Genomic DNA, 57,671 nt, shown 5'->3' with positions numbered 1-57,671 from the left:
GAATTGAAGTGCCGGAATGCCAAGCAGGAACGATTTATGATAAATATATAATGTATGCAACCGGTGATTTTGATAATTACGGTACACTATACACCAGTGAAGGTGAGGTAGTGGCAAGTGATGATGATAGTAATGGTAATAGAAATTTTAAGATAACTAAAGAAAATTTGAGACCAGGAATATACTATTTAGAAGTCAAAGGTTATGCGGACAGTAAAGTAGGTTCTTATTCTGTTCGAATAGACACAGAAGAAACATTAAAACAAAAACCAATCCGTATCAATTCAACAGGTTCATATTCTGGATCAATAGGGGCCACAGATAAAGAGCAAATCAAACGATATGAATTCTTTGTATGGGATAAACCACAAGGCACTGTCTTCCGTGAACATGAATTCTCATTCAAATCAGATTTATTCGGAACAATGACGCTATTAGATGAGAATCAAAAAACTATTACCACATTAAATCATAATGGACAAGCACTAGATTCAAAAATACTCAAAGAGCTTCAGGCAGGAAAGTATTATTTAGAAGTAAAAACACAAGGAAACTTTTCTTTTAAAATCAATGAACAAAATATTTCTAATGACAGTAACAGAAATTTTAAAGAATCTAAGTTGCTAATAAAAAATCAAAAAATCACTGATACAATTGATTTTGGTGAGGTTTCTAAGTATGCAGGAGACGAAGATTATTTTAAAATCTTTATTCCAAGTTATGAGCATGGAAAATATAACATTCAGTTATCTGGTGATACAGAGGTCATTGGACAGTTATATAATGATCAGGAAGAATCAATCAGTGGAGACTTTAAAAATACTCTAACGAAAAAATTAACTCCAGGTATCTATTATGTTAAAGTTCGTGGAAAAAATGCCAATGTTCGTGGCAGCTATCAAGTGAGTTTTACTGGCGAAGATGCATTTGAAGATGCCATAAACTTACCCTTAAATGAAACTATGCAGGATGATTTGTCAGATGTAAAAGGCGCCCAATACTATAAATTCCAAGTATCTGACGTACAAAAACTAGAATTTTATTTAGCCAATTCAGCGCCCACAACAATCGAAGTTTATGATCAAAATCACAAAAAGATGATTGGTAAAACTTGGGAAACAACAAATCATAAAGTAAGTGGAACATTCCTACCCGGTATGTACTATATAAAAATAGCCAGTAAGTCAGCAACAAAATATAAGCTCTTGATCGATACAGTACAGAGAAACGAAAACCAGATTGAATTAGTTCAAGTGGGAATGAGTATGCAAGTTCATCTAAACGGAGTAGCTAGTCCCGAATTAACACAATTCTTTTATAAACGATTTGGCGCTCGCTCCCTACTCTTACCGGGCTCTTTCTCAGTTCTAGATTTTATGAAAGGTTTAGTAACAGAATGGACAATCAATACAGGTGGGGTGCAAATCTTAGATGCACTCTTTGGAACAGATCGGACAGGCTATCTGAAAGATTGGCAAGGAAAAAGTAAAGAATATGTGCTAGGATTATATGTAGGAGATGCAATCAGCTTAGTGCAAGGAGTAGTCACGCTAGTTGGTGAGGGGCATCATTGGGATCCTGATTTAATTGAATGGACTAACCATGGATATAAACACTATCCTCCCAAGAATATGAAATGGAAAGATATAGTAAGTTCAACTAAAAATGGTCCTGCAAAATATAAAGAAGGAATTAACATTGAACATTTAGAACGAAAGGTTTGGAAAGAAGGAAAAAACGTTAGTAATGGAAAACCTTGGAAGGTTATGGAATTTGATGACATTATTGGTGCAAGTTCTGGTAAAGAAACAAGGTTTATGAGGGTTGAGAAAAGTTCAAATACTATACATGGTCATCCAATTACAGAACTGGAATTTAATAAACTAATAGGAAAGTAGTGATACAAGTGTTTAACGATGTTGATTTTACCCCAGGAAAAGTTTTATATGATGATAATGATATCTCTTTTGAAAAAAAAATAGAGGATCAAGTAGATTTTTTAAAGGAAGATTTATTTCAGGTAGAATATGATGGAATGTATATAATTGATGTGGGATGGTATCCAGAGTTTGATAAAAATGGAAATTTTAAGATTTTAGTTATTAAAAATAATGATTGGTCAAAATATATGTATGAAAAAAAATGTAAGGATACACACTTACTGAAAAAGTATATGAGAGAATGTATTACATTAATAAGAAATAGTTAATAATAATTAGGGGTGATTTTTTGTAGTAATTCTTAAGAATGAAACAATTAAGTATTTAAGTAAAAAAAGAAGAAAGTATAAGTAAATTTTCTCAGTTTTAGTTGTTGAAATTATTGAAAGTATGAAGAATGAGATAATGAAGCAATGAATTTATTATTTGTACCTATTCCTCAACTAGGGATAGCAAGTGAAGTTAGTTTGTTGCAAATAAGCTATATAAATAGGAACTGAATTGGAGGATATAGAAAGTCTGTTTCTAGAAAATTTAGAATTAAATTTAAATAAAGTTAAATTACTTTCTGAAAAAACAGTAATACAAGCAGATGATAACTCTGGGCGTGAATAAGTTCGATATGAATGATTTGAGATTTAAATGGGAATGGTTCATCTAAACGGAGCAGCTAGTCCCGAACTAACACAATTCTTCCATAAACGATTTGGCGCTCGTTCCTTGCTCTTATCAGTGGGATCCTAGTATATCAAAAGTAACTTCAAAAGAAGCAAGTGATGCAGCGAAGGCTTTAGGATATGATAAGATAAATGAAAAATCACATGGGCAACCAGTTTTTAAAAATAAAAAAAATAATCCCAAATATATCACTCCAGATGTTGATTCTCATAATGGAGGCGTTTGGAAAGGTGCAGATACTTTAGAAGGACTAGGCAGTAAAAAAACTAGAAGTGGAACTTATGATAAAGATTTGAAAAGAATAGGAGATTAAAATGTACAACAGTTGGAGAGTAACAAAGTATAATCCAAAATATAGAAATAGTAAAGGTGTTTATTTGAAAGATGAGTGGACATCAATTGCGGATATTGGAAAAGAATTTAATGGTGTTCAATTGACTATGGACATGTATTTAGCTATAGAAAATGCCTACACACAAATTGTATTATCTGCAATGAGCGAATTAAAAATTGAGACATTAAGAATTAAAGAATTAGAAAAGATTGGATTTAAAGAACATTATAAAAATACGGAGAATGAGTTAGAGTCATTATACAATTCTTTAAAAAATGATTTAATTGTCTCTAGTTCACAAATTAGCATGTTGTTAAAATTGATTCTTAGAGAAACAATTTGGTGTAAACTTGTTAGTGAAAATCTTTTTATCCATTTTGGTTATGATTATTATATGTATATTGGAGTGAAAAGTAGTTTACCAAAAACGAACAAGTTAATTAAAAAATCTGGATTGTACCTGGAAAATATTGAATCTCCATATATTGAAGACTAAGTATTTTTAAAATAATATTTAGTTGAGTGAAAAGAAATAAATTTTTATAGAGGTAATTCATAAAAATTGTTACATGATTAGTGAACAACCACTAAATCATGTAACATTTTTTATATCAAAGATTATACTAACCATTCATAGAAAAATAAAATAAAAATTCAACTAACATGAAAACGGTAAATAACTAAAAAAACTCACTGTAATAAGTAAGTAATTTCCTGTTAAATGTTATCTGCATTTTAAAAATAAAACGATTGTATTATGATTAAAATAAAATGTATTAAATATGTGTAACAACTAATTTTTGTGCAGGAATAAATTAGTTTTTCAAAATAAACCCCTTTATGTAGATGTTTTGAATCTGACATAAATGTTACTTTATGGTGTCAGTTAATGTAACTTGATTTACAAGTCGATATATTTACATTTCCTAATTATGTAGGTATAATTGCGGAAATACAGCATTGACGGTATCAAAAATGATTAAATCAGGGAGGGATGGTTTTGACCACCAAAACACAAACAGCAAAAACGTATTTTGAAATGAATCATCAAAAATATTACTATTATGCACTTTCATCATTGGAAAGCTCTGGACAGCAATACATAAATAAATTGCCATACAGTATTCGTGTGCTATTAGAATCGTTGTTGAGGCAGATAAATCATAACGGGATCACAAAAGAACATATTGATCAACTAGCGCAATGGTCTCCAAATCAGCCAAATAAAGGTGAAGTCCCATTCAAACCAGCTCGAGTGATTCTACAAGATTTTACAGGTGTCCCAGCAATCGTTGATCTAGCCTCATTACGAAAAACAATTGCTGATTTCGGCGGAGATCCCACTAAAATCAATCCAGAAGTCCCAGTCGATTTAGTGGTCGATCACTCAGTTCAAGTGGATGTTGCTGGAGTGAAACAAGCGCTACAATTAAACATGAAAATGGAATTTCAACGCAATCAAGAACGTTACCGTTTTTTAAGTTGGGCACAAAAAGTCTTTGATAACTACCGTGTCGTACCTCCTGCAACTGGGATCGTTCATCAAGTTAATATTGAATATTTAGCATCTGTTGTGACGCAAAACAAACAAGAAGATGGCACAATTTTACTTTATCCTGACACACTAGTTGGGACAGACTCTCATACAACAATGGTCAACGCACTAGGTGTTTTGGGTTGGGGTGTTGGTGGAATTGAAGCTGAAGCCAGTATGCTGGGTGAGCCGTCTTATTTTCCTATTCCAGAAGTTGTTGGCGTCCGTTTCAACAATGAACTATCCCAAGGAGCGACAGCAACAGACTTAGCTTTAAAAGTGACTCAAGTATTAAGAGAACAAAAAGTTGTTGGGAAATTTGTCGAATTCTTTGGCGCAGGGTTAGTTCATTTAAGTTTAGCTGATCGGGCGACAGTAGCAAATATGGCGCCAGAATATGGAGCAACATGTGGCTTTTTCCCTGTAGATGATGAGACGATTCGTTATCTGCGACTAACAGGAAGGGAAGATCAAGCTGTAGCAATAGCTGAGCGCTATCTAAAAGAAAATCAATTGTTCTATGATCCGATAAACGATCAAGAACCTAATTATACAAAAGTGATCGAAATTGATCTAAGTATGATCGAAGCAAACCTAGCAGGACCCAAAAGACCACAGGATTTGATTCCTTTGTCAAAAATGAAAACAGCGTTTGAACAAGCTGTGAAAGCGCCAGAAGGATTACAAGGATTTGGTCTTTCTGAAGAGCAGCAGAAACAAAGCGTCAGTTTAGAGTTGGACGACGTTCATCATCAATTAAAACCAGGTGCCCTGGCAATCGCAGCAATCACATCTTGTACGAATACCTCTAATCCATTCGTGATGTTAAGCGCAGGTTTAGTAGCTAAAAAAGCGGCAATGCTAGGCTTGAATGTGCCAAACTATGTAAAAACTTCCTTAGCTCCAGGGTCAAAAGTTGTGACAGCGTATTTAGAAAAAGCCGGTTTATTGCCTTATTTAGAACAATTAGGTTTCCATTTAGTTGGCTATGGTTGTACGACTTGTATTGGCAATTCAGGAGCATTAAAATCCGAAGTTGAAGCAGTCATCAAAGAAAACGATTTGCTAACATCAGGTGTCTTAAGCGGAAATCGTAATTTTGAAGGACGTATCCATCCACTAGTTAAAGCTAATTATTTAGCTTCTCCGCCCTTAGTTGTTTTATACGCATTAGCAGGAACTGTGAATATTGATGTGTTTAACGAACCGATTGGAATTGGCGAAAATGATATTCCGATTTATTTTAATGATTTATGGCCGACTAGAGACGAAATTCAAGCGTTGATCGATGAATGTGTCACACCTGAATTGTATAAACAAGAATATGCACGGGTTTTTAGTGATAATGAAGAATGGAATCAGATTGAAACAGATGCTGAAGCTTTGTATGGTTGGGAAGAAACGTCTACCTATATTGCAAATCCGCCTTATTTTGAAGGAATGACGAAAGAAAGAGAACCGAGAAAGCCTTTAAAACAATTAGCTGTGTTAGCAAAATTTGGTGATTCGGTTACAACAGATCATATTTCACCAGCTGGAAGTATTCAAAAAAATAGTCCAGCAGGTCAATATCTGATTGAACGAGGTGTTGAAGTTCGCGAATTTAACTCTTATGGAGCCAGACGTGGTCACCATGAAGTGATGATGAGAGGAACACTAGCCAATATTCGGATTCGTAATCAGTTAGTTCCAGGTACAGAAGGCGGATATACTGTATTTGCTCCAACAAAAGAAAAAATGGCGATTTATGATGCTGCGATGAATTACCAGAAACAAGGTACTAAATTAGTCATTCTTGCGGGAGATGATTACGGTATGGGGTCATCAAGAGACTGGGCAGCTAAAGGTGTGCAGTTACTTGGTGTGGAAGCTGTAATTGCCAAAAGTTATGAGCGGATTCATCGTTCTAATTTAGTGATGATGGGTGTCTTGCCGTTACAATTCAAATCAGGTGAAGATGCGGATAGCTTAGGACTAACAGGAACTGAGTCATTCGACATTGATATTGATGAAACAAAAGGCATTTTAGATAATGTAACAGTCACTGCGACTGAACAAAATGGAGAAAAAATTCAATTTGAAACGATTCTTCGTTTTGATTCAGCGGTTGATATCACGTATTACCAGCACGGTGGAATTTTGCCGATGGTGATTCGTAAGAAACTTCAAAGTTAATTTTAGCTAAGAAAAAATTATGAGATAAAGCGACATGAAGGTTGTTATTTTACTTATCTCTAGCTATATGGACTAGTCTCTCGAAAAAAAGATAACTGATGAATGAGATGCTCTTTACCTCATTCATCAGTTCCTATTTTTCAGTCGAGACAGAACGAGCCCTAAAATAAGGAGGTACTTGGATGGAGATTCACAAAGGCTTAGAAGGTGTTGTTGTTTCTGAAACAAAAATCAGCTCGATCGTAGAGAATCAGCTGTTGTTTGCAGGCTATAATATTGATGATTTAGTAGCTGAAAATGTTCAGTTTGAAGAAGTTATTTATCTCTTATGGTATTTGAAAATACCGACAAATCAAGGATTACAGAAATTTAAACGAGATTTATCTGCTCAAATGCCAATAGCGGAGACGATTATTACTTGTTTAAAAATTCAAACACGTCAGAATCTTCACCCAATGAGTGTTTTGCGATCAACGATTTCATTATTAGGTGTGTTTGATCCGAATGCAGAAGAGACAGATGAACGATCGGCGTATCAGCAAAGCATTTCTTTACAAGCGAAAATGCCGACAATCATTGCAGCGTATGCACGTTTGAGAAAAGGGCTTGATCCAATTCCTCCGAGAAGTGATTTGTCAATGGCGGCAAATTTTCTTTATATGTTAACAGGAGTTGAAGCGGATGAAGTACAAGTTGCGGCAATGAATCAAGCGTTAGTGCTACATGCAGATCATGATTTAAATGCCAGCACTTTTACGGCTCGAGTCTGTGCTTCTACGTTGTCAGATGTTTATTCATGCATTACTGCTGCGATTGGTTCTTTAAAAGGACCGCTACATGGTGGTGCCAACGAAAAAGTATTTGACATGTTAAAGGAAATTGATTCTGAAAATTTAAATGTAGAAGAGTATCTAAATCAAAAGTTAGATCGTAAAGAAAAAGTTATGGGCTTTGGTCATCGCGTATACAAAACTGAAGATCCAAGAAAAAAACATTTAAAAAAATTGGCAAAAGAATTAACTGCTTTGACTCAAAAAGAGCAGTGGTATTTTTTATCTTGCCAAGTTGAACGCTATTTAAAAGAGACCAAAGGCTTGATTCCAAATGTCGACTTTTATTCTGCTACGGTTTATCATTGCTTGGATATTGATAGTGATTTGTTTACGTTGATTTTTGCGATGAGTCGAGTTTCTGGCTGGTTAGGTCACATTGATGAACAGAAAAAAGAAGATTGCCTAATTCGACCACGCTCACATTATATTGGTCCAAAGCAGTTGAAATATAGTGATTTGAACACGACATTACATTCGGGAGGCATGGAAGCATGAAAAATGGAGAGAAAGTTGTGTTGGAAAACGGAAAACTAGAGGTTCCTAACTTTCCAATTATTCCGTTTATTGAAGGGGATGGGATTGGTCCAGAAATTTGGCGAGCTGCAAAAAAAGTGTTTGATACAGCTGTAGATAAAGCTTATAAAGGAACCCGAAAAGTGGTCTGGCACGAAGTTTTAGCAGGAGAGAAAGCATTTAACGAAACAGGAAGCTGGTTGCCAGATGAAACATTAGAAACGATCAAAACGCATCTTGTAGCAATCAAAGGTCCATTGACGACACCGATTGGTGGAGGTTTCCGATCATTAAATGTAGCGTTGAGACAAGAATTAGATTTATACATTTGCTACCGACCAGTCCGATATTTTGAGGGGGTACCTTCACCGTTAAAGCATCCAGAAACGACGGATATGATGATTTTTCGAGAAAATACGGAAGATATCTATGCAGGTATTGAATTTCCAGCTCAAAGCCCAGAAGCTGAAAAAATAATTGCTTATTTAAAAGCAGAATTTGGTGTGAATAAAATCCGTTTTCCAGACACATCAGCAATTGGTATTAAACCTGTTTCTAAAGAAGGAACGGAACGCTTAGTTCGAGGCGCCATTGAACATGCGCTAAAAAACAAACGTAAATCAGTAACGTTGGTCCATAAAGGTAATATCATGAAGTTTACCGAAGGCGGATTTAAAAGCTGGGGTTATGCTCTAGCTGAAAAAGAATTTGGAGATAAAGTTTTCACTTGGGAAAACTATTTGCAAATAAAAAATGAAGCAGGCAAAGCACAAGCAGATCAGCAGTTACAAGAAGCAGAGAGCGCAGGGAAGTTGATTATTAAAGATCGAATCGCAGATATCTTTTTACAAGATATTTTATTGCATCCTGAACAGTATGATGTGATTGCTACGCTTAATTTAAATGGAGATTATATTTCAGATGCCTTAGCTGCACAAGTTGGCGGTGTGGGGATTGCACCTGGGGCAAACTTGAATTTGGAAACGGGACATGGCATTTTTGAAGCGACTCATGGAACAGCGCCAGAGTTCGCTGGATTAGATCAATTGAATCCTTCATCGTTATTATTATCGGGTGCATTGATGTTTGATTACTTAGGCTGGTCAGAGGTTACTCAGTTGATTACTAAAAGCATTGAAGAAGCTATAGTGAATAAAACTGTGACTAAAGATTTTGCAGATCAAATGCAAGGAGCAACCTTATTGAGTTGTTCGGGATTTGGAGAAGAGTTAGTTAGACTGATTGAAAGTAATTAAAAATGTGGATGGGACAGAAGTAACCTCTTATTTCCGAAGAAGTTACTTCTGTTTCCACCGTTTATTCGTAGTTAGTGTGTGAAACAAAAGTGCTTTTTACTTTTGTCCCACACACATTTTTTTGTTATAAAAAAACCTGACGAATAATCGTCAGGTTTTGAATTTACTAAAGTTAAGTTAATTACGCTTTGTTAACGTTAGTAGCTTGAGGACCACGTTGGCCTTCTTCAACGTCGAAAGTCACTGCTTGACCTTCTTCTAAAGTTTTGAATCCGTCGCCTTGGATAGCTGAGAAATGTACGAATACATCGTTACCGTTTTCTGCAGTGATAAATCCAAAACCTTTGTCTGAGTTAAACCATTTTACTGTACCTGTTTCCATAATAAAAATCCTCCTTGTGATATACACATATTTTGCAATTACTTGAAAGGTGAAAATGTGGAAGATGTTTATTTGAAACAGCTACACATATATTACCGAACAAAAACTACTCTCTTAATATAGCATATTTTACACCAGTTGACCAGTAATATCTCTCTGAAAAATAAAAATTTGTTAAGAAATAAGGATTAATTGTCAAAATAAATTTATTTCTGTTATAGTATAGAAGTATTGAGCGTTAAATATGAAAGTAATGATAGAGTTATATCGTAGAAATCTATTCCGAAGGCGCAGCCTTGGAGCTGCATAGATTTGAAAGTAGGAAGGGTTCAGATTGTTTAGATGAGAATAAGGTTATCCTTACTAATAGATAGTTTTTACATGGTTTTATAGCTAAAAAAATATTTAATCAACTTAATTAAAGAGCCACTCAACGTATTTGTTGAGTGGCTCTTGTCCATTTCAGCGTTTAGTAGCGTAGAACAGCCATTAAGGTTTTTTCATCAGGTGCAGCTTTTTGATCTAAGACAAAGACTTTTCCACCAGTTCTAAGCACATTGTCTGTGACTTTATTCAAAACTTTACGGCGGTCAAATTCTTCTGTCGACATGTCCGTTGTTTCATTAACAAAATTGGCAGCAGAAATGAAGAAATGAGATACTTTTCCTTCATCAGATGCAGGGACGATATCAACAAGCTGATCGACAAATTTTTTGTCTAATAACTGATTATAAGCTGTTGTTTCGATTGTTTCTAGTGCTTGATTTATTTTATGGGCGCCTTTTTCAATATCCTGAAACGAAACTTGCGCAGGAGAGAGAGAAACAGAAGCATCCGTTACTAAATAAGGATTTTTCGCGATTTTTTTAAATAGTGTTTGGTTTTCTGGTAGAGCATACAAACGAATTGGTAAGTTATCAGAGTTTACAAATGTGTCTTTTAAGTAATTATCGATGGCTTGATAGTAGTTCGTCCAGTCGATTTTTACTTCTTCGTCTTTAGTATTCACACCGTGATAGGCAACGCCTTCTTTGGAAGAGCCATTATATCCGGTTCCGCCTTGAATGGAGTAGTTCATACTACCACCAGTCAGCTCATCACCTAAAGCGCCAACAAGATCAGTTGGTGCGTCAGCTGGTAAATCAACTGTTTTCACTTGATTGTTTTCTACTAAATAAAGTTGCATAGAATCACGATTTAAAGCCATTAAATAATAACGATAGTTAAATTGATTATTTTTGATGATTCCTAGGAGATAAGGTCGATCGTCAACGTAATATTGATCATCAACGGGAACATTTAATCGATGGATAAAGATGTCTTTTTCACTAATAATGATTGATACACTTTTGGTTGCATTACGCCAAAAGGATGCATCAGCCAGTAAAGCATCGATTTTTTCTTGGAATGGTGCCCAAGATAAATCAGTATATTTTTTTTCGAAGCGGATTTTTGCAGCTTTAGCAAAATTTTTGAAGGCTAAAGAATCTTTTTCGACATCTTGGTGAGCGACATGAGTATTCAGAATAAATGTTACAAAGGGACCTTGAACTTCGTCAGAGAATAGAACAGATAAATTGTCTTTTTCTTGATCTAACATAATACATTCCTCCTAAATTTTAAAGCGTAGCGGGCTCGTTTAGCTCTGACAGAAAAATAGGAAAATGTGTTTGTGGCGCTTTTGGCCACAGGCATATTTTATCTTTTTCCCGAAGCGCTAGCTCGCGAAGCTAGATATAATTAAAAGCGGAACAAATCAGTTGATCCTATAGCAAATTAGGAAATTGGTAATGAAACATTCTTGGTTTCATCGCCAGTTCATCTATTTTCTAGGGATTGATTTGTACAGCTAAATAATATATCGGTAACATTTCTTGGTACTAATAAAAGTGTAGCACAGGCATAAAAATGTTGGAACTAATATGGTCCAAAAGGAGATAAACAATAGGAAAACGTAAAAAGTTACTCTATGAGTAATTCCTCATAGTTTTTTTATGAAATACAAAATAGGGATTCATTTTTATTTTAAATAGAGATGCTAATATGTCTTCATGCCAATTATCCCGAATTGGTTTTTCATACTTACTCCTACCAAGAGTAAATAACAACCTTCATTTCCACCACAGACGACGGTCGTGGTGGTTTTTTTGTGTTGTTTGAAGCTATGTGTAAAAGCTTTTTGTTATACATGGTAGTTATTTTATGTTTGCTTTTTTGTTCGTCAGAAATTCTTTTCCCACAATTTTTCCACAATTGAGGCTAAAAAAAATTAAAGCTTATCAAGGATTTAACCGAACATATCACCCGTTTCGGCTTCTTTGTTTTTTAATAGGTGAGTATAAGTATCTAATGTTGTAGTGATTTTCTTGTGGCCTAATCGTTCCGATACATATTTTGGATCAGCCAATCAGCCAGCTCAAAAAAGGTATATAAAGTATGTGGAATCATTGGGAGTGATTAAGGGCTGGATTCGTCCACCTTGGTCAAGCGATCAAAGCGGAAACCATAATTCTTCTGCAGCCTCAAGCAAAAAAGATAAATCAGGGAGATTTACTGTAACTGTTGATGCTTTGAACGTTAGAGATCAGCCTAATCGCAAAGGCTCAATTGTTGCAACCTATAAAAAAGGTGAATCATTTACCTAGGATGGCTATTTAATTGCGGACGAGCATGTTTGGTTAACTTATGTTGCGGCTAGCGGAAAGCGCCGATATGTAGCAGAAGGTCCGTATGATAATAATCCAAGTAATGTATGGGGGACTGGCGGAATTTAAGGCTAGTCTAATTCTAGAGCCTATCTCTTAATCGAGGTAGGCTTATTTTCTTTAGAGGTATTATTCATAATTAAAAGAAAAAGCCCTCATTGCGAGAGCTTATTTTTTATTTATTTCATATTGCTAACCCCAAACTAAGTGGTTTCTGTCCCAAGCTGAAAGCCAATAGTAAACTCTTCCTCTTCCAGAAACGTCTGTAAAAAATTTACGCCAATACTATCCTCCGGTTCCGTATCCACCTACTCCTGTATCACCAACGTTGCCAAAACCAAAACGATTACTTCCGTGACCGCCCCAATTAAAAACTGCATGCATAGGAATTCCATTGTCATCCCACCCGAATCCTGTTGGGACCAAGTAATTACATTTTATCTCTTCTCTGCCGTAATGATACACATTTGCTGTATAGATTTTTTCTGTTCCTGGTACATGTCGCGTTAACCTAAATCTTAGGTTGGCTTGAATAGCTTCAGTAGGCTCTTGCGTAGTTAAGTTTTCAATAGAAACAGGACTATCCTCTAAACCTCCATGCTCTTCCACAAATTTAATAGCTTCTTCATTTGCTTTTGCATCAATTTTCAAATCATCTGGATTGCCTTTTGCAACAGCGCTTGCTTGCAATGTATTACCAAAAAATAGCAACCCCAAACCAACAACAGCAACCAACAATTTTTTCTTTAACATTAAATCACTCCTTAATTAATTTTTATAAGGTTATATATCTTATAAATATACCTATATGATGCTTAAATAAATCTTTAAATAACAATTTTATTACATTCTTAATTTTTGTATGATGCCATTGGTTAGTTAGAGAGTGATAAAACTTTTCTTTGGTTGGCAGGGCTTGTACATAGGATAAGCGTTTGCAAATAAAAACTAGAATTCAGATAACGTAAATGATAAACTGATATAAAAGCTGAATATGAAAAAAGGGGATGTTATGAATGTGGAAAAAACTTTGGAGAAAACAAAAACATCCAAATTCGTTGTTTAACATTATCGGAACATTGTTTTCGAGTATCTTCTAGAATAAAAGTTATTTCCTTTCCCATCTCTTTTGAGGTGGGATTTTTTTAAATAGATTTCGTTGATTATCGGGGGACAGTATACATAATTTTGATATTGGGAGAGTTTTAAAAGAGTAGTGATAGGATAAACTGTTCTTTTAAATATAAAATAGCTTATAAGCTAACTATTTAGTATATGAGTTAAAAAAAAATATTTTGTTTGAAAAATTTTGAAAAAGCATTGATAATAGTTGTTAGGAAGGTTAAACTAATGGTATATAAAGAGAAAGGAGGAGTAAGTTTGAAAATTTTTAATTTGATTTGTGTGCGAAAAACACAAATTGAAAATGAAGAGTTAATTCTTACAAATCCATTAAGCGAGGTAAACTTACCGAATTTACAGAGAAGTTTTACGTTCGAAATTGTATTTAATTTTACAGATTGGACAGAAACTGAAGTTAATAAGCTGAAGGTAGTCATTAAAGACTGTGAAGAGCAATCGATTTTCGATTCTGGTTATTTAGAAGTACCACAACCAAGCACTGAAAAATCGGCAACATTAGGGTTTAAACTAAACGATTTCGAGGTACAAAAATATGGGCAACATACTGTTGAAATTATTGAAAGTGATGAGATACTAGCAAGTACTATTTTTTTTATTAATGAAAGGGATGATCAGGATGGAATTTAATACTTTAACAGTTAATAGTGTTTCTAAAGTAGTATTTACAATGGCGTTGTTATCTCCAACAATGGTTAATTCTGTCGGCCATGGACATCCAGTGATATCTCAATATGTAGTTTATGAAGGTAAAGGGAAAATTATTCCCAAAAATAATTTTAAAAAAATAAGCTTTCAAAATAAAATTAGTATCACTAATATCTTACCTAACTCAGAGGACTTTACTGAAGAGGAAGAAAAAATATATAGCGAAGCTGCAAACACATATTACGGAGACAATTATAAGAACAAAAGTTTGCAAGATTTGTACTATGGATAAAGAAACATATTTCGATTTTTTGGAGCAAATGTTACCCTCTTTTTCATATGGAGAGTTAGATAAAGAAATTTTGGAGCAGTTTAATTTTGAAGATAATGGTAAATACGTGACTTCTTATGAAATAGAGGGATTAGCTCAAGGAGACATATTCGAAAATATCCCTTTATTTTTACTTGAAGACCTCACTAAAGCTCCTGGAATAAAACCAGTAAAAGCGATTTTGCTCAGTAACTCATGCGATGCTTCACGAAGAGACTATTTGAATTTCGCTCCTTTTATCCCAATTAAGTTGATGGGGAAAATAAATGATGGGAATGCGATACGTAAAAACCTCAAGAACTCTTTGTTGTATTTACCGTTTGTTGATTTACAGGATTACGTAGTAGATTTAAATCATATATTTTCTATTAAAAGAGAAATTTTTGAAAAATTGTATGAAGACGAGAAAATTAATAGAAAATATTCTTTGAAAAATGCTGGGTACTATCTATTATTATCAAAATTAATTATTCTGCATTGCCGAATGGAATCTGAGGAAATAATAAGAGTTAGTTAAACTTTTATACGACCCTAACCGGTCGGTATTTTTGTGTAAAGAAAAAGCCCTCACGATTGTGGGGGCTGCTTAAATTTATTTGACCTTTTCATCATCATCAAATCGATATTCTATAGAATCTCCAACCCCTTTTGACCATGTAGCGTAAACAACCTTATTAGTTTGGTTTTTTGATGCTGTTGTGGGAGAACCTAATGTTTCACAAACTTCTTGGTAGGTCATTCCAAATTCTATTTTTTTTATTTGATCATCGGTTATTTTACTGTCTTTTACTTTATCGAAACCAGAATCAAAATTCAGGATACTAATTATATTGTTGGTTTTTTGATAAGTTAATGTAGCCCCGTTCTTACTTTCTTCAGCAAGAATCAATGTAGCATCCCCTTCCTTTTTGAATTGATACCCGTGGTTGTCACTGCTTTGCTTCATCTTTTTTTCTATATCATCTACAGACAATTTTGAAATATCCATATCATTAAATAAATCTGTAATAGTATTTTGTTGAGAGGTGTACCAATGATATAAGCCGAAAGACAGTAAAACTAATATAATTATAACGGAACCAACAAGCATTTTCTTTTTCATAAGATAAACTCCTTTAAATTTACTATAAGGTATCATTATAAACTATCCATGCATAACTTAGCAATCCTATCCTCGATATTCGCACTCAACACCACCAACCTATATAACTCTACAGCATCCTCTAAACTCTCAAACTCCCACCGAGCCGATCCACTATCGTTAACTAATCCTACAATGTTGCCATCTAATATAATTGTTTGATCCATATAGAAAAACTATTATGGTAAAATAGGCGTGTGTTTTTGGATATTTTATATGACATATTTATAAATTATTCATAATATGATATTATTAAATCTCACATTATGATAATAAGGAGAAGGGAAATGTCTATAAATAGTAACTCAAGTATTGCCAGTGGTATTTCGGCTTCTTTTAGTCAGTCTGCTAGCGCATTAAATAGTATAAGTGTTTCTGTATCGGCTTCTAGCACCAATGTTTCAGGCAACGCCCCAGCTGTACAATCACTCAATAACTACCAACAAGGATTAGCAGCATTATCTACCAGTGTTGTTTCAGCTGGTGATAACATTCATTCCGTTGCGAAAGAGTTTGAACGAATCGATCATAATATTGCTCAATTGACGAAATTTAACCTTCCAGGAGGTTTTTCATGAGTGAGATCCAGAAACAACAAGAAGTTGATCAAAAAAATTATCAGTTCAGGATTCGTTTGGAACAACTCCAAGAGGATCAGTTAGCTATTAGAAAAGAGCAACGCTACATAGAAGAGCAACAAGAAGAATTTTTCCAGTTGCAGCAACAAGAACAGGCGGCCTATGATTTTGTCTTAGGTAATTGCGAAGCAGAAGAACGAGCCTTTTTTGAAGAAAGAGGAGATGAGAGCCTTCATCTTGCTAAAAAAGCCCAACGAGAATTTGATGAACAACTCCTTCAGCTAAAAAAAGATGAACGGACGTTGTTTGATCAAGAAGAAAATCTAAAGGCTGAGCAACAAGTTTTTTGGAAGAAACCAGAGGAAAAAGAAAATGGGGCTTAAATTTTACGTGAGCGAAGCACAGGCACGATCAGTACAAGCTTCTCAATTGACCAATCAAGCAAATCAGGCTATTACATCATTACAAGCGAGCATTCAACTCTTTTTATCTGCGCCATTATCAAGTAAGGCCTATGATTCAGCGAAAAATTATTTCATGGTCGCTTATACACCTTTATGTCAATCTGCTATAATGACAGGTGAAGCGTTGGAAAGTGCGCATAAAAAGTTTCTTAGTGAATATCAAGGAACAGTAAGTGGGATTGATACGGATGAAGATTTGATCCTAGAAGAGATTAATCAGTTTGAGCAGTTAAAGCAGCGTTTAGATCACCAGATGAGTACGGCTAAAACACCACGACCAGACTTAGAACGGAGATATATCAATGCCTGTGAAAGTATTGATAAACGTCGAGAGAAATTAGAAAAGTTTCATGCTTACGATGGTCAATCAGCAAGATTCTTTTCAGATTATGAAGCGAGTCAGCAAGAATTTAATACAGGTTTGGCACAGGTAGCCAATTCTAAAGCGTGGAATCCAGCAACAGGAACATTTGACCTGAAACGTTTAGACATGACTTGGGCAAAACCCATTCATACACGATGGAAGCAACGTGAAAAAATGAAACAACAAGTGAAAGATGCACGAGTAAAACAAGCAATTGGTCAATTAGATGGATATGAAATCGTTAAAAATGAATTAGGTCATTGGTATCTAATGAAAGACGGAAAAATTGTTTCCCCAGATAAATATCCGGAACTCTATGAACACTTAGAAAAGTGTAAAGATTACTTAAATAAAGATCAGTACAAAGTTGAAGAACTGAAAGTGATGAAAAATGAACTGCCCCTTGCTCCTGGATTTGGCGGTATTTTAGGAAATCTAGGAAAGGCTGGAAAAATAGCGGATGTTATTAAAAAAGGGACAGGGATACTCAAAGCTGGACAGTCCATTTCGGATATAATAAATAATGCGCCTACTATCAATACAATAGATGAGACTGTGGAATTAGATAAGAGTCGTGAAAAAGGTAAACCTGCTAAGAAACATAAAGTCTTTGATTCGGAGAAAAGAAATCTGGATAAAGAAGGTGATCCAAACTCATCTGCTGACCTATTAAATGATGATGGTTCAGTAAAACAAAGGAGATACTATGGTCCAGATGGTCTTCCAATTGAAGATATAGACTACAATCACCCTGACGACGGAACACATGAATTTCCACATAGACATCAGTGGGATTGGAATAAAAGACCACCTAGACAAAAAGGAGAATGGTAAAAATGAATATGGTACATGATTATGAAATAAAAAGCTATTTTGTAAATTTTGAAAATAAGGATATAGTTATTAATATTTCTGACGACGATAAAGAAAAACAAATTATATTCCATAACTTTTTATGTTACAAATTTTATGATGAAATGCCTTACAGTATTATTTTAGATTTAGAAGAAAGAGCTTTAGATAAATTTTTTACTGAAAATAAAGAGCTATTGATTAAAGGAAAAAAAAATGTATGGCCAATGCAACATAATTCACTGGAAGAGTTGGAAGAAGAAATAAGAAAAGAGCACTTGACCTATCAAGTTTTATATTCTTCGTATGGAATGAATGGATGGGTTTTAGCTGAGCGAGTAGAAATTATTGATGTTAAGTAATTTGTATAGCAGCTCCGGCAATACGATATAACAGAATTTAAATAGCAAAAAACCAGAAATAATGTTAGGAATATTTCTGGTTTTTATATTGATGATTAAGGTTGATTGCAGTTGATTCAATTATTATCAAAAACAACACAGCTACTCTTTTGCGTAATATTCACCTTCCTCAGCGTTTAAGTAAAAAACAAACTTATCCAATCCAACATCGTTAATTAAACGTTGACCGCACCCCCATATAAACTGTTGAAATTCTTGATAGGTTAGTAGACCATTTTCATATTCCTTGATTAAATTCATGGTTCCGCGCGCTCCCAATCATCATAGATATATTCAACTTTCTTCTTTTGCATTTTAAAGTCAGATTTCTTATAAACTTTTTTACTGGATAAAGTTAGATATTGATATGGATCTACATATTCAAAAACAATAAAATGGTCTATTTTTTCGAGTGGGAATGCCAGTAAATAATCTCGCGTATTAATTTTTGGGATTGACCAAAAATTATATACAGTTTCCTCGATGTTAATTCGCTTTGATGACACCTTGCGAAAGGGCACAAGATGCAAAGAGTAAAAATATTGTGATGGTCGTATATGCTCGTTTAGATATACTGTTTTTACATATCTCATTATCATCACCTTGAAAATATTATATGAACGTTTGTTCTTGTTGTCCGGAACAAGATACTTCACCTTATGATTATAAAATTAAAAAATTAACCACAGAATTTTCCACACACTGCGGTTAATATGATGTTATTTGAAGTGTAGAAAAATATAAAAATCCTTATTTGACGGCATTTTACATCGATATAATAGGTTAGGAAATAACTACCAAGAGTAAATAACAACCTTCATTTCCACCACAGACGACGGTCGTGGTGTTTTTTTTGTACAAAAATAACTAATTAAACAAAAAAAAGAGTGAAACTATCGTCAGTAAATACCTGATTTTAGTTTCACTTTCTATATTTCTGTCACAACGCTTCGATAAACCGATTCGTTCGAAACAACCGTGCCTCTAAATTAGTTCCAAGCTCAACAGCCGCACGCTGTCCTTTACCGCTAAATTTATACCGAATAGCATCTGCATTCGTTTTAGCTGCAATATAAGAAACACCAAAATTGGCCTGCATCGTATGAATCAAACGGACATAAAGGGCACTTTCTGATATCCCAAAATGGTTCGACAATTGGGATAAATTCCATCCTTCTTTTAAAAAGCGAAAGAAAACGACATCCGGCACAAGAATCGCAGAAGCGCCAATATTCGCCTGGAATTCATGAAGGACTTCATTATATGAATATTGCAGACTGTGGTCTGTATCAGTAAAAATCGTATCATTTTCAGTCATATGAAACAAATAGTGAGTGATCTCATGACTGATCGTAAAATTCTTTCTTTTTTCACTCATGTTTTGATTATAACCAATCGTTGTCTCTAAAGAGTCTTTAACGATCATACCAGAAATACGATCTCTTGCCACGCCATCGAAAGGAAAACTGCGCATTGAAACTCCCTTAGATTTTACGAAATCCCAAAGATAGGAACAGTCGTAGTTTTCATAACCGATATTATTTGCGACCATCAAAGCTGAGATATAATCGTTTATTTTATCCGAAAAACTAAGATATTCATCAATTTGCTCTGTCATCCAATCACGCCTTGTCGTCTTGTTTTAATTCTCGTTCACGTTCAATTTCAGATCTTCTAAAACGAAGAAAACGATCTACTTCATCTTTCAATTCATCTACTTCATTTTCAGATAAGCCTTCTGTGTTCATCCGAAACATAATTTGAGAGGAAAGATTTTCTTCTTGAGCCGTTTCTTTAATGGAAGGTACAGCTGATCTTCCTAATAAGTAATCGGTAGAAACATCAAAGTAATCAGCTACTTTTTGGATATTTTCTATTTTGGGAGAAGAAGTATCCCAACGCCGAATTTGTCCATTGGAAATACCTGTATTGCGTTCGATTTCAGCAAAAGTAACTTTTTTCTTGTCAGCCAGCTCTTTAATTCTGTAAGTTAAACTCATGTTTTTCAACCTTTCATAAGCTTAATGAAAAAAACATTAGCTTTTAAGCTATTTTTAGTTGACAATTAGCTTTTAAACTATTAAAATGTTCTTATAAGCTAATTTATCAGTAAATAGTTAGACAAAGCCATTCTAGCAGTCAATCTCTTAAATGAGAAAGCGACAGAAGTAGAATAGAGCTTATTTAACTATACTTATATAATAGCGCAAATGCTATTTTTAGTCAACAATTTTATTATATATTAGCTAATTTACTAAATGAGGAGTGATAAAAGAGAATGGAGTTAAAAAATCACTACTAGTTAAAAAATCAAGAGCCATTATTTTGCTGAGTTATTGCTTAGCTGTAAAGACAAAAAATTATATTGACACTTCAATCGCAGCAATCGTTAAGTATTGAAAGCCAGACCAACAGATAAAGGAGAGGATAAAGGATGTTATTATTCCCTGAAATTGATCGAAAGAAAACGAAAAAAAAGGTTCATGATTTATTAAATACGTACCGTTCTTTAGTAAGAATCGCTGGAGAGAAACATTCACCTAACGTAACAGCTGCATATACATTTGAAATGAGAAGCACTAATGGGGAGTTTTCTCGTAAAGCAGATAAGGTAGTTGAGCGTAAATATCTTGCTGAAGTTGAGCTAGCCAAGATTACAGAAGCCATGAATCAATTGGATGAGTACGATAGACAGCTGTTATACGATAAGTATATGGACCGCAATTTTACAACAAATATCGCGATTTATATGAAACATCATATGAGTGAAAGTAAGTTTTATCGAGAGCTCGATAAGGCAATGATCCGATTTGCAGAGTCTTATGAGAGTGGGAAACTATTGATAGAAAAATGACATTATTATGGGAGAAATATGCCAGTTTAAGTAGAAGGAAATCGAGTAAACTATGGTTATACCGATAGTTAAACAATGGTCAAAAAACGAGAAAAGTCATTTAGTTTGAACTATCGGATCTCTTTAAAAGCAGCAATAAATTGAAGTAAATAATGAAAAAAGGTGGTAATCATGAAGATGTTTGAGTATTTAGATCGTTTTTTAGTAGATGCAGATCACAAAGCAATTTACGTTTTAACATTGATTTGTGTCGCAATGATCATCGATTTTTTGAGCGGTAGTTTGGCTGCAAAAATCAATCCAAAAATTAACTTTTTAAGTAAAGTAGGTATCAATGAAATTTTGAGGAAAGTAGCAAGTATGGTGCTGTTGATGTTTTTTATTCCTTTGGCGCCATTGATTCCAGGTGGAGCAGGGGTTGGGCTGATTTATGTTTTATACGTTGGCTATCTGCTAATGGAGTTAAAGTCGATTCTTGAAAATTATAAAAAAATGGGAATCGGAACTGAATTATTTGAGGATTTTATCAAGAGTATCAAAAATGGAAAAGAAGATGAGTAGTTCCACGCGATTTTGTATCTATTAAAAAAAATGAAACTGAAATCAGATTTACCTGACCAGTTTCATTTTTTTAGTCTGCCTATCTTTTTCCAGCTTTTAATGAACGGAATAAAGTTAAACCTAATGCCGTTAAACATAAAATAAAGGAACCTAAGAAAGTGATTCTCATCCCAAAGATAAAGATATCAGGACGTTCACTGATAAACGTCGTCACGCGTTGACCATAAGCGGCGCTCATTGCGTTATACAAAATAGTTGTAGCTAACGCAATTCCTAAAACCATTCCTAAGTTACGTGCAAACGAGTTCATGCTTCCAGCAACACCTAGATCCTCTTTTGAAACACTACTCATAACAGTCGTGTTATTAGGCGATTGGAAAAGTGCATTGCCTAATCCCATAATGCCAGTCGCCAAGATATAGTACCAAAGCGGAGTACCTTGATTTAAAAACATATACATTAAAGACGTGATCGATAATAAAATCAATCCAGAAAAAGTTAAAAGCTTTGTACCGATCTTATCCGTTAAAAAACCACTGATAGGAGAACCAACTACCATCAATAAAGGAAAGACCATCATCAATAGTCCTGCTTTACTTGCGGGTAAACCACGTGCATTTTGCAAATAAAATGGGATCACAACATTGACAAAGAAATTAGATGAAAAAATCAACACAGCTGTAATCAAGCTCATCGTAAAGACTTTGTTTTTAAAAATCGAAAAGGCGATCAAAGGTTGACTAACACGTTTTTCTACTCTAATGAAAATGATAAATGAAAGTATTGCAAAAACAAATAATACCAATGATAAAGCAGCATTAAAGCCGATTTCCTGACCAATAAAGATACCACCAAAGAACGTCATAATAAATACAGCAAACAAACTAAATCCAAGTATATCAACTTTTTTGCCACTTTTGGTAATATCTTTTGGTAAGAATTTCTCGCCAATCAAAATCGTGATGATCCCAACTGGAACATTGATCCAGAAAATATAAGGCCATGAAAATTGAGAAAGAATCAAGCCACCGATTCCGGGTCCTGCAATTGATCCTAGAGAAACGAAAGCTCCGATCGAACCTAATGCTCGACCGCGTTCTTTAAACGGAAAAACTTCTGTAATGATCCCAGAATTTGCGGCCATCGTCATACTTGAACCAATTCCTTGAACGATCCGCGCAAACAAAAGAAAGCCTAACGAATGATTAAATCCGCACAATAATGAGCCTATCGTAAAGACCACGGTTCCGATCCGATACACTTTGATTTTGCCAAAGCTATCCCCGATTTTCCCGAAAAGTAATAAACAAGCACAGACAATCATCAAATAAATTGAAACGATCCATTCTGATTGATTCATCGGTACATTCATATCTTTGGAAATTGTCGGCAACGCTATATTGACGATGCTGGCATCTAATGTGGACATAAACGTAAACATTGCCACAGAAACCAAAATCCACCAGCGATTTTTTTGTACGATGGGGTTTTCTTGAAAATTATTCACTGATTCCATCCAGTCATCTCCTTAAAAATTGTAAACAATTCTTATCATACTCCTTTTTTTGAAAAAATGTCAGTGAAAAAATAATGAAAATAATTGGAAAGAACTTATTTTTCTCTCAAAAAATTAGATGACGAATGAATTTACGAAATTTTATGAGAGCGATCATAAAGAGAAGGAAAATTATGTTTGTTTATTTTTAACTTCTGTTACAATAAAAGAAGAATAACTGTACTAAAATATAGAATTTTTTGTTATACTTTTTAAAAGAAGTCAATAAATAAGGAAGTTGTATCTGTTTCAAAATCGACTCAGAGTGAATTAAAACAGATTACTTACTAAAAAAACAAAGCTCCTGATTTTTATAAAAATTACACTTGTTTAATCATGAATGAAAGAAAGTAGAACAAATGTATAGACACTTATGAACATAGATTTTTAATCTGGCTTAAGGAATTAGCCTTTCGGGGAAAAGACTGAACGAGCTCGTTTAGCTTTTAAAACTATCTAGCTTCACGAGCTAGTCTCTCGGGAAAAAGATAAAAACTGAATGAGACAAAAAGCATCTCAGTCATTTTTTCCTATTTTCCAGTCGAGACAGAACGAGCTCGTTCAGCTTTTAAAATAAGGAGGATATTATGGCTACGAAACATGATCAAATATTAAAGTATATTGAAGGATTGCCAATTGGGGATCGTATCTCTGTTAGAAGTATTGCCAAAAATCTAGGTGTCAGCGAAGGGACTGCTTATCGAGCGATCAAAGATGCTGAAAATATTGGATTGGTTTCAACGATTCAGCGTGTGGGAACGATTCGGATCGAACGGAAATTAAAAAAACATATTGAAAAATTGACATTTGGTGAAGTGGTTCGGATCATTGAAGGGGATGTTTTAGGAGGATCAGCCGGTTTAGATAAGGTCTTAAATAAGTTTGTAATCGGTGCGATGACTGAAAAAGCAATGACGCGCTATATCACGCCAGGATCATTGATGATCGTTGGGAATCGGCAAGGTGTTCAGAAATTAGCCTTAGAAAATGGGGCTGCTGTTTTGATTACTGGTGGATTTGATACAGAAGTCGAAATCGCTGAGCTGGCAGATGAATTAGACATGCCGGTATTAAGAACAACATATGATACATTTACAGTAGCCACAATGATCAATCGAGCGTTAAGCGATCAATTAATCAAAAAAGATATCATGCTTGTCAGCGATATTTACACGACTTTAGAAAAAACGAATTATCTATTCTCAACCAATACAATTGCAGACTATCAAAAACTTTCTGAAAAAACACATCATTCTCGTTTTCCTGTAGTGAATAAAAGCCTGCGTTTAGTGGGAATCGTTACAGCTAAAGATGTTTTAGGTAAAACGGAAACCTTGACGATGGACAAGGTCATGACAAAAGATCCAATCGTTGTGAAAAAAATGATGAGTGTAGCCAGTGTTAGCCATCAAATGATTTGGGATGGGCTGGAAGTAATGCCAGTTGTTGAAGATGATTTATCTTTAGTTGGTTTTGTTTCCAGACAGGATGTAATGAAGGCGATGCAGCTAGTTCAGCGGCAGCCGCAAATTGCGGATACGATTTCAGACCAAATTTCTGGTGAAGTAATGCCTATCGAAGAGGTCAGTAAAGCAGATGAACCGCAGTTTAAATTCTCTGTTACACCTCAAATGGTCAACAGTGTAGGGACGATATCTTTTGGCGTGTTAAGTGAAATCATTTCAAATGTGACACAGCGCACGATGATCACCAATCAAAGAAGAAATGTGCTGATTGAACAAATGAGTTTACATTATCTGCGCCTGATTCAATTAGAAAGTGAACTGGATATTCGTCCAAGAGTCTTAGAAATCGGCCGTCGTTCAGCTAAATTGGATATCGAAGTTTATTTAGAGAATGCTCTAGTGGCTAAAGCAATCGTTGTTTGCCAAGTGATGGAGCGGACTTAGGAGGAAGTAAAATATGGATGTTGTAACAGAAATTTTAAAAAAAATCAAAGCGTATCAAACGATCATTATTCATCGTCATCAACGACCTGATCCAGATGCAATCGGTTCACAAGTTGGTTTAGCAGAGATTTTGAGAGAGAGCTATCCAGAGAAGAAAATTTATCAAGCAGGTGGTCCCGTTGAAGGGTTAGAATTTTTAGCAGAAATGGATGAAGTGTCTGATGAGGCGTATCAAAATGCGTTAGTTATCGTGACAGATACGGCTAATTCTCCTAGAATCAGTGATGATCGTTACAATTTAGGTGCTGAATTGATCAAAATCGATCATCATCCTAACGATGATCCTTATGGGGACTTAGTCTGGGTCAATCCAAAAGCGAGCAGCTGTAGCGAGATCATCGCTGATTTCTATCATTTAAATCAAGAGGAATTGATCATGAATAACAATGCGGCTCGTCTGCTTTATGCTGGAATTATTGGGGATACAGGTAGATTTTTATATCCATCAACAACACCGCATACTTTAGAAGTTGCCGCTGAACTGATGGCGTATGACTTTAATACGGCTGAATTAAATCGTGAATTAGAGCAAATTCCGATGAATGTCGCAAAATTAGCAGGATATGTGTATCAAAATATTGAAGTAGACGGACATGGTGCAGCTAAAGTTATATTGCCTCAGACATTACTTGATGAATATGGGATTGTGGATTCAGAGACGGCTTCGATTGTATCTTTACCAGGTGTGATTGACGAAGTTTTAGCATGGGGAATTTTTGTGGAACAACCTGAAGGCTATTACCGAGTACGTTTACGCTCAAAAGGACCTGTGATCAATGAGTTAGCTAAGAAGCATCATGGTGGCGGACATCCTCTGGCTAGTGGTGCCAATGCTAAAAATCAAGAAGAAATCAATGTCATTTATAATGAAATTAAAGAGTTGTGCAAAGAATATAAAAAATAACAACTGAAAGCATTTACATTTCTAAAGACATCCGTTATACTAAAGCTAGTTAAATAGCTGATAGTGATTGTTTATGACAAGCTAAACCTGATTGTACCAAATAACTTTATTTGGTGTAGTTGGGTTTTTTCTTTTTTCTAATAGACAAAAAGTATCCAAGTATCATTTAACTAAAAATAAGGAATAGCACGGAGGAGAAAGAATGATGAAATTGAAAAAGATGTTTGTTGGTGTGGTATTATTGTCCATGGTTTTAGTAGGATGTAGTAATGGAACGGCTAAAGAAGAAAAGAAAGCTGATACAAAAGAGAAAGATAATTCAGAAGTAGTGATTTACCTTGCGCGTCACGGTAAAACAATGTTGAACACGGTTGACCGTTCACAAGGTTGGATCGATGCACCATTGACCCCTGCTGGTGTTGAAGTAGCAGAGCAATTGGGTAAAGGATTATCTGATGTCAAATTTGATAAGGTTGTGACTAGTGACAGTGGACGTGCAATCGAAACGGCTGAACTAGTCTTGCAAAATAACGGTCAAGAAAAATTAACCAAAGAAATGACGAAAGATGAACGTTTAAGAGAATATAATTTTGGTACGTATGAAGGTTTGATGAATGAAGAAATGCTGACGGCTGTTGCAAAAGAAAAGGGACAAACATATGAAGAATATAATGATTGGATGAAAGAAGTTGGTTTCTATAAAGGAATCATCGAATTTGCCGATATTTTATCTGATTTGGATAAGAAAAATGTTGAAAAAGGTGTGAACTGGCCTGCCGAAGATAGCAAAACGATCGTGACTCGTTTAACTGCTGGTTTGGATGATATTGTGAAGGATGCCCAAAAAGAAGGTGCCAATAATGTGTTGGTTGTTTCTCACGGAATGAGTATTATTACTTTGTTAGGTGAATTAGATGCAAATGCAGATTTACCAGATGGCGGATTGAAAAATGCTAGTGTGTCAAAAGTAACGTATAAAGATGGGAAATATACAATCGATAGTGTGAATGACCTTTCTTATGTAGAGAAAGGAAAAGAAAATAAATAGACTTACTTTACTAATTGTAAATATAATAATTCTTTTCTTTCGTTTAGAAGTGCGATAGAATAAAGTGATAACACTTTAAAAGAGAACGATACAATGAAGGAGAGTTTAAGCTAAATGGAAAATTTACCAAGTTGCCCTGAATGTGGCTCAACATACACTTACGAGGATCGTGGCATGATGATTTGTCCTGAATGCGGACATGAATGGTCACCAACAGATGCGGCAGAAGATACAGCCTCTGTCATCAAAGATTCAAATGGCAATGTGTTAGCTGATGGTGATAATGTGACAGTTATCAAAGATTTAAAAGTCAAAGGGGCAAGTGGTGCGATCAAGCAAGGAACGAAAGTTAAAGGTATTCGTTTAGTGGTTGATGCAGCAGATGGTCATAATATCGATTGTAAAGTAGAAGGCTTTGGGCCGATGAAATTGAAATCTGAGTTTGTGAAGAAGAATTAGAGTATAGGATTACAGAATAGAATCTAGTTAAACAGGATACCCGAAAGGTTTTTCGGATAACCTGTTTTTTGTTATTAATCCGAATCTTCCCGAAACGACTGCACTCTCTTCACACCACGCCAAAGATTAACAATAGCCAAAACACCACCTAAAATAAGGGGAATCCACAATAATTCTGGGGAGTAATTTAAATTGCTTAGCTGCTTCGAAGCCTGAGTATCCTCCAAAGTCCACAGCCCTTGCAACACTTGAAAACTAAACGCCATCATAAACGTGGCAATCAATAAAAGGACAAAACCAATATAATGCAGCTTACTTTTTTTTCTAATAATAGCAAACACAACATATAGAAAGAGTAAAAAGATAGGAACGCCAAATGCAAAGTATGGATTTAACATAGAAAAGCCTCCGTATGTAAAAATTGACTACTATAATTTATTAGAAATACTGATGTCTATTGCTCTATAACTCAATCATACTGCAATTTTTTCAATTTGCAAAATATATTTTTTGTTAAAGTTAGCGTTTTTAGAAATGACAAAGTTTTTATTTTCCACTACACTAAAGAGGAAGGAGTGATTTTCCAGATGTCAGCATATGCCGAACCAATCAAAACAGCGATCATCGTTTTTCCTTTTTTAGCTTTTGCGATATCGTTTGTGCTTGTTATTCGTGAATACCGCAAATATGGCACGTTTTTATTTAGGCGAGCGCTTATTCTTTATTCATTTGTTTTCTATTTATTATGTGCGTATTTTTTAATTATTTTACCCTTGCCACCTCGAGCGGAAGTGGCGCAATATACGAGTCAGTATTTGGAATTGCGGCCATTTTATTTCGTCAGTCGATTTTTACAGGATACGGTATTAAATATTCATGATCCGAGTACGTTTATTCCTGCTTTAAGGCAAGGAGTCGTGTTGGAACCTGTATTCAATGTCTTGTTGTTAGTGCCATTTGGGGTGTACTTGCGTTATTATTATAAACTTTCATTTAAAAAAGTTGTTTTAGCCAGTTTTCTCTTGTCGTTATTTTTTGAGCTGACACAGTTGAGCGGGTTGTACTTTATTTATCCTAGACCGTATCGTTTAGCTGATGTAAATGATCTGATCAATAATACGTTTGGTGGAATTGTCGGGTATACGATTACACCGATGTTGACCTTTTTATTTCCAACAAGAGATGAATTGGATGAGGCGGCATATGAAAAAGGACAGTCCGTTAGCTTATTCAGGCGCTTTGTCGCTTTTTTGATTGATTGGTTTGTGATTTCCATCGTTCAAACAATTGCAATGCTTCTTCTAAATCTAATTCCTCAGTATAAACAGTGGTTTGCAGGATATCCTGCGTTAGAAGGACGACTTTGGTTTTTTGTTATGGTATTTTTAGTGTTTATGCTATTACCGAAACTTACGAATGGGGAAACGATCGGCAAGAAAGTCGTACGGATTCAAGTAGTGGAAGAAGGACGTGAAAAAATTCGTTTTAGGGCTCTATTTATTCGATACGGGTATTTGTACTTTGTTTATGGTCTGATCAGTTCATACATGGCAAGTGCATCTGATTTGTTGAATTCGAATAATCGGATGTTGCAGCTTGTGAGTTTTATACTGTTTCTATTTTGTTCATTTTTACTACTCTTGTTTTTCATCAATGTTTTCTACGTGTTAATCAGAAAAAAACGACGACTGTTTTACGAAAAAGCAAGTCATACCTATACGATCAGCACGATAAAAGAGAAGAAAAATACAGAAAATCAATAAGGATTTGCGGTTTTTGTGGTATAATGCATGAGGACTTACACAACAAGTTTGAAAGAGGTGAGGTAAATGAGTTCATTTAAACAATTTCAGTTCAACGATTTTATCATGGAAGCATTAGCGGATAAAGGGTTTGAACAACCAACAGAAGTACAAGAAAAATTGATTCCTGTCATTAAAAAAGGCAAAAGTGTAATTGGACAATCTCAAACCGGAAGCGGAAAGACCCATACATTTTTATTACCATTGATGAATAAAGTAAATCCTCAATTGGATGAAGTACAGATTTTGATCACGGCACCTAGTCGTGAATTAGCGAATCAAATTTATCAAGAAGCGATCCAAATCGCTAAATTCAGTCAACCTGAAATTCGTGTGACGAATTTTGTCGGTGGAACGGATAAGCAACGTCAAATCGCTAAGTTGAAACATCAACAACCCCACGTGGTTATTGGAACACCAGGTCGAATTTTAGATTTGATGAACGAGCAAGCACTAAAAGCACATACAGCTTTTGCTTTTGTAGTCGATGAAGCTGATATGACACTGGACATGGGCTTTTTAGAAGAAGTCGATCAAATTGCTGGACGTTTGCCAAATAAACTACAAATGTTGGTTTTCTCTGCGACCATTCCAGAAAAATTAAAGCCTTTCTTGAAAAAATACATGGAAAATCCAGTTATAGAACATATTCAACCAAAAAATATTATCTCTGAAACCATTGATAATTGGCTGATTTCTACAAAAGGAAAAGACAAAAATCGTTTGATTTACCAATTATTGACGATTGGTCATCCTTATCTAGTGATCGTATTTGCGAATACGAAACAACGAGTGGATGAAATCACTGATTATTTAAAAGATCAAGGCTTGAAAGTTGCGAAAATCCATGGGGATATTTCTCCTAGGGAACGTAAGCGTGTCATGCGCCAAGTGCAAGATCTTGAATTTCAATATGTGGTGGCAACTGATTTGGCTGCACGAGGAATCGATATTGAAGGCGTTTCTCATGTTATCAATGCGGAAGTTCCAAGTGATTTAGATTTCTTTATTCACCGTGTCGGTAGAACTGGAAGAAACGGTCTGGATGGAACAGCGATCACACTTTATTCACCTGCGGATGAAGAAGCAATTTCTGAGGTTGAGGAATTAGGTATTAAGTTTCAGCCGAAAGAAATCAAAAATGGTGAGCTGATCGATACGTATGATCGTAACCGCCGTACAAAACGTGAAAAGTCAAAAGATGCGTTAGAAGACCCAACATTGATTGGCTTGGTGAAAAAGAAAAAGAAAAAAATCAAACCAGGTTATAAAAAGAAAATCGAATGGGCAATTTCAGCTAGCAATAAGCAAAAACGTAAAGTTGAACGTCGTCAGCAAACTCGGACAGCGAAAAAATCTAAAAAAAATAGCTATAAATAAAATAAAGCAGCAAGATGGGGCAAGTCATCTTAGCTGCTTAATTTTTTGATCATTTCTACGCAAATAATGCCGTCTTCTATATACTCTTCAGAGTTTACTGAGTAATCCAATACTTGGTAAAAAGACAATGCAGTTTTTTCTGCGGATAAAATACTGAATTTATAGCCTTCTTTTGTTGCCTTATCTTCTAAAAGTAGAAGCAATGTTCGACCAATTCCTTGATTGCGATGCTCTTTTCTTACACAAAAGCGATCTGGCTGAATGATGTCATCGTTTTTTTTCTGATAGCGAATCGTTGCAACAGCAAGTGATTGCTCATAAACAACAAAATAATTACGTTCTAGTGTGTCTAGTTCATCAAATTCATCCTGTAGTGAAATGCCTTGCTCTAAAACAAAAACATCATAACGTAATGCAAAAGCCGCTGCTTGATGCCAGCGCTCGCAGCCAAAGTGAGTGTGCATATAAGCCCTCCAGATAATTTTCTTAGTGAAAGATTCATTCAATGGTATACTTAATCATAGCAGATATTTTTGATGTCATCTAGCAATACTTACGAGCGTCGTTTTTAAAATACGAGGAGGGTTTAACTTGGACCTATTTGAACAAATTGAGTGGTCAAATTGGAAAAACTTAAAAGATGCTGAAAAAGAAGCTCTTTTACAGCAGCTATTGATGTATTTTGTTCCGCCAACAATAGAAGTGAATACAATTGAATTAGTGAATTTTGAATTGTATGGCATTAAGTGCCGCACCTTTGAATTAGAATTAGATGGTGAATTGTTTGTTTTTATCCCAGGAAATAATGAAGCGATCCTTGGTTGGGATTTAGGTGCAGAGGGTTTACGAGCGCATGAACTGTTGGGATTTGATACTGAGCATTTGGCAAAGAATACATTTAAGACCACCTTGACCAATGAAGCAATCGATTCTGCCGATGAGTGGAATGAAGAAGAAATAAGCTATGATTTAACCTCGTTAGAAGGAATTTCAGAATACATAAATGAACATACGACAGAATTAAGAAAAGTTAAAATTCCTGCAATGTTTGTTCAAAAATATGCATTACCGGCTGGGACAGAATTTTTAGGAATTTTTGATACAGTCACAGGAACATTTGAAGGAGAAATCGAACAATTCTTTCCCCATGAAAAACAGATTTGTGAAAAATTATTTCCACTATTAACAGCTGCTGAAAGTCTTAGTTGGTCATTTCCGAAAACACTGTTGGAGAAAGATAAATTTTATCTAGAATTTTTACCTGAGTCTGATTATTATTTTGTCTATAGCCATTCAGATTGCACCCATGATGAACTAAAATTATCACTTAAACGAGAGGGCTTTAGTTTATTATCTGAAGATCAATGGGAATTTGCTGTAGGTGGTGGAACGAGACGGTTATTCCGCTGGGGCAATGAACTATTGATTAAGGAAAATGAATCTGGCCGCCAAATCAAAAGTAAAATGGACGGGGCTAACATGTTTGGCTTAGTGATCGATACGCAAAAAGATCGCTATGAATTGACGACTGATCCGACCGCAATAAAATTAACTAGAAATGAATCCAATCGTAGTAGCTTGATTGAAGAGATGTTGCCGTTATCCACTTATTTTCGTTCCGACCATGTTCTTTTACCTGAACAAAAATTAAGCCCAACCGATTATTTATACCGAAAAGCAATTCTAATTGAAAATTAAACAGAAAACATTGACTTTTTTTCATTCTTTCCTTATAATTTGTAGGGAATCTAAAGGATATGATTCGTTTTTTTAGTGTTTACAGAAAGTTCTTCAGTGCTGAAAGAAGAATAACGCAAAAACGTAATTGCTCCCTTTACTAAATTTTGGTAGAAATACCAACGTTACTCAGCGTTAACGAGTTTAAGAGGTAATGAATGTATGTCAAGCGACTTCATTGCAAACAAGGTGGTACCGCGATTTGTCGTCCTTGTATTGCAGTGAATGCCGCTTTTTTGTTGCACAAAATCCAACACCAATCACTTATTTTAGAAAGTAGGAATCGGACAATGAAACAATTATCAAGTAGTCAAGTTCGTCAAATGTATTTAGACTTTTTCAAATCAAAAGGACACTCTGTGGAGCCAAGTGCTTCTTTAGTTCCTGTCAATGATCCAACATTATTATGGATCAACTCAGGTGTTGCGACATTGAAGAAATATTTTGATGGTTCTGTTGTACCTGAAAATCCAAGAATCACGAATGCACAGAAATCGATTCGTACCAATGATATCGAAAATGTTGGGAAAACTGCTCGTCACCATACAATGTTTGAAATGTTAGGAAACTTTTCAATCGGTGATTATTTTAAAAAAGAAGCGATCCACTGGGCGTGGGAATTTTTAACGTCTCCTGAATGGATGGCATTTGATCCTGAAAAATTATATGTCACAGTTTATCCAAAAGATACAGAAGCAAAACGTATTTGGCATGAGGAAGTTGGTTTATCGATGGATCATATCATTGATATCGAAGATAACTTCTGGGATATCGGTGCGGGTCCTTGTGGTCCGGATTCAGAAATTTTCTATGATCGTGGTGAGTCTTTCAACGATGTCGCAGAAGATGATCCAGAAAATTATCCTGGTGGCGAAAATGAACGTTATTTAGAAATTTGGAACTTAGTATTCTCTGAGTTTAATCACCAAGCAGATGATACTTATGAGCCATTACCTCATAAAAACATTGATACGGGCATGGGCTTAGAGCGAATGGTTTCCATCGTTCAAAATGCACCAACTAACTTTGAAACAGATTTATTTATGCCGATCATTCATGCGGTAGAAAAATTGAGCGGACAAGTAACATATGGTCAATCACCGCAAACTGATATTTCCTTTAAAGTCATTGCAGATCATATCCGTGCATTATCATTTGCAATCGGTGACGGTGCACTACCTTCAAATGAAGGCCGTGGCTATGTATTGCGCCGCTTATTACGCCGTGCGGTTATGCATGGGAAAAAATTAGGAATCAACGAAGCTTTCTTATACAAACTAGTTCCAGTCGTTGGAGAAGTGATGGTAAGTTATTATCCAGAAGTACTGCAACAAAAAGAATTTATCGAAAAAGTAGTGCGTACAGAGGAAGAACGTTTCCACGAAACAATCAATGAAGGTCTAGAGATTTTGAATGACTTGATCACAAAAGTGAAAGCGGCAAACGAAGCGACTTTGAATGGGAAAGAGATCTTTAAATTATACGATACGTATGGTTTCCCTGTTGAATTAACAGAAGAAGTCGCAGAAGATTCTGGTTTAAAAGTTGACCATGCAGGCTTTGAAAAAGAAATGGAAGCCCAAAGAGATCGTGCTCGTTCTGCTAGAAGTAAAGCAACATCAATGGGTGTTCAATCGGCTGTTTTGACGGATATTAAAGTCGAAAGTAAATTTGTCGGTTATAGTAACTTAGAAGCGACAAGCAAGCTTTTGATCATTCTAAAAGACGAAGAAATTCTTAGCGAACTGTCAGAAGGTACAGCACAGTTGATTTTTGCTGAAACTCCTTTCTATGCAGAAATGGGTGGGCAAGTTGCCGATCACGGAACGATCAAAGATCAAAATGGTACGATCGTAGCCCACGTAGAAAATGTTTTAAAAGCACCAAATGGTCAATTTTTACACACAGTTCAAGTGACTGGTAAATTAGTTGAAGGCGCAACATACGAACTATATGTAGATGAAAAAATGCGCAATCGCATCTTGAAAAATCATACGGCGACGCACTTACTACACCGTGCGTTGAAAGACATTTTAGGCGATCACGCGAATCAAGCCGGTTCATTGGTTGCTCCAGGGCACTTACGTTTTGACTTCACTCATTTTGGACAAGTTACTCCAGAAGAGTTAGTTCAAATGGAAGCCATCGTCAATGAAAAAATCTGGGAAGCCATTCCAGTTGAAACGGTCGAAACAGATATCGATACAGCTAAAAATATGGGCGCTATGGCTTTATTCGGTGAGAAATATGGGAAAGAAGTCCGTGTTGTCAATATCGGTGGCTACTCGATCGAGCTTTGTGGTGGAACACATGTAACAAATACAGAAGATATCGGTATTTTCAAAATTGTTTCTGAATCAGGAATCGGTGCGGGTGTACGCCGGATCGAGGCTGTTACAAGTAAAGAAGCATATGAGCTTATGAATGAAGAAGAAAAACAATTAAAAACAATTGCTGGGATTGTTAAATCACCACAATTGAAAGAAGTTGTGACAAAAACTGATCAATTACAACAGCAATTACGCGATTTACAAAAAGAAAATGAACAACTTGCTGGAAAATTAGCAAATCAACAAGCAGGAGACATTTTCAAAGACGTTAAAGAAATCAATGGCACAACATACATTTCGGCACAAGTAAACGTAAAAGATATGAATCAATTACGTCAATTAGCAGATCAATGGAAACAAAAAGAATTGTCAGATGTTTTAGTTTTAGCCACAGCGCAAGAGGACAAAGTCAGCTTATTAGCAGCTATGTCTAAAGCAGCAAACGAAAAAGGCCTAAAAGCTGGTGATTTAATCAAAACAATCGCACCAAAAGTAGGCGGTGGCGGTGGTGGCCGTCCAGATATGGCTCAAGCTGGCGGTAAAAATCCAGCGGGGATCAGTGATGCGTTGAAAGAAGTAGCCAACTGGTTAGCAAATTAATACTAAAAGCAGACAAAACCGAGTGACATGGTTTTGTCTGCTTTTTTATTTTTTCAATTCAGAGGGCTATTTCTTTCATTTTTTTCATTTTGTTGTTAGATTTAAGATAGTATTACTCATATTCATTTAATAATGACGGGATGAATAGTTTATATACGTACAAAAAAATAAAGTGAGAAAATCCTTATTGCATAGAAGTAATCTGCGATTTTTTTATTCTATTGAAGGGTTAAAATCAGTGAGAGTTTCAGAAAGTTTAGTGTATTTTCTTTTGCAAAAGTCAGAAAGAAAAAATATTTTCTGTAACTTTTTTGTCTATCATGAAATAAAATCATGATTTTTCATTCATACGTAAGTAGAAAAATAATGCAAATGCTTTTTAAGAGAGTGAGGCTAGATAAATGTCTAATGAAAAAAGCCAGATCGAACAGTTTCAAACAGGCGAAAATTTCTATAGTCAACGTTATTTTGGTTCTCACCAAGCAGTTTGTGGGGATCAAGAAGGATTTGTTTTTCGATTGTGGGCACCAAATGCGCAAGCTGTTTGGTTAGTGGGTGATTTTAATAACTGGGATCGTTCGGTACCTATGGCGAAAGAGGAAGAGTTTGGTAGCTGGAAAATTTTCACCTCAAGTGCAAAAGAAGGTGATTTCTATAAATATTTAGTGAAACAAGCAGATGGCAGAGAAGTTTATAAAATCGATCCTTTTGCTACTTTTTTCGAAAAACGACCCAATAATGCTTCAATGGTCAACACAATAGCTGAGAAAAATTGGCGTGATGGGCTTTGGCGTCAAGAAAAAAAACAGCAGGATCATTTCAAGCAGCCATTAAATATTTATGAAGTTCATGCAAGTTCTTGGCAATGTGAAGAGGATGGAACGCCTTATACATTTAAACAGTTAAAAGACACACTGATTCCTTATGTAAAAGAAATGGGGTTTTCTCATATTGAGTTTATGCCTTTGATGGAGCATCCGTTAGGTGAGTCTTGGGGCTATCAGTTGATTGGCTATTTTGCACTAAGTTCGTATTATGGTACACCAGTTGAGTTTCAGGAGTTTGTGGAATCCTGTCATATGAGTGGTATCGGTGTTTTGATTGATTGGGTACCTGGCCATTTTTGTATTAATGATGATGCGTTGGCTTATTATGACGGAACGCCGCAATTTGAGTATGACGATCCAGTTCTGGCGAAGAATATTCGTTGGGGATCGCTAAATTTTGATTTAAGTAAACCACAAGTACAGAGTTTTTTGATTTCCAGTGCCTTATATTGGATCGGGGTATTTCATGTTGATGGGATACGTGTGGATGCTGTTTCCAATATGCTTTATCTTGATTATGATGAAGGACCTACGCTTCTTGATCAAGAAGGAGGCAATCGTAATTGGGCTGGTTTTTACTTTTTACAAAAACTAAATGCTGTCATCAAACAGACTCATCCAGAAGTAATCATGATTGCCGAAGAAAGTTCCTCAGAGACTAAAATAACTGGAACTGTTGAAAGCGGAGCTTTAGGTTTTGACTACAAATGGAATTTGGGCTGGATGAATGATACGCTGCGTTTTTATGAAATGGATGCAGTGTTTCGAAAATATAATTTTCGTCTACTGACTTTTTCGTTTATGTATATGATGAATGAGAAATACATTTTACCCATATCTCATGACGAGGTCGTTCATGGAAAGAGAAGTTTGATGCATAAAATGTGGGGCGATCGATATAAGCAATTTGCTCAACTTCGTAATTTATACGTCTATTTGATGACTCATCCTGGTAAAAAGCTTCTGTTTATGGGAAGTGAATGGGGCCAGTTTTTAGAATGGAAGTCAGATAAAAGTTTGGAATGGATCGATCTTGAGGATGAAATGAATCATAGCATGCAGTATTTTACAAAGACGCTTAATCGATTTTATAAAAATGAAAAGGCATTGTGGGAATTAGATCATGTTTCTGAAACGATTGAAGTAATCGACGCTGATAACAGCGAAGAAACAGTATTGAGTTTTATAAGGAAAGGGAAGAGCAAAAAAGATTTTTTGATCGTTATCTTGAATTTTTCACCGGTAGAAAGACAAAATTTTACGATTGGTGTGCCGTTTCCTGGAACCTATGAGGAAGTACTGAATACTGAGATGAAAGAATTCGGTGGGACATGGATCGAACCAAATCAAATAAGTGAAACAAGTAAAGAGTCTTTTAAACAATTTGATTATCGAATTCAGACCATTGTACCTTCTCTTGGAGCAATGATTTTAAAGCCCAAAGTAATCAACACGGGAATAAAAAGAACGAAAATTAACTAATGAATTTTTAATTTTAGAGGAAAGAACAGGGATTTTTGAAAGGGGGCAGGGTGGAAATTCACCCGAAGTAGATGAGAACAGAAATGTTAGCAATGATTTTAGCTGGTGGGCAAGGAACACGCCTAGGAAAGTTAACGAAAAATATCGCTAAACCTGCTGTGCCTTTTGGCGGCAGATATCGAATTATTGATTTTACATTAAGTAATTGCATCAATTCAGGCATCAAAAATGTTGGAGTCGTCACACAATATCAGCCGCTTGCATTAAATAACCATATTGGAAATGGCGCAAGCTGGGGCTTAGATGGAATTGATTCTGGTGTGACGATTTTACAACCCTATTCTAGTTCCGATGGTGAAAAATGGTTTGAAGGGACTGCCCACGCAATTTATCAAAATATTTCCTATATCGATCAAATGGATCCGCAATATGTATTGGTTTTATCTGGGGACCATATTTATAAAATGAATTATGAAGAGATGTTAGAAGAACATATTGCGAATAATGCCTCATTGAGCGTGGCTGTTATTGAAGTGCCGCTTAAAGAAGCATCACGCTTTGGTATCATGAATACGGATGAAAATAATCGGATCATCGAGTTTGACGAGAAACCAGAAGAACCTAAGAGTAACTTGGCTTCAATGGGCATTTATATTTTTAATTGGGGACGACTACGAAATGTCTTACTAAATAACTATTCAAAAGATGGTCAAATGCTTGATTTTGGGAAACACGTCATTCCATCCTACTTGGATGCTGGTGAAAATGTTTATGCTTATCGTTTTGATGGTTATTGGAAAGATGTCGGAACGATCGAGTCTTTATGGGAAGCAAATATGGAATTTATAAGTTTGGAAAATGAGTTACACATGCGAGATAAAAGTTGGCGTATGTTCTCAAAAAACACTATTTCTCCTCCACATTTTATTACTGAAACAGCCTCAGTTAGCAATTCATTAGTAGTTGATGGCTGTTATGTAGCAGGAACGGTCAAAGATAGTATTCTTTCAACTAATGTGCAGGTAAAGGTTGGGTCAACGATTGAAAGTAGTGTGATCATGCCGGGCGCAACAATTGGAAAAAATGTTAAAATCAAAAATGCGATTATCGGTGAAAATGCGATCATTGGTGACAATGCAGTGATTTATAAAGAAGATGACATTGAAGTGATCGGCTATTCTGAAGTGATTGGGGTGCAAAGCGATGAAGACTAAAAAAATGTGTGCGATTTTAGGAAATGTATCAGCGTTTCAAGGCCTATTACCATTAACTGAAGAACGACCATTAGATACATTGCCTTTTGATTGCAAATATCGGTTGATCGATTTTCCTCTTTCAAGTATTGCTAATGCAAACATCAACTCGATTTTTATGATATTCAATGAAGGGGAAACACGTTCCGTTTTTGATCATATCGGTGGTGGTAAAGAATGGAATTTAGATTCTCTACAAAATAGCTATTTTGTTTATTTCTATCAGGATTTTTTAAAGCAAAAAGCACAAGGACTGCCATATTATTCTGCGGTCATCGATTATCTTGAAAAATCAGAATCTGAGTATACTGTTTTTATGGGAAGTAACATGCTTTGTGCGATTGACCTGCGGGCTGTTTTGAAAACTCATCAAAAACAAAACAATAAGATGACGGTTGTTTATAAACGGATTGAACCAGAAAAACTATCGGCAAATAATCGAATCATTCAAGTCGACAAAACTGGAAATGTCGCAAGTGTTCAGGCCTTTGAGCAAGATTTAGAAAAAGAAAAACAAGTGAGTCTTTCTATGGACATCTTTATCGTTCAAACCAAGTGGCTGATAGAACAATTAATAGTCGGTCAAGCCAACAACAGTTCAACAAATCTGATTGAATTTTTAGGAGAAAAAATAGCGGATACTCAGACGACAGCATACGAATATACTGGATATTTAAGTAATATCGATGTTGTTGCTTCTTACTATCAAGCCAATATGGATATGTTGAACGTAAAAAAATTCAATGCATTGATGTATACAAAACAAAAAATTTACACGAAACGTAAGAATGAAGTACCAACTTATTATTCAGAGAACTCCAGTGTAAAAAATAGTCAGTGTGCAACGGGCTGTGTCATTGAGGGACATTTGGAAAATAGTTTGATTTCAAGAAGAACGATGATTAAAAAAGGAGCTAAAGTGAACCGAACGATCGTGATGTCGAACGCTCAAATTGAAGAAGATGCAGTGATTGAATATGCTATATTAGATAAAAATGTCACAGTTAAGGCCGGGGTAAAAATTTCTGGTACAGCACAAAACCCTGTCGTGATCCATAAAAATCAAGTGGTTGAAGCAGATGTTATTGGGGGACATGAGTGATGAAGGTATTATTTGCAGCTGCAGAATGCGCACCCTTTTTTAAAACGGGGGGATTAGGTGATGTAATAGGTGCATTGCCTAAAGAACTAGCTAAAAAAGGGGCAAAAATTTCTGTTGTTTTGCCCTATTTTACAAATATCCCTGAATCCTTTAAAGAACAATGTGAGGACTTAGCCAACTTTTATGTTGATGTAGGTTGGCGGCATCAATATTGTGGGATTAAACGTTTAGTTCTGAATGATGTTACCTATTACTTTATTGAGAACGCGTATTATTTTGATCGTGAAAATCTATATGGCTATGAGGACGACGGAGAACGCTTTGCCTACTTTTCTTTGGCAATCATTGAAATGTTGGAGAAAATCGACTTTTTACCTGATATTATCCATGTAAATGATTTTCACACAGCAATGATTCCTTTTTTATTAAAGGAAAAATACCAATGGATCGAAGCCTATCGTTCAATCAAGACGATATTAACGATTCATAATATTGAATTTCAAGGAGCGTATAGCCAGGATTTGTTGCCAGACTTTTTTGGGATGGGACTAGATCGTTATTATGATGGTGCTGCCCGCTTTGGAGATGGCGTCAATTATTTAAAAACGGGGATCTTATATGCTGATCGAGTGAATACAGTAAGTCCATCTTACGCAGAAGAAATAAAAACACCTGAATTTGGTTTTGGCCTAGATGGTGTTTTACGGTTAGAACAAGAAAAATTAACCGGCATTTTAAATGGAATCGACTATGAAATGAATGATCCAGAGACAGACCAATCGATCCCAGCAAATTTTTCGATAAACGACCTATCAGGTAAAAAGAAAAACAAAGAAGCGTTGCAAACAAAAATGGAACTGCCCATTCGGGATGATGTACCGTTGATTGGTATCGTCAGTCGTTTAACGTTTCAAAAAGGATTTCATCTGATTTTAGATGATTTAGCGAAACTTTTGGAAAAAGAGGTTCAACTGGTACTTCTTGGAACGGGTGATCCGGGAATTGAACATTCGTTTCATTATTTTTCTGAGCATTATCCAACTAAATTTAAAGCGAAGATTACGTTTGATGTTGACTTGGCGCAATTGATTTATGCGGGTTCTGATCTATTTATGATGCCATCTGCAACAGAACCTTGCGGATTATCACAAATGATCGCAATGCGTTACGGTACTTTACCGATCGTTCACGAAATTGGCGGCTTGAAAGATACCGTGATTCCCTTTAATCCAGTGTCAAAAGCAGGAACAGGCTTTGGTTTCTCTGATTTTAGTTCCTATTACTTAATATATAGCACAAATATGGCGATTGATTTGTATTTAAATGATCAGAAAACGTGGATACAATTGATGGAAACAGCAATGGGGAAGGATTTTAGCTGGGAAAAATCAAGCCGATTATACTTGGATCTATATGAACAGATGGTGGGAGTCTAAATAATTTTGTTGACCAATAAAAATAACTGAGGTATACTTTTATCGAGAAATGAATAGCCAAAGAAAGCCATAGAGGTGTTTTTGTGAGTGTAAGTATCTAACTAGAGGAAATGAATAGCTGAAGAATAAACAACCATTTTTAGATGGCTTCTTTAGCATACCTATGTTGATACCTATCTTTACTCATAAAAAAATCACCTGATAGACTGTAGTATATCTATCATTATTTATTGATTAGTGAGGGATGAAGGGACACTTCATCCCTTTTTGTATACCCGATTGATCGATAAAACTTATACGCAGCTAAAAGGAATTTCTTTGGCTTATTCAAAAGAAGATAGGTATCTCTTAAAAGAGAAGGAGATACCAATGAATCAAGAAACATATAATAAAACGCAATTTAATACAATCAAAGAAAAACTAATGACCTATGCAATTAGTTACTACGGAAAAGAGCGAATCAACGCATTACAGCCAAGTAGTCACTTAGATTTGGTAAAAAAACGTTTACAAGAAACCTCAGAAGCAAAAGCCTTGCTTCTCGCAAATCTACATGTTCCATTTATGGGCTTAAACAACATTGAACATCTAACCAATCAAGTTGAAAAAGGGTTTATTTTAGAGCCTAATGAGTTAGTCAGCTACGCAGATTTTCTTAGGAGTAGTCGTTTGATCCAATCATTCATGCAAAAAAATCAGTTTATCGCACCACTTTTAGCTAGATATAGCGAATCGTTACAGCTCTTTTCTGATATTGAAGATGAAATTTATCAGGTTATTCGCAACAATCAAGTAGAAAATGATGCCAGTCGTGAGCTTCGTAAAATCCGTCGAGCTGTTCAAGAGTGTGAAAAAGAAATTGAACTGAAACTAAATTCATTTCTTAGAAATGCGCAAAATAAACCGAAAATTCAAGAAGCAATCGTGGTTAAGAAAAACGACCGATATACAGTACCGATCAAAGCTACTTATAAAAACCAAATCTCAGGAACCATTATAGATGCTTCTTCGAAAGGGACGACCGTTTTTGTTGAGCCGGCAACCGTAGCAAAACTGAATGATAAGTTATATCAGCTAAAGATGGAAGAAGCGACAGAAGTGTATCAAATTTTATCAACTCTGACTGGTTTGATTGCAGAACAAATGAGCTCGATCCAATCAAATTTAGAAGTGGTTGCACAATATGACATGATTTTTGCTAAAGCGAAATACAGCAGAGAAATCAACGGCATTGAACCTAAGATCAATCAAGAAGGAATCATCGAATTTGTCAATGTGAAACACACATTGTTAGGTGACACGGCGGTACCATTGAATCTATCACTAGGCAAAGACTATCGTGGCCTGACGATCACTGGATCAAATGCAGGAGGAAAAACGGTTGTTCTAAAAACCGTTGGTCTGATTTCGTTGCAAACGATGATTGGTGTGCAAATTATTGCTGATCACGGCACGAATATTGCCATTTTTGATCAGATTTTTGTTGATATCGGAGATCAGCAAAGTATCGAGAATGCGTTGAGCACTTTCTCAGGACATATGCATAATATCTCTGAAATTTTTGCTAAGACGAAACAAAACAGCTTGATTTTACTCGATGAAATCGGTAGTGGAACCGAACCAAATGAAGGTGCAGCATTAGCAATCGCGATCATGGAAGCCTTCTACAAAAAAGGTAGTATCATTATTACAACGACGCACTATGGAGAAATTAAACGTTTTTCTGAGCAACATGAAGATTTTCTGACTGCTGCAATGGCGTTTGATTCAGAAAACTTAATGCCTAAATACCAATTAATTTTAGGAGAAACTGGTGAAAGCAACGCTTTTTGGATCGCGAATAAGATGAACTTAGATAAACAAGTCGTTAAACTTGCCCAAAATTATTTACATGATCGCAACTATTCAACGAAAAAAGAAGCGTCTCTTCAAAAAGTCAAAAAACAAAAAGAGCAAACGATCTTTCCAACATACGAAAAAGGGGATCGAGTATTTTGGACGGAGAAAAAGAAAATTGGTTTAGTTTTTGAACCAATAGAAATGACGGATGATGTAGCGATTTACGTGGAAAATGAAAAAATAACCGTTCATAAACGCCAATTAAAACTAGACCGCAGTGCAAAAGAGCTATACCCACCAAACTATGATCTAGATTCCTTATTTGAAAATTATCATGACCGTAAGAGAAATCGCGATCTTGAAAGAGGTTCAAAAAAAGCACACAAAAAATTAAGAAAAGAAATGCAGGAAAGGCAAGCAAAAAATAATGATTAGATAGACTTACTTATATATAAAATCCAAGAAGAATGCGGAACAATTTTTAGAAAAAATCTGATGATTGTTCTGCTTTTTTTATGAACCTACTCATCGGAATTAACTGAAAAAAACAATTGCAAATAAATTCCATCTTTCAAAGTTTTCAACCCGATTTTTCAATGGTATAATAACCACGGAGGAATATGTCGAATGAATGAAAATCAATTATCAAAACGTTTAGCACGTGTGGGAGAATTAGTCCCTGAACAAAGCCGTTTAGCAGATATCGGTTCTGATCATGCGTATTTACCTGTAGCATTAGTTTTACAAAAGAAACTTGATTTTGCGGTGGCTGGAGAAGTCGTAACAGGTCCATATGAAGCAGCCAAAAAACAAGTTAGAAAAAATGGTTTAACAGAACAAATCATCGTCCGTTTGGCTGATGGCTTAGATGCTGTAAAAGAAACAGACAAGATCACGGCTGTCACGATTTGTGGTATGGGTGGTGTTCTAATTCGTGATATTTTAGATGCTGGCTGGAATAAGCAACGTCTTCAAGGAAACGAACGCTTAGTTTTACAACCCAATATTGGCGAAAAACCGTTACGCGATTGGTTGACAGTCCATGGCTATACAATTATAGAAGAAGATATCTTAGAAGAAAATAATAAAATCTATGAAATCATTGTTGCTTCCAGACAAGAGCTAAGAGTTGCTTATTCGGAGAAAGAACGTCTTTTCGGTCCTATTTTACTAAAAAAACAATCGCCTATTTTTCAAAAAAAATGGCAAGGTGAATTAAAACAACGTGAAACGATTTTAGCTCAATTAGCCAAAGCGGCTAGCGATCAACAAGCCAGAATCCAACAAATAGAAAAAGAAATCACTGAAATCAAGGAGGTTTTGTCAAATGAGTCTTGATGGTAACGTATTTATTGAACGCTTTGAAACGTATTGTCCTCAGTGGTTAGCTGAAGCAGGCGATCCTGTAGGTTTGCACATCGGTACATTGAATAAAAAGCTAAATCGAGTTTTAGTAACATTAGATGTCCGTCCAGAAGTTGTTGCCGAAGCAATCGAAAAGCACGTTGACTTGATCATTGCCAAACATCCACCTATTTTTAGACCGGTAAAACGTTTAGATACTGATGATTTACAAACAAAAATGTATGCTGATTTATTGAAACATGACATTGCTGTTTTTGCGGCCCATACCAATATGGATATCATCGATAATGGACTAAATGACTGGTTTTGCGAATTGCTAGGGATACAAGATACGACCTATTTAACGAAAACACATACGATCGCTTATAAGAAATTAGCTGTCTTTGTCCCTGTGGAGGATGCAGTAAACATGCGTAAAGTACTTGGACAAGCAGGCGCAGGCCAACAAGGTGACTATACAAATACGAGCTACTCATTGATCGGAACAGGCAGATTTACACCAAAGACTGGCGCTAATCCAACCCTTGGGACGGTTGATAAAGAAGAGACGGTTCAAGAGGCTAAAATCGAAGTGATCTTTCCAGAAACAATCGAGACAAAAGTCATTCAAGCAATGTTAGAAGCACATCCTTATGAAGAACCAGCTTATGATGTGTATCAAATTGAAAATATGACTAAAGAATTCGGTTTGGGACGAGTGGGTCATTTAGAAAAAGCAGTCTCTTTAAACGATTTCGTGTCTACTATCAAAGAGACATTTGATTTAGAGGGATTGCGAATCGTAGCAGAAGATGAGTCCAAACTGATTCAGCGTGTTGCAATCTGTGGCGGTAGTGGCGAAAAATTTTTCCGTGATGCGATTAAAAAGCAGGCGGATGTTTATATCACTGGTGACGTTTATTATCATACAGGGCATGATATGCTGACAGAAGGCTTACCCGTGATCGATCCAGGGCATTATATCGAACAATTATGTAAACCAAAGTTGGTCGAACTATTCAATCAGTGGAAAAAAGATTATAATTGGACTATAGAATTTATCGAATCAGAGGTAAATACAAATCCGTTTAAATTTAGATAATGTAGAAAGAAGGAACTTAACGATGTATGAAAATTTATTGCCACGTTTTTTACGCTATGTAAAAACAGAAACACGCTCAAATCCAAAAAGTGAAACGACTCCTTCAACACAAACACAGGTTGCTTTTGCGCAAACCTTAAAAAAAGAGTTGGAAGAGATCGGCATGAGTGATGTGATATATAATGAAACAAATGGTTTTGTGATTGCTACTTTGCCAAGTAACATAGACAAAGAGGTTCGCTCAATCGGATTTATCGCTCATATGGATACAGCAGATTTCAATGCAGTGAACGTCAATCCACAAATTATCGAAAACTATGATGGTGAATCAACGATCAAATTAGATAAAGAAGGAAAGTTCACATTAAATACAACTGATTTTCCCAATCTAAAAAATTATGCAAATCAAACGTTGATTACAACAGATGGTACAACACTTTTAGGTGCAGATGACAAGTCTGGGATCGCTGAAATCATGACTGCTATGGAAATTTTGATCAAAAACCCTTCAATCAAACACGGTACGATCCGAGTGGCTTTTGGTCCGGATGAAGAAATTGGTGTTGGTGCGGATAAATTTGACGTAGAACAATTTAACGTTGATTTCGCTTATACAATGGATGGCGGTCCAGTGGGGGAATTGCAATACGAAACATTCAACGCAGCACAAGCAGAAGTCACCATTCAAGGGAAAAATGTGCATCCTGGAACAGCAAAAGATACGATGATCAATGCATTGCAGTTGGCAATCGATTTCCAGAACCAATTACCGCAAAATGAAGTGCCTGAAAAAACAGACGGTTACGAAGGATTTTTCCATTTAGCTCAAATGAGTGGTACTCCAGAAGAAGCACAAATGACTTATATCATCCGTGATCATGATCGTGAAAAATTTGAAGCGCGTAAAGCGTTGATTCTTAAAGTTCAAGAAATTATCAATCAGCCGTTTGATCAAGAACGTGTTCAAATCGACTTATTTGATCAATATTACAACATGGGTGAAGTAATCGAAAAAGATATGAGCATTATTGAATTGGCAAAAAATGCGATGATCGAACTTGATATCGAGCCTTTGATCGAACCTGTCCGAGGCGGAACAGATGGTTCTAAAATTTCTTATCTAGGTATTCCAACGCCTAATATTTTTGCTGGTGGCGAAAATATGCATGGCCGCTTTGAGTTTGTTTCATTGCAAGCTATGGAAAAAGCGACGGATGTCATTGTGAAAATTGCAGAATCTAACGCTAAATAAAGTTCGTGTCTATTGATAATAGTAGTAAAATTTGAAAAGAGGGAGTAACGTTACAGGTAGTGACTTACTTCCTGTTTTTCTGTCAAGGTTAGACGAATCGGCTGCGCCTTTGCTTTGAAACATAGTGGGACGTTGTCACCATTTTTAGTATGAGGAGGAACTCAAGTGGAAAATGTAATGATACTTTTTAATGAAACATCTGGTAAAGATAAAGGCAGAGAATTAGCAGAACAGTTTGTAGAGTATGCAAAAAATCATGGACAAACAAACACCCATTTTCTATTAGAACAAGTTGGCCCAGATTGTGATAGCAAAAAAACAGTCGAAAAAGCGAAGACTGAAAATATTGATACACTTATTTTCATTGGTGGAGATGGCACGATCAATCATAATGTGGAGGATTTTAAAGAAGAGTTGCCGCACCTAAACGTTGGGTTATTGCCAGGTGGAACGGTGAATAACATGGCTAGAGTTTTAGGTATACCAATGAAATTTGAAGCAGCAGCTGATGTGATTTTAGGTGGAGTCACTAGAAAAATCGATTATGGTATGATTAACGAAAAAGTGATTGTTAGTACAATGACGATTGGTATTTTAGCAGATACAGCGGCTCGGATCAGTCAAGAAGACAAACAAAAATACGGTAAGCTTATTTTTGTTAAGAACTTTTTTAAATTGCTCGCAAAGAAAAAACGTTATCGCTTAGAAATCAAAACAGAAAAAGAGCAGTGGCAAGGAAAGACACAGTTGGTTACTGTGACGATGACAAATTCTGTTGGTGGTTATACAAATTTTGATGATTCGGCTTCGCCAGATGATGGACTGTTTCATTTAACTATTCTACCGAAATTAAACTTTTTCAAATTGGCTTTTTATCTACCAAAAATTATTGCAGGAAAAATCTATGAGCTTCCTGATATCAAATACATGACAGCAGCTGAAATAAACATTAAAAGTCAAAATGAAAAAAAAGTTGGGACACGTGTGGATGGTGATCCAAGTGAAGATTTACCAATTCAAATGAAAGTGGTTAAGCATGGTTTGACTGTTTTTGTCCCTGGTTCTTAGGCTTTACTTTTTGTTTAAGTGTTTGATTAACTTTACAACGCTTGGTTTTTCAAGGTATTCTATTAAGAGAATGATTGTTGGAGGAAAATGAATGACAGGTTTGTTGAAACATTTACCATGGGTGTATTTGCTCATCGTAAATTTGGTTGAATTATTTGTGATGTATCTTGATAAACAACGAGCTAAAAGAAAAAAATGGCGGATTCCTGAATTTGATCTTTTATTTATAGGCTTGATTGGAGGGGGAATCGGTGGTTTATTCGCTCAACAACTTTTTCATCATAAAACGAGAAAATTACGCTTTTATTTTTTCTTTATCTTTGGTACACTTGTGGCTATTGCAATTATTTGTTTTAGTTATAAAAGATAATCGTGAATACAAATTTAGTGGGGAGAAACTATGAAAAGCAATTCTAAAACAAAAGTTTTCCTGAATATCGGCCTGTTAGCCATTTTTATCGGAGTGATTATTTATGTGATGGATAATTCTCTAAGTGATATATTTGCTCAATTAATGGAAACAAGTTGGATCGTTGTTGCCCTAGTTATTTTGTTGGGAGTCATATATCAAATCGTCGAAGGCCGTTCCATCAAAGAGATTGCTTCTTATTTTCAAAAAGATTTCACAACGAAAGATGGTTTTTTTACTTCTTGTTATGTCGCATTTTATCGTGTGATTTCATTTGGAACTGGAACATTGCTTTCTGAAATTTATTTTTATAAGAAAAAAGGATTAGCAGTTTCTCAAGGTGTAGGCGTGACAGCGTTACATATGATCATGTATAAAGTCGCCGTCATTTTTCTGTCAGTACTTGGATTGGTTTTCCAATTTTCTTTATTTTATGAACGTGCACCAAAAATGATTCCTTTTATTTTAATGGGCGTCGGATTGACCTTTGTGATTATCTTTTCACTACTGATTCTTTCAAGTAGTATCAATCTTCAAGTAATGTTAATAAGCTGGACAAATAAGCTCTTTAAGCGAAAAAAATTACGGGATTGGGTAGATAAATGCAATCTGCAAATCTATTCTTTAAGAGAAACGGTTCAAACTGTTACCAAAGACCGTTCAGCGATGATTCGGATTTTTGGCTGGAATGTAGCGAAGTTACTTTTTTGGTATGTGATTCCATATGTTGTATTGGTTGAGAATCATCCAAATATTGATTTTCTTTTAGTTCTTTCCTTTACCAGTTTTTCAGTTATCTTGTCTGGTGTATTTCCAACACCAGCAGGAATTGGTCCGTTTGAATTTGTTTATTTATTACTCTTTAAACCTTTAGTGGGAACTGTTGATGCAGTATCATCTTTATTATTGTACCGCTTTGGCAGCTTTGTTTTACCATTTTTGATTGGGTTTGTTTATGTCTTGATTCAAAAAAGACGAGAGATAAAATTAGGACTTCATGCTGTTAGGAAAGAGAAAAAAGAAGTCACGGATGAGTAAAGATGAAAAGCGTTAACTAAAAAGGGCCGAACGAAACAGAGATAGTTTCGTTCGGCTCTTTTATATTTGAATAATCGCTTTATTAGAGTTACTATTGATAAGTAAAGAATATATTTATGGGAAGGTGAAAATATGAGTAAAAAAATTACCACAAGTGAAGGGCAACCCGTAGCGAATAATCAACACTCGCAAACAGCTGGAAAAAGAGGGCCAGTATTGATTCAAGATATTCATCTTTTGGAAAAGTTAGCTCATTTTAATCGCGAAAGAATTCCTGAAAGAGTGGTTCATGCTAAAGGCGCTGGTGCTTTTGGCGAGTTTGAGCTGACTAATGACATGAGTAACTATACAAAAGCTGGACTTTTTAATGAAGTAGGGAAAAAGACGAGAGTAGCGATTCGCTTTTCCCAAGTAGCTGGTGAATCGGGGTATATCGACACATACCGTGATGTCAGAGGGTTTGCAGTCAAATTCTACACAGAAGAAGGAAATTATGATATTGTCGGCAATAATACGCCGGTATTTTTTGTCAATGATGCGTTAAAGTTTCCTGATTTTATTCATTCTCAAAAGCGTGATCCAAAAACACATTTACGTGATCCCTATATGCAATGGGATTTTTGGTCTCATTCACCTGAATCTGTCCATCAAGTAACGATTTTAATGGCAGATCGAGGGATTCCTGCAAGTTATCGTACGATGCATGGATATGGCAGTCACACCTTTAAATGGGTCAATAATCAAGGAGAAGTTTTTTGGGTGAAGTATCATTTTAGAACAAATCAAGGTGTAAAAAATCTAACAGATGATGTTGCTGCACAGATTGCTTCTGAAAACACGGATTATCTAATGGATGAATTATTTCAGGCAATTGAAACAGGCGATTTTCCTTCATGGACACTTTGTGTACAAATCATTCCATATGAAGAAGGTTTGAACTACAAATATGATTTATTTGATGTAACCAAAGTCGTTTCACAAAAAGATTATCCATTGATCGAAGTTGGCAAAATGACATTGAATGAAAATCCTCAAAACTATTTTACAGATGTGGAAGAAATTGCATTTTCACCAGCTAACTTGGTACCGGGGATCGAAGTATCACCAGATAAGTTACTACAAGGAAGACTATTTGCCTATAAGGATGCAGCGCGCTATCGTTTAGGTGTTAATTATGATCAGCTACCTGTCAATAAACCAATCAATGAAGTTAGGAATTATGAACGAGATGGATTCATGCAAGGGAATAACCTTGGTGGGGCAGTTAATTATGAACCAAATAGTCAAGGTGGACCAGTCCAAGACGAATCAGCCGCGATTACGCCATTTGATGTAGAAGGGCAGGCAGGAACTTATGAGTATGGTCCAAATCATTATTCTCAAGCGGGTGATCTTTATCGTTTGATTCCAGAAGCTGAAAAAGAACGTTTAGTCCAAACTATCAAAAATAACTTAGGTCAGGTGGATAATCGAGAAATTCAGATTTTAGCAATCAAACAATTTTATCAAGCCGATCAAGACTATGGGTCAAGAGTCGCTGAAGCTTTGAATATTCCAATTGAAGAAATTCAGCTGTAAAAATTGTTTAAACCAGTCACTAATAAAATAGTATGCTATACTTTAGATAAGTACTAGGGGAGTCATTTTGACTGAGATGTTCGTTTGAACGGACCCTTTGAACCTGTGAGTTTATACTCGCGTAGGGAAGTAGTCTGAGAAATAGAATACAACGACTTAACTCTATGAAATGGTTCTTTGTCATTTTATAGAGTTTTTTTCTGTTTTTTTAAGATTCTTCTCAAAAAATCGAGGAGGAATTGTATGACATTTACCGAAGAAGCAAGGAAATCTGTCGATAAAATTTGGCAGGAAAGTAAAGAACATCCGTTTATTTTAGAGTTAAAAGCAGGAACCTTAGCTCCAGAAATTTTTCGTTATTATTTGATCCAAGATCGTTATTATTTGGAACAATTTAGCCAAATACACTTGAAAGCTGCAGCTTTAACAATGAATAAAGAGATTGAGGCTTGTTTTCTAGAAGGCGTTAAAAGTTTGGAAGCAGCAGAAATTTCGGTTAGAAAGACATTTTTCAAAGACCTGAACGTGACAGAAGAGGAAATTGATCACACACCAATTGCACCTTCTGCTTATCAATACACCTCTCACATGTATCGAGAGATCGGAACTAAAAGTCTAGCTAGAACAGCTGCGGCTTTATTGCCATGTTACTGGTTGTATCAAGAAATTGGTGAAGAACTAATTTATAGCGGCTCCCCAGATCCTTTATATCAACGCTGGATCGAAACCTATGATAGTGAAGGTTACCGGGAATCTGTCATTCGGCAAAGACATTTGACTGATTATCTTGCAGAACAAGTTTCGACCGAAGAACGATCACTTATGAAGCAAGCATTTATTATCAGTAGTTATGAAGAATTAAACTTTTGGGAAATGGCTTATACGAAACAAAAATGGGGGCTAAAACATGATTAATTATCAATTGATCGATGAACTGCGTTTAAAAAATCCGCTTGTTCATACTATTACTAATATTGTTGTAGCGAATGATTCTGCTAATGGTTTACTAGCGATCGGTGCATCGCCGTTTATGTCAAGTACAATTGCTGAAATGGAAGAAGTAGCTGCGATTGCGGATGTTGTTGTTTTAAATATGGGGACCTTGAATGATGAACAATTAACAGCGATGATCATAGCTGGTAAAAAAGCGAATGAACTGGGGAAACCCGTTGTTTTAGATCCTGTAGGCGTGGGCGCAACACTTTATCGTAAACAAGCAGTTGCAGAATTATTGAATCAAGTCAAGCCAACGTTGATTCGGGGAAACGCTGGAGAAATCGCTGCATTAAGTGGAACTGCTTGGGCTGCTAAAGGGGTAGATGCTGGAGAAGGCTCAGCGGATGTCAAAAAACTAGCCGAAAAACTAGCGCTAGATACAAACTGTTTTATTGCAGTTAGCGGAGCAACCGATGTGATCACAGATGGGAAGCAAACTTATCTTGTAAAAAATGGAACCCCTTATTTTACCAAGATGACAGGTGCGGGTTGCCTACATGGCTGTGTTTGTGGTGCTTTCTTGGCCGTTGATGAGGAATGCTCTTTAGAAAGCGTAGTTTTTGCAAGTACACTTTATGCATTAGCAGGGGAAATTGTCGGAGAACAGTTAACCAGTGTTTCAGTTGGTTCATTTAGAACTTATTTACTAGATCAATTATCTGGATTAGAGAGTAGGTTAGTACAAGAAAAAGCTAGAGTAGAAAGGGTTGATACAAATGAATGAAACAATTCAAGCCTTAACGATTGCCGGATTTGATAGCGGTGGCGGGGCAGGGATGCAAGCTGATTTAAAAACATTTCAAGAACGTTCTGTGTTTGGTACCTCTGTTTTGACGGCTTTGCCTATCCAAAATACGCAAGGGGTAAAAAATGTGTACGATATTCCCTTGGAAGCGATTCAAGATCAGTTAGAGGTTGTCAAAGAAGATTTTAAAATTTCAGCTGTCAAAACCGGTATGTTATTTACTACGGAAATCATTTATCTCGTTTCAACATTTTTAAAAACAAGCGATTTTGGTCCATTGGTCATAGATCCTGTGATGATCGCTAAAAGTGGCCAAGCCTTATTAAAAGATTCTGCTGTCAAATCGTTGATTGAAGATTTATTGCCGCAAGCATTTGTTGTTACACCGAATATTCCAGAAGCAGAGGTCATTAGTAACATGACAATCACAACCAAAGAAGAAATGCTTATAGTAGCAAAAAATATTCAATTATTGGGTGTCAAAAATGTTGTCATAAAAGGCGGTCATTATCTTGAGAAGACACAATCGTCTGATTTATTGTTACTTGAAGATGGCCAAATAGAATGGTTATCCGCACCGAGAATCAATACTAAAAATACTCATGGCACAGGTTGTACATTTTCAGCATGTATTACAGCTGAATTAGCCAAAGGACAATCGGTAAGAGCAGCTGTCCATACGGCAAAAGAATTTATTCAGGCAGCAATTGCTGACGGAATTCAAGTTGGTTTGGGAAATGGACCGACAAATCATTGGGCGTATAGAAAGGTAGAGCGCAATGGGAGACATTAAAGAAATGCTTTCAGTCTATTTTATTGCAGGAACCCAAGATATCGCAAATGGAGATTTACCAAACGTTTTGGAGGAAGCTTTAAAGGCAGGAGTTACGTGTTTTCAATATCGTGAAAAAGGCAGAGGGTGTTTGGTGCAACCGGAGGCTAAAAAGAAGATGGCAAAAACTTGTCAGCAACTATGTAGACAATATCGGGTTCCATTTTTGATCAATGATGATGTTGTTTTGGCCTTAGAAATTGACGCTGATGGGATTCATGTTGGACAAAAAGACCAAGCAATTGAAGAGGTTTTATCACTATTTTCAGATAAAATCGTTGGCTTATCTTGTCATGATGAAAGAGAAGTTCTAGTAGCGAATGAACTGGGGAAAATTTCTTATTACGGCATCGGACCAGTTTACGGTACGATATCTAAAGAGGATGCTGAACAGCCGATTGGTTTGGTGAGACTGCAAGAATTAGCGGAAAAAGCGCATAAACCAGTTGTCGCAATAGGTGGGATCAATACGGAAAATGCTCAAAGTGTGTTAACTGCAAATGTTGATGGTGTCTCAGTGATCTCTGCAATCACACAGGCAAAAGATATTTCAGAAGCCGTTAAACAATTAAAGCAAGAGCGTTGATTGGTTAAAATAAGAGCGTGTAAAATCATTCATAATGATTTTATACGTTTTTTTATTTAGTTTCTATGTTGATCAAAAAAATATTGAACTTTTTTTACAACTAGTGTACTATTTAACTAGAACACTAGTGAAGGTTAAAATCAATTGGAGGTAAAGTCATGGATTTCCATACAGATCGGCCAATTTATTTACAAATTATGGACTTTATCATTCAGCAAATCATTTCTGGAAAGCTTGAGCCAGGAGATAAAGTTAAAGCTGTAAGAGAGATGGCGGTCGAATTAGCTACAAATCCAAATACGGTTCAACGTGCTTTACAAGAATTAGAGCGTGAAGATATTTTATTTTCAAAACGTGGATTGGGCCGCTTTGTAACAGAAGATATTGAAAAAATCAGCGACTTACAACATCAAGCAGTTGGACAAGTAATTGAAAATTTTTTAGCTGAAATGAAAAAAATGGGTTGGGCACAAGAAGAAGCGAAAGTTTTGCTGGAAGCGTATATCGAAAGGGAGAAATAATAATGATGGATTTAGTGAAGGTTGAACAATTGAGTTATCGCAAAGGAATGAAGCAAATTTTTAATGCGTTGAATTTTTCTGTTTCATCGGGGAAAATCATTGCGTTGATCGGCGAAAATGGTTCAGGAAAAACAACGATCATGCGCCTGCTTTCTGGTCTGGCTTTAAATTGGAAAGGGCAGATTTTGATTGATGGGAATAAAGTTGGGACAAAAACAAAATCATTTGTAGCCTATCTTGAAGATCAAAATAATTTTCAGCCGAATCAACAATTAGAAGAAGTTATCTCATTTTATGCGCGTTTTTATCCAGATTTCGATAAACGAAGGGCGTATGAATTATTGCGTTTTATGAATTTAAGTGAGTCAGAAAAACTAAGAAACCTATCTAAAGGAAACGCTGAAAAATTTGCTTTGAGTATGACTTTGGCTAGAAGAGCAAAATTATATTTATTAGATGAACCATTGAGCGGGGTAGATTTGTTATCAAGAGAAAAAATCATTCAATCATTGTTACAGTGGTTTGACGAAGAAAGTACGATCATCATCACCACACATCAATTAAGGGAAATTGAAACGATTATTGATGAAGTATTATTTTTACGTGATGGACAGATCATTCTGCATGAATCGCTGGAAACGATCAAAGAAGTCAAACACAAGGATTTAGAAGATTTATATCGTGAGGTGTATGAGATATGATCAAGCTATTTCGTCTATTTTTTTCAAAGTCACTTTTCTTGGCCTATAGTGGTTCTTTGATCATTACATGTTTATTAGGGCTTGCAAATGTGTATAGCAAAAGTCAGCAATCAGCTTTTACAAGCAATGGAATAGTATTCATTTCGATTTTCTTTTATTTTATTCTCTTTTTTGTATTAGAGTCGAATCGTATGTATCAATTTTTTCGAACGACAAATTTTCGTTTGCTACCAATCAGTACAGGAAAAATGTATCTTTATAATTTGATTTTCAGTGGAATCGTAGGGTTTTGCTTTTTTATAGGAAATATGATTGTAGGCGTGATCATGAACAACGTGATCATAAACATCCCTTTCCAAATAGATGCAACTTGGATTGAAATAGCAGCAGCAGCTTTGGATATCATAGTGCTATTTTTAACCGTTCAAGTAGTTGTTTATGGTTTGGCAGTGGCTAGGCAATTCGTCCAAAAAAAATATCAATGGATCATTAGAGTTAGTTTATTCATTGTTCTATCAATGTTGCTTGATCATCTACCGGAATTTAGTTTAGATATATTAAAAGGAAGTTTATTCAATTATCTAGGGCTGGAATCTGTGATATATTTTGGCGTGACTATTCAAATAGTCGTAGTTTGTATCTATGCCAAGCTTAGTGTTTGGATCATTGATCGATATGTGGAAGCAGGTGATCAATAAATGTGGCTGTTGTGGAATGAGTATAGGAAAGAAAGTTATCAGTTTTGGTTAGCTAGTATTATTTCTTTCTTATTTCTTAGCGGTTTTTTGATCTATAAATTAGGAATTCAGAAACTGCATGTTGGGGGGATACCTCAGGTTGTTTTAGTTGCGGTCTTTTTCTTCTTGTTTACTCATTTTATTTGGGAGATGTATCGGCAAATCAAAATTTGGAAAAAAAGTCAGTACCGTTTATTGCCAATTAGTGAGGCTAAATTTTATTTGAGTAACATCTTGTTTAGTTGGCTTACAACGACTATTTTCATGTTTTGCTACTATTTGTGTTTAGTCGGGTTAGTTTTTCTTTTAGATAAACAAGTGAATATGGCGAATTTTCAAGAGTACTGGAAACACCTCTTAGTTGCTAGTTACTTTTTCTTATCGACATCTATTTACTTACAGTTGGTGTATTTATTGAGTAGCTTTATCAGTGCAAAAGCGCCGATCAGATTACAAAGGATTTTAAAGTATTTCCTTTTCCTTCTTTTGTTTTCTGCTGAAATCACGTTTAGTGAGCAACTATTGAATGGCTACAGAAAGATTGCATTTATCAATAGTCATCAGTTTAAAATCACCGTGGGTCACATTCCCTTTTATCTAGGAGATTTACTAGTTGATTTATTATTACTAGTGGCAAGCAGTGCCGTCAGCATTTTCATTTTGAAGAAATATATCGAAGCAGAAAGAAGGTAAAACATGGAAAATAAGCAAGTATTAGAAGTAGAAAATATTTCAAAACGTGTAGGCAAAAAAACGATCATCATAGATGCGTCATTTACGGTTAAAAATGGAAAAGTCACTGGGTTATTAGGACCTAATGGCGCTGGTAAAACAACGATCATCCGCATGTTGGTAGGGCTGATGAGTCATGATGCAGGATCAATTCAAATTGCGGGTCAATCACTTTCAACGAATTTTAAAGAGGCGATGGCTCATGTTGGTGCAATCGTTGAAAATCCTGAATTTTATAATTATATGACTGGTATGGAGAATTTAAAACAGTATGTGCGAATGTCACCAAAAGCGATTTCGGATGAAGAGTTGAATCAGGTGATCCATAGTGTTCATCTGGAAAATAACATCGATCAAAAGGTTAAAACCTACTCTTTAGGAATGCGCCAAAGACTTGGTGTAGCGCAAGCAATTTTACATCAACCTGATTTACTACTTTTAGATGAGCCGATGAATGGCTTAGATCCAAAAGGCATGCGTGAGTTCCGAGAGATGATACAAGCATTGAAAAATCAAGGTGTCGGTGTGCTGATTTCAAGTCATCAATTAAGTGATATGGAATTGTTGTGCGATGATTTAGTAATTGTTCAAAAAGGAGAAATCACTTATGTTGGTCCAATGA

At 35.6% G+C, this 57,671-nt stretch carries 56 protein-coding genes and 1 riboswitch (2 of these 57 running past the window's edge); of the genes, 46 read left to right on the top strand and 10 right to left on the bottom strand.

Features of this window, described 5'->3' with window-relative positions; all coding sequences use genetic code 11:
• The 7 genes from IGL98_RS11245 to icd form a co-directional block, all read left to right on the top strand.
• Positions 1 to 1,898, top strand: the 3' portion of a protein-coding gene (locus IGL98_RS11245) for a hypothetical protein (RefSeq protein WP_206911474.1). 880 nt of this gene lie to the left of the window's left edge; 1,898 of the gene's 2,778 nt are visible here — the last part of the coding sequence; its start codon lies beyond the left edge, outside the window; it ends in the stop codon at positions 1,896 to 1,898.
• An 8-nt stretch (positions 1,899 to 1,906) separates the two neighbouring features.
• Positions 1,907 to 2,209, top strand: a complete 303-nt coding sequence (locus tag IGL98_RS11240) for a hypothetical protein (RefSeq protein ID WP_206843368.1) — start codon at positions 1,907 to 1,909, stop codon at positions 2,207 to 2,209.
• Positions 2,210 to 2,646: 437 nt separating this feature from the next.
• Entirely contained in the window at positions 2,647 to 2,931 is a 285-nt protein-coding gene (locus IGL98_RS11235) for a toxin C-terminal domain-containing protein (RefSeq protein WP_339099581.1), read from the top strand.
• Between the two features lies 1 nt (position 2,932).
• Positions 2,933 to 3,448: a hypothetical protein gene (locus IGL98_RS11230; protein ID WP_206843370.1), complete on the top strand. Its 516-nt coding sequence runs from the start codon at positions 2,933 to 2,935 to the stop codon at positions 3,446 to 3,448.
• Positions 3,449 to 3,952: 504 nt separating this feature from the next.
• Complete coding sequence (acnA, locus tag IGL98_RS11225; RefSeq protein WP_206911475.1) at positions 3,953 to 6,661, top strand: aconitate hydratase AcnA; 2,709 nt, start codon at positions 3,953 to 3,955, stop codon at positions 6,659 to 6,661.
• A gap of 182 nt (positions 6,662 to 6,843) precedes the next feature.
• On the top strand, positions 6,844 to 7,989 hold the full coding sequence (locus IGL98_RS11220) for a citrate synthase (protein ID WP_206843374.1): 1,146 nt from the start codon (positions 6,844 to 6,846) through the stop codon (positions 7,987 to 7,989).
• A complete protein-coding gene (gene icd / locus IGL98_RS11215; protein ID WP_206843376.1) occupies positions 7,986 to 9,263 on the top strand; it encodes an NADP-dependent isocitrate dehydrogenase in 1,278 nt (425 codons plus the stop codon). Before IGL98_RS11220 ends, icd begins: the two co-directional genes overlap by 4 nt.
• 181 nt (positions 9,264 to 9,444) lie before the next feature.
• On the opposite strand, the gene IGL98_RS11210 is transcribed toward icd, so the two are convergent.
• Together IGL98_RS11210 and IGL98_RS11205 are read right to left on the bottom strand one after the other, a co-directional pair.
• Positions 9,445 to 9,645, bottom strand: a complete 201-nt coding sequence (locus IGL98_RS11210) for a cold-shock protein (protein ID WP_010760878.1) — start codon at positions 9,643 to 9,645, stop codon at positions 9,445 to 9,447.
• A gap of 469 nt (positions 9,646 to 10,114) precedes the next feature.
• A complete protein-coding gene (locus tag IGL98_RS11205; protein WP_206911476.1) occupies positions 10,115 to 11,245 on the bottom strand; it encodes a hypothetical protein in 1,131 nt (376 codons plus the stop codon).
• 838 nt (positions 11,246 to 12,083) lie between these two features.
• Here IGL98_RS11205 and IGL98_RS11200 point away from each other — a divergent pair.
• Entirely contained in the window at positions 12,084 to 12,290 is a 207-nt protein-coding gene (locus IGL98_RS11200; protein ID WP_206843378.1) for a hypothetical protein, read from the top strand.
• 345 nt (positions 12,291 to 12,635) lie between these two features.
• Here the strand turns inward: IGL98_RS11200 and IGL98_RS11195 are convergent, their stop codons facing one another.
• On the bottom strand, positions 12,636 to 13,103 hold the full coding sequence (locus IGL98_RS11195) for a hypothetical protein (protein WP_206843380.1): 468 nt from the start codon (positions 13,101 to 13,103) through the stop codon (positions 12,636 to 12,638).
• Positions 13,104 to 13,700: 597 nt separating this feature from the next.
• Between IGL98_RS11195 and IGL98_RS11190 the strand changes: the two genes are divergently transcribed.
• Genes IGL98_RS11190 through IGL98_RS11180 form a run of 3 tightly spaced genes read left to right on the top strand, consistent with a single transcriptional unit; the run spans position 13,701 to position 14,986 of the window.
• Positions 13,701 to 14,120, top strand: a complete 420-nt coding sequence (locus IGL98_RS11190) for a hypothetical protein (RefSeq protein ID WP_206843382.1) — start codon at positions 13,701 to 13,703, stop codon at positions 14,118 to 14,120.
• Entirely contained in the window at positions 14,110 to 14,430 is a 321-nt protein-coding gene (locus tag IGL98_RS11185) for a hypothetical protein (protein WP_206843383.1), read from the top strand. Before IGL98_RS11190 ends, IGL98_RS11185 begins: the two co-directional genes overlap by 11 nt.
• Positions 14,423 to 14,986 (top strand): hypothetical protein, encoded by a 564-nt coding sequence (locus IGL98_RS11180; RefSeq protein ID WP_206911477.1) that lies wholly within the window; start codon positions 14,423 to 14,425, stop codon positions 14,984 to 14,986. Before IGL98_RS11185 ends, IGL98_RS11180 begins: the two co-directional genes overlap by 8 nt.
• A 75-nt stretch (positions 14,987 to 15,061) precedes the next feature.
• Here the strand turns inward: IGL98_RS11180 and bamE are convergent, their stop codons facing one another.
• Complete coding sequence (gene bamE / locus IGL98_RS11175; RefSeq protein ID WP_206843385.1) at positions 15,062 to 15,571, bottom strand: outer membrane protein assembly factor BamE domain-containing protein; 510 nt, start codon at positions 15,569 to 15,571, stop codon at positions 15,062 to 15,064.
• 326 nt (positions 15,572 to 15,897) lie between these two features.
• Here bamE and IGL98_RS11170 point away from each other — a divergent pair, with 326 nt between their 5' ends.
• The 4 genes from IGL98_RS11170 to IGL98_RS11155 are packed head-to-tail and all read left to right on the top strand — an operon-like array spanning position 15,898 to position 18,230.
• Positions 15,898 to 16,188 carry a TIGR04197 family type VII secretion effector gene (locus IGL98_RS11170; protein ID WP_206843386.1) on the top strand — a complete coding sequence of 97 codons (291 nt, stop codon included), beginning with the start codon at positions 15,898 to 15,900 and terminating at the stop codon, positions 16,186 to 16,188.
• Positions 16,185 to 16,571: a hypothetical protein gene (locus IGL98_RS11165; protein WP_206843388.1), complete on the top strand. Its 387-nt coding sequence runs from the start codon at positions 16,185 to 16,187 to the stop codon at positions 16,569 to 16,571. Before IGL98_RS11170 ends, IGL98_RS11165 begins: the two co-directional genes overlap by 4 nt.
• A 7-nt stretch (positions 16,572 to 16,578) precedes the next feature.
• Positions 16,579 to 17,850 (top strand): hypothetical protein, encoded by a 1,272-nt coding sequence (locus IGL98_RS11160; protein WP_339099582.1) that lies wholly within the window; start codon positions 16,579 to 16,581, stop codon positions 17,848 to 17,850.
• A gap of 2 nt (positions 17,851 to 17,852) precedes the next feature.
• Entirely contained in the window at positions 17,853 to 18,230 is a 378-nt protein-coding gene (locus tag IGL98_RS11155; RefSeq protein WP_206843391.1) for a hypothetical protein, read from the top strand.
• 141 nt (positions 18,231 to 18,371) lie between these two features.
• On the opposite strand, the gene IGL98_RS11150 is transcribed toward IGL98_RS11155, so the two are convergent.
• From IGL98_RS11150 to IGL98_RS11140, 3 genes are all read right to left on the bottom strand, one after another.
• Positions 18,372 to 18,530: a hypothetical protein gene (locus IGL98_RS11150; protein ID WP_206911479.1), complete on the bottom strand. Its 159-nt coding sequence runs from the start codon at positions 18,528 to 18,530 to the stop codon at positions 18,372 to 18,374.
• Between the two features lie 679 nt (positions 18,531 to 19,209).
• The gene (locus IGL98_RS11145; RefSeq protein ID WP_206843393.1) at positions 19,210 to 19,887 is read right to left on the bottom strand and encodes an ImmA/IrrE family metallo-endopeptidase; all 678 of its coding nucleotides are present in this window, start codon (positions 19,885 to 19,887) and stop codon (positions 19,210 to 19,212) included.
• Between the two features lie 4 nt (positions 19,888 to 19,891).
• Positions 19,892 to 20,269 (bottom strand): helix-turn-helix domain-containing protein, encoded by a 378-nt coding sequence (locus IGL98_RS11140; RefSeq protein ID WP_069646630.1) that lies wholly within the window; start codon positions 20,267 to 20,269, stop codon positions 19,892 to 19,894.
• 434 nt (positions 20,270 to 20,703) lie between these two features.
• On the opposite strand from IGL98_RS11140, the gene IGL98_RS11135 reads away from it, so the two are divergent.
• Both IGL98_RS11135 and IGL98_RS11130 read left to right on the top strand, forming a co-directional pair.
• A complete protein-coding gene (locus IGL98_RS11135) occupies positions 20,704 to 21,123 on the top strand; it encodes an ArpU family phage packaging/lysis transcriptional regulator (protein WP_206911480.1) in 420 nt (139 codons plus the stop codon).
• A 177-nt stretch (positions 21,124 to 21,300) separates the two neighbouring features.
• The gene (locus IGL98_RS11130) at positions 21,301 to 21,684 is read left to right on the top strand and encodes a phage holin family protein (protein WP_422851616.1); all 384 of its coding nucleotides are present in this window, start codon (positions 21,301 to 21,303) and stop codon (positions 21,682 to 21,684) included.
• Between the two features lie 79 nt (positions 21,685 to 21,763).
• On the opposite strand, the gene IGL98_RS11125 is transcribed toward IGL98_RS11130, so the two are convergent.
• Positions 21,764 to 23,200 (bottom strand): MFS transporter, encoded by a 1,437-nt coding sequence (locus tag IGL98_RS11125; RefSeq protein ID WP_206911481.1) that lies wholly within the window; start codon positions 23,198 to 23,200, stop codon positions 21,764 to 21,766.
• Between the two features lie 626 nt (positions 23,201 to 23,826).
• Here IGL98_RS11125 and IGL98_RS11120 point away from each other — a divergent pair.
• The 4 genes from IGL98_RS11120 to IGL98_RS11105 all read left to right on the top strand — a co-directional run bounded on the left by IGL98_RS11120 (position 23,827) and on the right by IGL98_RS11105 (position 27,620).
• Positions 23,827 to 25,149: a DRTGG domain-containing protein gene (locus IGL98_RS11120; protein ID WP_206843408.1), complete on the top strand. Its 1,323-nt coding sequence runs from the start codon at positions 23,827 to 23,829 to the stop codon at positions 25,147 to 25,149.
• Positions 25,150 to 25,162: 13 nt separating this feature from the next.
• On the top strand, positions 25,163 to 26,113 hold the full coding sequence (locus IGL98_RS11115) for a DHH family phosphoesterase (protein ID WP_206843410.1): 951 nt from the start codon (positions 25,163 to 25,165) through the stop codon (positions 26,111 to 26,113).
• A 205-nt stretch (positions 26,114 to 26,318) separates the two neighbouring features.
• On the top strand, positions 26,319 to 27,161 hold the full coding sequence (locus tag IGL98_RS11110) for a histidine phosphatase family protein (RefSeq protein WP_206911537.1): 843 nt from the start codon (positions 26,319 to 26,321) through the stop codon (positions 27,159 to 27,161).
• A gap of 114 nt (positions 27,162 to 27,275) precedes the next feature.
• The gene (locus tag IGL98_RS11105; protein ID WP_069646626.1) at positions 27,276 to 27,620 is read left to right on the top strand and encodes a zinc ribbon domain-containing protein YjdM; all 345 of its coding nucleotides are present in this window, start codon (positions 27,276 to 27,278) and stop codon (positions 27,618 to 27,620) included.
• Between the two features lie 74 nt (positions 27,621 to 27,694).
• Here the strand turns inward: IGL98_RS11105 and IGL98_RS11100 are convergent, their stop codons facing one another.
• A complete protein-coding gene (locus IGL98_RS11100; protein ID WP_206843411.1) occupies positions 27,695 to 28,018 on the bottom strand; it encodes a hypothetical protein in 324 nt (107 codons plus the stop codon).
• Positions 28,019 to 28,207: 189 nt separating this feature from the next.
• Between IGL98_RS11100 and IGL98_RS11095 the strand changes: the two genes are divergently transcribed.
• Positions 28,208 to 29,383, top strand: a complete 1,176-nt coding sequence (locus IGL98_RS11095; RefSeq protein ID WP_206843413.1) for a VanZ family protein — start codon at positions 28,208 to 28,210, stop codon at positions 29,381 to 29,383.
• A 66-nt stretch (positions 29,384 to 29,449) separates the two neighbouring features.
• Positions 29,450 to 30,802 carry a DEAD/DEAH box helicase gene (locus IGL98_RS11090; RefSeq protein ID WP_206843414.1) on the top strand — a complete coding sequence of 451 codons (1,353 nt, stop codon included), beginning with the start codon at positions 29,450 to 29,452 and terminating at the stop codon, positions 30,800 to 30,802.
• 29 nt (positions 30,803 to 30,831) lie between these two features.
• Here IGL98_RS11090 and IGL98_RS11085 read toward each other — a convergent pair whose 3' ends face one another.
• Complete coding sequence (locus IGL98_RS11085; RefSeq protein ID WP_206911482.1) at positions 30,832 to 31,266, bottom strand: GNAT family N-acetyltransferase; 435 nt, start codon at positions 31,264 to 31,266, stop codon at positions 30,832 to 30,834.
• A 127-nt stretch (positions 31,267 to 31,393) separates the two neighbouring features.
• On the opposite strand from IGL98_RS11085, the gene IGL98_RS11080 reads away from it, so the two are divergent.
• From IGL98_RS11080 to IGL98_RS10970, 23 genes are all read left to right on the top strand, one after another.
• The gene (locus IGL98_RS11080; protein WP_206843416.1) at positions 31,394 to 32,500 is read left to right on the top strand and encodes a DUF7278 family profilin-like fold-containing protein; all 1,107 of its coding nucleotides are present in this window, start codon (positions 31,394 to 31,396) and stop codon (positions 32,498 to 32,500) included.
• A gap of 329 nt (positions 32,501 to 32,829) precedes the next feature.
• Positions 32,830 to 35,469 (top strand): alanine--tRNA ligase, encoded by a 2,640-nt coding sequence (alaS, locus tag IGL98_RS11075; protein ID WP_206911538.1) that lies wholly within the window; start codon positions 32,830 to 32,832, stop codon positions 35,467 to 35,469.
• Between the two features lie 401 nt (positions 35,470 to 35,870).
• Positions 35,871 to 37,778 carry a 1,4-alpha-glucan branching protein GlgB gene (glgB, locus tag IGL98_RS11070; protein WP_206911483.1) on the top strand — a complete coding sequence of 636 codons (1,908 nt, stop codon included), beginning with the start codon at positions 35,871 to 35,873 and terminating at the stop codon, positions 37,776 to 37,778.
• 71 nt (positions 37,779 to 37,849) lie between these two features.
• The gene (locus IGL98_RS11065; protein ID WP_206911484.1) at positions 37,850 to 38,992 is read left to right on the top strand and encodes a glucose-1-phosphate adenylyltransferase; all 1,143 of its coding nucleotides are present in this window, start codon (positions 37,850 to 37,852) and stop codon (positions 38,990 to 38,992) included.
• On the top strand, positions 38,982 to 40,133 hold the full coding sequence (gene glgD / locus IGL98_RS11060; protein ID WP_206843422.1) for a glucose-1-phosphate adenylyltransferase subunit GlgD: 1,152 nt from the start codon (positions 38,982 to 38,984) through the stop codon (positions 40,131 to 40,133). The genes IGL98_RS11065 and glgD overlap by 11 nt, the downstream gene beginning before the upstream one ends.
• The gene (gene glgA, locus IGL98_RS11055; protein WP_206843423.1) at positions 40,133 to 41,569 is read left to right on the top strand and encodes a glycogen synthase GlgA; all 1,437 of its coding nucleotides are present in this window, start codon (positions 40,133 to 40,135) and stop codon (positions 41,567 to 41,569) included. Before glgD ends, glgA begins: the two co-directional genes overlap by 1 nt.
• Positions 41,570 to 41,938: 369 nt before the next feature.
• The gene (locus tag IGL98_RS11050) at positions 41,939 to 43,843 is read left to right on the top strand and encodes an endonuclease MutS2 (RefSeq protein WP_206911485.1); all 1,905 of its coding nucleotides are present in this window, start codon (positions 41,939 to 41,941) and stop codon (positions 43,841 to 43,843) included.
• Between the two features lie 192 nt (positions 43,844 to 44,035).
• Complete coding sequence (locus IGL98_RS11045) at positions 44,036 to 44,746, top strand: tRNA (adenine(22)-N(1))-methyltransferase (RefSeq protein ID WP_206911486.1); 711 nt, start codon at positions 44,036 to 44,038, stop codon at positions 44,744 to 44,746.
• Positions 44,736 to 45,854, top strand: a complete 1,119-nt coding sequence (locus tag IGL98_RS11040) for a Nif3-like dinuclear metal center hexameric protein (RefSeq protein ID WP_069646613.1) — start codon at positions 44,736 to 44,738, stop codon at positions 45,852 to 45,854. The genes IGL98_RS11045 and IGL98_RS11040 overlap by 11 nt, the downstream gene beginning before the upstream one ends.
• A 22-nt stretch (positions 45,855 to 45,876) precedes the next feature.
• Positions 45,877 to 47,106, top strand: coding sequence for a peptidase T (gene pepT, locus IGL98_RS11035; protein WP_206843428.1), 1,230 nt, complete (start codon positions 45,877 to 45,879; stop codon positions 47,104 to 47,106).
• A gap of 165 nt (positions 47,107 to 47,271) precedes the next feature.
• Positions 47,272 to 48,174: a YegS/Rv2252/BmrU family lipid kinase gene (locus IGL98_RS11030; protein WP_206843429.1), complete on the top strand. Its 903-nt coding sequence runs from the start codon at positions 47,272 to 47,274 to the stop codon at positions 48,172 to 48,174.
• Between the two features lie 91 nt (positions 48,175 to 48,265).
• Positions 48,266 to 48,544 (top strand): DUF1294 domain-containing protein, encoded by a 279-nt coding sequence (locus IGL98_RS11025; protein WP_069646610.1) that lies wholly within the window; start codon positions 48,266 to 48,268, stop codon positions 48,542 to 48,544.
• A 30-nt stretch (positions 48,545 to 48,574) separates the two neighbouring features.
• Positions 48,575 to 49,621, top strand: a complete 1,047-nt coding sequence (locus IGL98_RS11020) for a lysylphosphatidylglycerol synthase transmembrane domain-containing protein (protein WP_206911487.1) — start codon at positions 48,575 to 48,577, stop codon at positions 49,619 to 49,621.
• 132 nt (positions 49,622 to 49,753) lie between these two features.
• Positions 49,754 to 51,199, top strand: a complete 1,446-nt coding sequence (locus IGL98_RS11015) for a catalase (protein ID WP_206843431.1) — start codon at positions 49,754 to 49,756, stop codon at positions 51,197 to 51,199.
• Positions 51,200 to 51,244: 45 nt separating this feature from the next.
• Positions 51,245 to 51,344, top strand: a riboswitch (TPP riboswitch).
• Between the two features lie 98 nt (positions 51,345 to 51,442).
• Positions 51,443 to 52,114, top strand: a complete 672-nt coding sequence (gene tenA, locus IGL98_RS11010) for a thiaminase II (RefSeq protein ID WP_206843433.1) — start codon at positions 51,443 to 51,445, stop codon at positions 52,112 to 52,114.
• Entirely contained in the window at positions 52,107 to 52,919 is an 813-nt protein-coding gene (gene thiM / locus IGL98_RS11005; protein WP_206843434.1) for a hydroxyethylthiazole kinase, read from the top strand. The genes tenA and thiM overlap by 8 nt, the downstream gene beginning before the upstream one ends.
• Positions 52,912 to 53,733 (top strand): bifunctional hydroxymethylpyrimidine kinase/phosphomethylpyrimidine kinase, encoded by an 822-nt coding sequence (gene thiD / locus IGL98_RS11000; protein ID WP_206843435.1) that lies wholly within the window; start codon positions 52,912 to 52,914, stop codon positions 53,731 to 53,733. Before thiM ends, thiD begins: the two co-directional genes overlap by 8 nt.
• On the top strand, positions 53,720 to 54,358 hold the full coding sequence (thiE, locus tag IGL98_RS10995; protein ID WP_242590054.1) for a thiamine phosphate synthase: 639 nt from the start codon (positions 53,720 to 53,722) through the stop codon (positions 54,356 to 54,358). Before thiD ends, thiE begins: the two co-directional genes overlap by 14 nt.
• Positions 54,359 to 54,516: 158 nt before the next feature.
• Entirely contained in the window at positions 54,517 to 54,879 is a 363-nt protein-coding gene (locus tag IGL98_RS10990; protein WP_206911488.1) for a GntR family transcriptional regulator, read from the top strand.
• Between the two features lie 2 nt (positions 54,880 to 54,881).
• Positions 54,882 to 55,580, top strand: a complete 699-nt coding sequence (locus tag IGL98_RS10985; protein WP_206911489.1) for an ATP-binding cassette domain-containing protein — start codon at positions 54,882 to 54,884, stop codon at positions 55,578 to 55,580.
• Complete coding sequence (locus IGL98_RS10980) at positions 55,577 to 56,278, top strand: hypothetical protein (RefSeq protein WP_206911490.1); 702 nt, start codon at positions 55,577 to 55,579, stop codon at positions 56,276 to 56,278. The genes IGL98_RS10985 and IGL98_RS10980 overlap by 4 nt, the downstream gene beginning before the upstream one ends.
• The gene (locus tag IGL98_RS10975; protein ID WP_206911491.1) at positions 56,279 to 57,010 is read left to right on the top strand and encodes a hypothetical protein; all 732 of its coding nucleotides are present in this window, start codon (positions 56,279 to 56,281) and stop codon (positions 57,008 to 57,010) included.
• 3 nt (positions 57,011 to 57,013) lie between these two features.
• Positions 57,014 to 57,671, top strand: partial view of an ABC transporter ATP-binding protein gene (locus IGL98_RS10970; protein WP_206911492.1) — the 5' portion only. Its footprint extends 257 nt past the window's final position; only the first 658 of its 915 coding nucleotides appear in the window; its start codon is at positions 57,014 to 57,016; its stop codon lies off the right edge, out of view.

Source organism: Enterococcus sp. DIV0840 (assembly GCF_050527835.1).
GTDB classification, from domain to species: domain Bacteria; phylum Bacillota; class Bacilli; order Lactobacillales; family Enterococcaceae; genus Enterococcus_L; species Enterococcus_L ureasiticus.
Note: the sequence above shows the minus strand (reverse complement) of the source record. Positions and strands in the feature narration are given on the sequence as shown.

Coding starts and splice junctions, on each gene's coding strand:
- IGL98_RS11095 (WP_206843413.1), top strand. CDS start 28,208: ATGTCAGCATATGCCGAACCAATCAAAACAGCGATCATCGTTTTTCCT.
- IGL98_RS11145 (WP_206843393.1), bottom strand. CDS start 19,887: ATGACAGAGCAAATTGATGAATATCTTAGTTTTTCGGATAAAATAAAC.
- bamE (WP_206843385.1), bottom strand. CDS start 15,571: ATGAAAAAGAAAATGCTTGTTGGTTCCGTTATAATTATATTAGTTTTA.
- IGL98_RS11100 (WP_206843411.1), bottom strand. CDS start 28,018: ATGTTAAATCCATACTTTGCATTTGGCGTTCCTATCTTTTTACTCTTT.
- IGL98_RS11120 (WP_206843408.1), top strand. CDS start 23,827: ATGGCTACGAAACATGATCAAATATTAAAGTATATTGAAGGATTGCCA.
- glgD (WP_206843422.1), top strand. CDS start 38,982: ATGAAGACTAAAAAAATGTGTGCGATTTTAGGAAATGTATCAGCGTTT.
- IGL98_RS11065 (WP_206911484.1), top strand. CDS start 37,850: ATGAGAACAGAAATGTTAGCAATGATTTTAGCTGGTGGGCAAGGAACA.
- IGL98_RS11015 (WP_206843431.1), top strand. CDS start 49,754: ATGAGTAAAAAAATTACCACAAGTGAAGGGCAACCCGTAGCGAATAAT.
- IGL98_RS11220 (WP_206843374.1), top strand. CDS start 6,844: ATGGAGATTCACAAAGGCTTAGAAGGTGTTGTTGTTTCTGAAACAAAA.
- IGL98_RS11210 (WP_010760878.1), bottom strand. CDS start 9,645: ATGGAAACAGGTACAGTAAAATGGTTTAACTCAGACAAAGGTTTTGGA.
- IGL98_RS11170 (WP_206843386.1), top strand. CDS start 15,898: ATGTCTATAAATAGTAACTCAAGTATTGCCAGTGGTATTTCGGCTTCT.
- IGL98_RS11090 (WP_206843414.1), top strand. CDS start 29,450: ATGAGTTCATTTAAACAATTTCAGTTCAACGATTTTATCATGGAAGCA.
- IGL98_RS11130 (WP_422851616.1), top strand. CDS start 21,301: ATGTTTGAGTATTTAGATCGTTTTTTAGTAGATGCAGATCACAAAGCA.
- IGL98_RS11135 (WP_206911480.1), top strand. CDS start 20,704: ATGTTATTATTCCCTGAAATTGATCGAAAGAAAACGAAAAAAAAGGTT.
- IGL98_RS11165 (WP_206843388.1), top strand. CDS start 16,185: ATGAGTGAGATCCAGAAACAACAAGAAGTTGATCAAAAAAATTATCAG.
- icd (WP_206843376.1), top strand. CDS start 7,986: ATGAAAAATGGAGAGAAAGTTGTGTTGGAAAACGGAAAACTAGAGGTT.
- IGL98_RS11025 (WP_069646610.1), top strand. CDS start 48,266: ATGACAGGTTTGTTGAAACATTTACCATGGGTGTATTTGCTCATCGTA.
- IGL98_RS11105 (WP_069646626.1), top strand. CDS start 27,276: ATGGAAAATTTACCAAGTTGCCCTGAATGTGGCTCAACATACACTTAC.
- IGL98_RS11110 (WP_206911537.1), top strand. CDS start 26,319: ATGAAATTGAAAAAGATGTTTGTTGGTGTGGTATTATTGTCCATGGTT.
- IGL98_RS10980 (WP_206911490.1), top strand. CDS start 55,577: ATGATCAAGCTATTTCGTCTATTTTTTTCAAAGTCACTTTTCTTGGCC.
- thiM (WP_206843434.1), top strand. CDS start 52,107: ATGATTAATTATCAATTGATCGATGAACTGCGTTTAAAAAATCCGCTT.
- alaS (WP_206911538.1), top strand. CDS start 32,830: ATGAAACAATTATCAAGTAGTCAAGTTCGTCAAATGTATTTAGACTTT.
- IGL98_RS11040 (WP_069646613.1), top strand. CDS start 44,736: ATGAGTCTTGATGGTAACGTATTTATTGAACGCTTTGAAACGTATTGT.
- IGL98_RS11190 (WP_206843382.1), top strand. CDS start 13,701: ATGGTATATAAAGAGAAAGGAGGAGTAAGTTTGAAAATTTTTAATTTG.
- IGL98_RS10975 (WP_206911491.1), top strand. CDS start 56,279: ATGTGGCTGTTGTGGAATGAGTATAGGAAAGAAAGTTATCAGTTTTGG.
- glgB (WP_206911483.1), top strand. CDS start 35,871: ATGTCTAATGAAAAAAGCCAGATCGAACAGTTTCAAACAGGCGAAAAT.
- IGL98_RS11050 (WP_206911485.1), top strand. CDS start 41,939: ATGAATCAAGAAACATATAATAAAACGCAATTTAATACAATCAAAGAA.
- IGL98_RS11115 (WP_206843410.1), top strand. CDS start 25,163: ATGGATGTTGTAACAGAAATTTTAAAAAAAATCAAAGCGTATCAAACG.
- glgA (WP_206843423.1), top strand. CDS start 40,133: ATGAAGGTATTATTTGCAGCTGCAGAATGCGCACCCTTTTTTAAAACG.
- IGL98_RS11125 (WP_206911481.1), bottom strand. CDS start 23,200: ATGGAATCAGTGAATAATTTTCAAGAAAACCCCATCGTACAAAAAAAT.
- pepT (WP_206843428.1), top strand. CDS start 45,877: ATGTATGAAAATTTATTGCCACGTTTTTTACGCTATGTAAAAACAGAA.
- thiD (WP_206843435.1), top strand. CDS start 52,912: ATGAATGAAACAATTCAAGCCTTAACGATTGCCGGATTTGATAGCGGT.
- IGL98_RS11180 (WP_206911477.1), top strand. CDS start 14,423: ATGGATAAAGAAACATATTTCGATTTTTTGGAGCAAATGTTACCCTCT.
- IGL98_RS10990 (WP_206911488.1), top strand. CDS start 54,517: ATGGATTTCCATACAGATCGGCCAATTTATTTACAAATTATGGACTTT.
- IGL98_RS11205 (WP_206911476.1), bottom strand. CDS start 11,245: ATGTTAGATCAAGAAAAAGACAATTTATCTGTTCTATTCTCTGACGAA.
- IGL98_RS11045 (WP_206911486.1), top strand. CDS start 44,036: ATGAATGAAAATCAATTATCAAAACGTTTAGCACGTGTGGGAGAATTA.
- IGL98_RS11020 (WP_206911487.1), top strand. CDS start 48,575: ATGAAAAGCAATTCTAAAACAAAAGTTTTCCTGAATATCGGCCTGTTA.
- IGL98_RS11185 (WP_206843383.1), top strand. CDS start 14,110: ATGGAATTTAATACTTTAACAGTTAATAGTGTTTCTAAAGTAGTATTT.
- IGL98_RS10985 (WP_206911489.1), top strand. CDS start 54,882: ATGATGGATTTAGTGAAGGTTGAACAATTGAGTTATCGCAAAGGAATG.
- tenA (WP_206843433.1), top strand. CDS start 51,443: ATGACATTTACCGAAGAAGCAAGGAAATCTGTCGATAAAATTTGGCAG.
- IGL98_RS11195 (WP_206843380.1), bottom strand. CDS start 13,103: ATGTTAAAGAAAAAATTGTTGGTTGCTGTTGTTGGTTTGGGGTTGCTA.
- IGL98_RS11150 (WP_206911479.1), bottom strand. CDS start 18,530: ATGAATTTAATCAAGGAATATGAAAATGGTCTACTAACCTATCAAGAA.
- thiE (WP_242590054.1), top strand. CDS start 53,720: ATGGGAGACATTAAAGAAATGCTTTCAGTCTATTTTATTGCAGGAACC.
- IGL98_RS11230 (WP_206843370.1), top strand. CDS start 2,933: ATGTACAACAGTTGGAGAGTAACAAAGTATAATCCAAAATATAGAAAT.
- IGL98_RS11155 (WP_206843391.1), top strand. CDS start 17,853: ATGAATATGGTACATGATTATGAAATAAAAAGCTATTTTGTAAATTTT.
- IGL98_RS11140 (WP_069646630.1), bottom strand. CDS start 20,269: ATGAGTTTAACTTACAGAATTAAAGAGCTGGCTGACAAGAAAAAAGTT.
- IGL98_RS11085 (WP_206911482.1), bottom strand. CDS start 31,266: ATGCACACTCACTTTGGCTGCGAGCGCTGGCATCAAGCAGCGGCTTTT.